We start from the raw sequence: 57671 nt of genomic DNA on the forward strand, positions 1-57671 counted from the left end.
AGGGAACCCAAGGTGTACGTGGCCCAGATTGTGGACGGCACCAGCCAGGTTTTTGAGTGAGTGATTTTTGAATGGGTGAAAGAGAGATTGAGTAAATTAATAATGGAAACAAAATTGGCTTCTGTGCCTGTTGCTCTCCTTGTTGCTTGAATCCAGGATCTAAAAAGATACAACCACAATTAATCTTCAGATCACCAAATTTTCAAATCATTCATTCAAGATTCACCCCTTCAACTAACCTGCAACACAGCATTAGATACAAAACTTTGCCGCAGGAGCGGCAGCAACAGATAAACCTATGAGTGCATTTGATTTAGAAGAACATCCGCACCGGCGCTACAACCCGCTTTCGGGAGAATGGGTGCTGGTATCGCCGCATCGGGCCAAAAGGCCATGGCAGGGGCAGCAGGAGGCGGTAGGGAAAGAATCGCGCCCCCCTTACGACCCTACCTGCTACCTGTGCCCGGGCAACACACGCGTTAACGGCGATCAGAACCCCAAATATGAGTCTACCTTTATTTTCCAGAACGATTTTGCAGCACTTCAATCCGATACCCCGTCAGGCTCCTTCACCAAAGGAGGATTGCTGCGTGCAGAAAGCGAAAGAGGACTGGGTAAAGTAATCTGTTTCTCACCGCGCCATGACCTCACGCTCCCCGACATGGAGGTGGCAGATATCCGAAAAGTAGTGGACCTGTGGCAGCAGGAGTACGAGGAACTGGGCAAGCTCGACTTCATCAACTATGTACAGATATTTGAGAACAAGGGGCAGGTAATGGGCTGCAGCAACCCGCACCCGCACGGGCAGATCTGGGCCCAGAGCACGGTGCCCGGTGAACCAGCCAAAGAAACAGTGCAGCAGGAGGCGTATTACAGGCAAAACGGTCGCAGCCTGTTAGCTGATTACCTGCAGCTGGAGTTGGAGGAGCAGAAGCGTATGGTGTATCAGAACGACCACTTTGCCGTGCTGGTGCCTTTCTGGGCCATTTGGCCCTTCGAGACCATCATCATCAGCAAACGCCACTTTCAGCACATCGGCCAGATGGAAAGTACAGAGAAAGATGCTTTTGCCGATGCCATTAAAAACCTGACAATGGCCTACGATAAAGTGTTTAATGTGTCGTTTCCGTACTCTGCAGGCATTCACCAGAAGCCAACCGACGGGCAGGAGCACCCAGGCTGGCACTTCCACATGCACTTTTACCCGCCGCTGCTGCGCTCGGCCTCTGTAAAGAAATTTATGGTAGGCTACGAAATGCTGGGCGACCCCCAACGCGATATCACCGCAGAGGCAAGTGCAGAAAGGTTAAGGAACCTGGTGTAGAATTGATAGTTTCCCCTCTAACAAAAGCGGCTGTCCAGAAAGGGAGGCCGCTTTTGTTAGAGGATACCTTGAAGAGAATCTGTTACAAAGCCATCGGAGCAGCAGCAACAGCAGAGGTCTCCGGAGGGCATTTTTCATTAGAATAATTCGCAGCTAGTGCCACCACGTGACTTTGTTCTTTTTAAGTATTGAAGGAAAAGAGTCAGCTTCTGAATAGTTATAGCCACTTGTTCAGCAAAACGATCAGGTCTTCCTGCGTAAAGGGCTTGCAGAGGTGGTCGTTCATGCCCGCTGCCAGGCTTTTATGAATATCTTCTTTATAGGCGTTGGCAGAAAAGGCAATAATCGGGGCTGTGAAGGCAGCTTTTCGGAGTTGGGCAGTAGCTTCCAGCCCATCAATCCCAGGCATCTGGATGTCCATGAAAATAAGGTCGAAAGCTGTTTCCTGGGCCAGCCGGATGGCTTCGTGCCCGCTTATGGCTGTCGTTACTTTAGCGCCGAAGCCTTCCAGGATGTCCTGCATCAGGTACATGTTTATTTCGTTGTCGTCTACGACCAGAATCTGCTTTTCGACCTGCAGTTTAAAGTTGGGGTCGTTGGCCGGGCTTTCTGGCTGAGCCATGGTTTGCTCAGTTGCTTTTAGCTTAATGCTGAACCAGAACGTGGCGCCATGCTCTTGCCCCGGCAAAGGGCTGATGACGCCCAACTGGCCCTCCATCTTTTTGACCAGGTTCCGGCAAATGGCGAGCCCCAGGCCAAAGCCCCCATAGCGGCGGGAGGTGGACTGGTCTGACTGGGTAAAGGAATCAAAAATAAGGGCCTGTTTTTCGTCCGGAATACCTACACCCGTATCGGTTACTGTACAGGTGAGCAGATAAGTGTTTCCCTCTGCTTTTTCCGCCCGATGGTGCACGGCAATCTCTCCCCGCTCCGTAAACTTAATGGCATTGCTTACCAGGTTAATAAGAACCTGGTTAATCCGGTTTGAGTCTCCGATGGCGATTTCGGGAACAGAATCATCGAAGGAGTAGGTAAAGGAGATGTTTTTGCCAGCAGCCAGGTACTTATAGGGCTCCAGGTTGGCGGCAGCCGTACTTCTGATATCAAACGGTATCAGCTCCAGGCTGATCTTGTCTTGTTCGATCCGGTGCAGGTCCAGAATGTCGCTGAGCAGTTTGGAGAGTGCGGTGCCGGAGGTTTTGATCAGGTGCAGATACTGTTGCTGAGACTTGTTCAGGTCGGTTTTCATGAGCAGGTCCGTAAAGCCCATGATCCCGTTCAGGGGCGTCCTGATCTCATGGCTCATGCTCGAGAGGAAATTGGTTTTGGCCTCGTTGGCTGCCTCGGCTTTGTTCTTGGCCTCTTTCAGCTCCAGTTCCGTGCGCTTTATCTCCGATATGTCTTTGGCAACAATGAGAATACCGTCTATTTCTTTCCGGCTGTTCATCAGGTAAGAAAAAGAGCAGGAGGCAGGCAGGACAACATGATCCCGCTTTGCCTCCAGAAGCAACTCCACGTTCAGGCATTTGCCCTTCTGCCTGAACTTTGCCATGGCCGTTTCCAGGGCGGCCGCATTGCTGCTGTGCACCAGCTCCGAAAAATGGTGGCCGGTGAGCTCATCTCCACTTATTCCCAGCAATTCCTCGAAGGCCTCATTTACCGTGCGCACGGTAAAGTCATTGTTCAGAATGAGCAGCATGTCTACCACTCCCTGGTAAATGCTTTTCATAAAATCTCTGGACACAGTGGAGCTTTTCAGCTCCTGCCCCAACATACTGATGCCGGCAATGATGGCATCCATCTCATCTCCAGTTTCAGAGGCTTCTATCTCATAATCGAAGTTGCCGTTGGCTACCTCCGCAATCAGCGTCATGATTTCCTCTATTCTATCTTTTAGAACTTTCACTTATATAGCTTGATACTGTTCTTTAAATGCCGTCACTCCTTATCTAGCGCTATGGTAGCCTGCAGCATCTCCATGGTATAGTTGTCTTTAGCCTGGTAGTAGCCCACCTTAGGGTATAGGGTAGCGCCCAGCTTTTTCTTTTCTATGGAAGCCGAGATGCCAAAGTTAACTTTTTTGCATGTAAGCGCATTGGCTCTTCTTATAACCTGGTAAAGTGTCTGCCTGTAAACCCCATACTCCTTCAGGTAGGCGTAGTTCATGCCGATCAGGGCCGGGCTGTATATATTGTCGTTGTTGATGTGGCAGAAGCATACCGAAACAGGCATTCTGGTGGCTGCAGGGTCGTCTTTTAAGTACAGAACAACAAACTCCCACGAACTGTTTTCATTCATCAGGTAGAACAGTTTGTCGGGGTACAGAAAGTTGTTGATGCCGTAGTTGTTCTTTTTTACGTTTGCGAAGAGCTGTATGGCATACTCCAGTTCATCAGTGCCGAGTTGCTGCTTTACTTCCACGTCGAACAGATGCTCGTTCCGTTTTACTTTTGCTGCAAACTGCTCCCGGCTCTTCCGGCTTAGGGTTTTCCTGTATTCTTCTTCTGTCGTCCAGTTCAAATGCTCCACCACCCCGGATTCCGGCAGGTCTATTTTCACGAAATCCTGTTCCAGCATAAAGTCCTCCATTTCCTTGTCTCCGGCGTCCAGGTCGCGGAGCAGAATGTTGGCGGCGTTCTCTTTTTCCTGATCTTTGTAGAACCCGCCTATCAATGTCTTCAGGGCTTTTTTCCAGTGTGGACTCTTCCTGTCCAGGAACAGGTGGTTGCCTTCTGTAAACAAAGTGCCCATGGTCAGCCCCACAGAGGTCAGGTAATAGGGGTTTAGTTCGCGCTCCTTCTCCAGCACCTTAGAGATAGAAACCTCTGAAAACATGTCGTCTTTTTGCAGGGCTATCACGGCAAAGGTCATCAGAACGATCTTACCTTCCGGGTCTTCCACCACATAGTACCTGAAAGCCCAGTTATTCTCTTCTTCCTCGTTGTTGGCAAACGTTTCTTCCAGGAACCGGAGCCCTTCCCAGTCAAAGATCCCTCTGTTACCCAGGTGCTCGTTCCAGGTGGCAGGATCGAGGTCGGCAATGGTGTTAAAGCATAGCAGCTTCAGCGGGTTTTGGGCAGCCGGCAGGGGAGAGAGGGCAGGTTCAGAGGGGGGAGTCATTTTAAAGGCTTTCCTTATCTTTTCGAGGGTCTGGTTGGTGGCGGTCAACGCCTTCCCGAAATGCAGGCACAGCTTATCCACAAGCACTTCTATGTCGTCGTAAGTGTTGTTGAGGGAGATCGTAATGCGGATGCCTATATTTTTGGCAGGCACGGCCGGAAAGGTAGCCAGGTTTACATACAGGCCATCCTGCAGCAGCTCCTGCACCAAGTGGTTGCCCATATCCATGGTGCCGGTGCCGATAAAGAAGATCGGGCTCTGGCTCTCGTGCACCAGCGGCAGGTTGGTTTTTTTGAGCAAGGCGTTAAAGTAGGCGATCTTCTTCTGCAACTCCTCCTGGTACGCATAAATTCGATTGCTTCTATGAATCCTGGCCGATGCCAGCGCAGCGCCAAGCGTGGCAGGTTCTATCTGCACCGAAAAGGTGAGCGGGCCTCCGAAGTTGTTCACTTTGTTGTACCACTCCTCGTTGGGGAACAGCGACAAGCCGCCGCAGGCACCAAAGGCTTTGCCGAGGTTGGCCGTCAGCACCATCTTGCGGTAGAGCTTGTTGTCCATCTGGCTCATAACATACCCTGTGCCGTGCTTGCCGGCCCAGCTCATGCCATGGGCATCGTCTACATACAAGTGCAGCTGTTCATATTTTTCGGCCAGAGCTATCATTTCTTTGATAGGTGCAAAATCGCCGTACATAGAATACACCCCATCGGCCATGTACCAGATGCGGTCGAAATTGCTGCGTTGCTTCTTGATCCGGTCTTCCAGCATCTCCAGGTTGTTGTGGCGGATCATCTCTACGGTCACGCCCTGGGTCAGCATCTTCTTTACCGCCTCCTGCACACTGGCATGCACCTGGTGGTCCAGAATTACCAGGTCGGTTTGCCTGATCAGGCTCGGAATGGTGGTAAGGTGCGAGAGTGTGCAGTTCTTTGATATAACTACCTGAGCCTGATACATCTCCTGAATCATAGTTTCGAGTTCGCGGTAGAGCGGATTCGAAATATAGGTTCTCGACATAGGAAACTGGGTGCCAAACCGCTCAATTGCATCGATGGCTGCCCGCTTAACTTCGGGGTGGTGCTCCAGGCCCAGATACCCACACGTTCCGAAATGTAGCACTTTGCTGCCATTGAGTATAAGGGATCTTCCATCCAAGGATTCGTCCTCTGCGTGAAGGTGAATGATGCCTTTTTTTCTTGACATGGAAAGTACAGAATCAACTGTATCGAGGAGGTTGTTGTGTCTTATTTTAGCCATTTTTGTTATATTTGCCTGGATTTCTAGCTAAACAGTCCAAGCTGGAATAAATTCAATTTAGATGGCAAATCTCGGCAGAAAAAATGATGTTGAAACAAAAGATTCGAAATATGTTTATTTTCGATGTGAAAACGGCATTTTAGAGTGTTATGTAAAGGAGATTGAGCTGCTTGATTTGCCTATTGCCAAAGCTTGTGTACAAGATCGGCTGGAGTTTATTCAGTCTGACTCTTATCCCAGCATGTTCGATATCACCAAAGTGAAGAAATCGACGAAAGAAGCCCGGGACTTTATGGCGAATGAGGGCAATGAGCAGGTGACGGCAAGCGCCATTCTGGTAACATCGCCAGTGCTCCGGATGATGGCCAATTTCTACATTTCCGTGAACAAGCCAAAAAACCCTTCCCGTATGTTTACCGATAAGCGAGAGGCGCTGGAGTGGCTGGCCCAGTTTAAAGGCAGCCTCTGCCTGCTGCTGTTGAGCTTTCTTTCAAAAACGAACCTCTTGTTTACCTGCTGCTAGCCGGCTACTGCTGCGGGTCTTGCGGCTTGCCTTTGATTATTCAGAATCAATCTTGCCGATCCGCAGGCAGCAGGAACAGAAAAAGCTACGTATTTTTTTTGGCAGCTCCGGGCTAATCTAACCGTCGCAAGCAGAGCTAAAGATCGCTTTACCTGCAGCAGGGAAAAAGCCTCCGGAGGGCCCTTTTCATTCAAATAATTGCTGGTAGGTAGTTGTTGATTGGTTAATGAAATATTATTCCCGAATTTAAAGCTGAACAACTTTGAATTATTAAATAATCACGGCCCTTAACTACACACCGCTATCTGGCTGTTGATTGCCGCATCATGAGCAGGGGTTCCAGCACTATTTTCTCCGGCTCTGCTTCATAGAACTTTTTGCCCTTTGAGAGCTTGAGGTACAGGTTGGCTACTTCCTCGCCCATTTTTACGGTCTGCTGATCGATGGTGGAGAGGGTAGGGGTGATGTAGGCTCCGAACGCCTCGTTGGCAAAACCAATTACTCCCACCTGCTCCGGCACCGTAATGCCGTGCGCCAGCAGCTGATGGATAGCGCCCATCGCCATGTAATCCTCCAGCGAGAAAATGGCATCGAACTTCACCTTTTGCTCCAGCAGCTGATCTACGCAGGCTTTGCCATACTCCATCGAAATGTTGCCCCTGAACACCAGGTTCTCATCATAAGGCAGATCGTAATAAGCCAGGGCGTCGATGTACCCGCGCAGCCGCTCCCTGAAAATGGGCAGGTCCCGCTCCGAGGAGATGTGCACAATTCTTCTGTAGCCTTGCCGGATCAGGTGCTCCGTTGCCATAAACCCGCCTTTGTAGTCGTTGATGGTAACAGTAGGCACGTTCAGTTCGTCTATGGTGCGGTCAAAGAAGAGCAGGGGCACATTCCGTTTCTTAATTTCGGCATAGTGCTCATACTGCAGGGTCTCGGCCGTTACGGAGGCGATAATGCCATCTACCCGGGAGGCCAGAAAAGTGGCGATCCCTTTGGTTTCCTGCTTCAGCGACTCATTCGACTGGTAGAGCAGGATGCTGTATCCATTCTCGTGCATGACCCGCTCAATACCATGCACGACCGAGCTGAAAAACGAGACATCGAGGCTGGGCACCACCACCCCGATAATGTTGGTTCGCCCGGACCGTAAGGAGGAAGCCACTTTGTTTTGCCGGTAGCCCAGGCGTTTGGCTGTTTCGCGAACAGCTTCTTTGGTGGAGATGCTGATGGCCGGATGGTCGTTCAGTGCCCGGGCCACTGTAGAGAAGGTGATGTTGAGTTCCCTGGCAATATCGTGTATGGTTACTTTTTGCACGTAGATTGAGTTTGTTTGGCAATTTCCCACTGATTTCTGAGCAAAGCCAGCAGGGAAAGAAAGGGTTTAAACGATAAAGTAAAATTATTTTAAACATAATTGCAGATAAATTTTTGGATTTCAAAACTTTCTTTTATGTTTATGCCAACGTTGGCATAAACTATTGTTTGTTCACTCCGGAAATGGCGGCCACGAGCGGTTACCAGGGTGAAGCTGATGCTAAAAAGAATCAAATATGCTCTTATTAGGAATAGATGTTGGCACTTCGTCCATTAAAGTGTCGGTTGTGGAGGCAGCTTCGCAGCAATGTGTGGCCTCGGCGCAATACCCAGAGGTAGAGTCCGGCATTATATCGCATCAGTCGGGCTGGGCAGAGCAGTCGCCTGATATGTGGTGGGAGCACGTGCAGGCTGCCATCAGCAAGGCAAATGCCAGCGGCAGGTACAACCCGAAAGATATCGGCTCCATCGGCATCGCCTACCAGATGCACGGGCTGGTGGTTGTAGACAGGGAGCAGCGCGTGATCCGCGATGCGATTATCTGGAGCGACAGCCGGGCCGTGGAAATCGGCAGAGGTGCCCTGGAAGCCATAGGCGAGGAGCGAAGCCTGACGCACCTGCTTAACTCACCGGGCAATTTCACCGCCTCCAAGCTGGCCTGGGTAAAGCAGCACGAGCCTGAAAAATTCGGACAGATCTATAAAGTGATGCTCCCCGGCGACTTTATCGCCATGAAGCTCACCGGCTACATCACCACCAGCATTTCGGCACTGTCGGAAGGGGTTTTCTGGGATTTTAGGGAAGACCAGCTGTCGGAGGATGTGCTCAACTACTTCGGATTCGACAAGGAACTGATTCCGGAGATAAAGCCGGTGTTTTCGGAGCACGGCCAGCTGAAGCGCGACATCGCTGCAGCGCTGGGCCTGACGGAAGGCATTCCGGTGACCTATAAATCAGGCGACCAGCCCAACAATGCGCTTTCGCTGAACGTGCTCAAGCCTGGAGAGGTGGCGGCCACGGCCGGTACCTCCGGGGTGATCTATGGCGTGAGCGACCAACTGGTGTACGATCCGCAGTCACGGGTAAACACTTTTGCCCACGTGAACTATGCCAGCGAGGAGAAGCGCGTGGGGGTACTGCTATGCATCAACGGCACCGGCATTATGAACAGCTGGACCAAAAATATGATCGGCACCGGCATCAGCTACCCCGAGATGAACAGGCTAGGCCAGCAGGTGGCCATCGGCAGCGATGGCCTGCGGGTGCTGCCTTTCGGAAACGGGGCCGAACGCATGCTCAGCAACAAAATAGTAGGAGCCCATGTCGAGAACATCGACCTGTACAAACACACCCAGCCGCACATTTTCAGGGCGGTGCAGGAGGGCATTGCCTTTGCCTTCCGCTACGGCCTGGACATTATGCGCGAGAACGGCATGAACCCGACGGTGATCAGGGCGGGCAGGGCCAACATGTTCCTGAGCGAGCTGTTTACAGAGGCTTTTGTAAATGCCACCAACGTGCCGGTGGAGCTCTACCCCAGCGATGGCAGCGTGGGAGCGGCCCTGGGCGCAGGCATCGGTGTGAAGACATTTGCTTCCGGCGACGAGGCCTTCAGCAAAACGCAGCCCCTGCAATTAGTAGAACCACGGGCCGCTGCCGCTTACGAGCCGGTGTACCAGGAGTGGAAAGCTCTTTTAGAAGAAAAACTGAATAGAAAAAAATAAGATCATCTACCGTAGAAAACACAGTACAACATGGCAAACATAGTATTAGGAGACAAAGAATATTTTAAAGGAATAGGTCAGATTCAGTTCGAGGGGCTGGAGTCAGATAATCCGCTTGCATACCGCTGGTACGACGAGAACCGCGTAGTGGCCGGCAAAACCATGAAGGAGCACCTGCGCTTTGCGGTTGCCTACTGGCACTCTTTCAATGGAAACGGTTCGGACCCTTTTGGTGGTGCCACCCACATTTTCCCTTGGGATGAAAAGTCGGATGCCGTAGAAAGAGCCAGAGACAAAATGGACGCAGCCTTCGAGTTCCTCACCAAAATCAACATGCCGTATTACTGTTTCCATGATGTGGACGTGGTGGATTATGGCGATGATATTGTAGAGAACGAGCGCAGGCTACAGACGCTGGTGGAGTACGCACAGCAGAAACAGCAGGAAAGCGGTGCCAAGCTGCTTTGGGGCACGGCCAACCTGTTTTCGCACAAGCGTTACATGAACGGCGCCTCTACCAACCCTGATTTCCATGTACTGACGCATGGTGCCGCCCAGGTTAAAGCTGCTTTGGATGCCACCATAGCTCTGAACGGCGAGAACTACGTGTTCTGGGGCGGTCGCGAAGGCTACATGAGCCTGCTGAACACCAACATGAAGCGCGAGAAAGAGCACTTTGCGCAGTTCCTGCACGCTGCTAAAGACTATGCCCGCAAGCAGGGCTTTAAAGGCCAGTTCTTCATTGAGCCGAAGCCGGCAGAGCCCTCCAAGCACCAGTACGATTTCGATGCCGAGACCGTGATCGGGTTCCTGCGCCAGCACGACCTGCTCAACGACTTCAGCCTGAACCTGGAAGTAAACCACGCCACGCTGGCCGGCCACACCTTTGAGCACGAGCTGCAGGTGGCTGTAGATGCCGGCCTGCTCGGCTCCATAGATGCCAACCGCGGCGATTACCAGAACGGCTGGGACACCGACCAGTTCCCGGTGAACATCAACGAGCTGACAGAGGCCATGCTGATTATCCTGCAGGCAGGTGGCTTTAAAGGAGGCGGCATCAACTTCGATGCCAAGATCAGGAGAAACTCTACCGATCCGGCTGATCTGTTCTACGCCCACATTGGCGGTGCTGACGCTTTTGCCAGAGCCCTGGTAACAGCCGACAACATCCTGCAGAAGTCAGATTTCAAGAAAATCCGTGAAGAGCGTTACGCCTCTTTCGACAGCGGCAAAGGCAAAGAATTTGAAGAAGGTAAACTGACGCTTGAGGACCTGCGCGCCTATGCCATAGAGCACGGCGAGCCGGAAACCAGAAGCGGCAGACAGGAATACCTGGAGAACCTGATCAACCGATATATTTAATTCTGTTCAATAATTGCTGGAAGGCTTCGTGGGTAACTCACGGAGCCTTTTTTTGTTGCAGCTGGTTTACCTTTTATTCCTGGATATACAGCAGCAGTAGAAGCAGCAGTAAATACCTCCGGAGGGGCTTTTTCATTGAAATAATCTGCGTCGTAACCTGTGCAGGATGGAAGGGGTTTTCTATGCTTTTCAATACAAATAATGTATAAACATATATCTTTGCCCAGAGTTTGCCCGTAAAGATACTGATGCAAGCTTTTAAGAAGCAGCTAATCCAGAAACAAAAGATAGACATGTCAGCGTTATTTAGTCCACTTACCATAAGAGAAATCACTTTAAAGAACAGAATTGCCATGTCGCCCATGTGCATGTACAGCAGCGAAGACGGGTTTAGCAACGACTGGCATTTTGTGCATTATGGCAGCCGTGCGGTAGGAGGTGCCGGTTTGGTGATAGTAGAAGCGACGGCAGTAGCCCCCGAAGGCAGAATCACGCCCGATGACCTCGGAATCTGGAAAGATGAACATATCTCCGGCCTCCAGAAAATCACCGGATTTGTAGAAAACAACGGGGCCGTTCCTGGCATACAGCTGGCTCATGCCGGCCGGAAAGCCAGTCACCAGAGCCCCTGGAAAGGTGCAGCCGCCCTGGAGGCAGCGAAGGGTGGCTGGCAGACGGTGGCGCCCAGTGCCATTCCTTTCTCCGGCACAGAGCCTGCCCCGCATGCCCTTGCGGAGCAGGAGATACAGGAGGTGGTCGCAGATTTTAAGGCGGCCGCTGTTCGTGCCCTGGCAGCCGGCTTTAAGATCGTGGAGATTCATGCGGCCCACGGCTACCTGCTGCACGAGTTCTTGTCGCCGTTGAGCAATACCCGCACCGACAGGTATGGCGGCTCTTTTGAAAACCGGATCAGGCTGGTGCAGGAAGTAACCGAGGCTGTCCGCAGTGTGTGGCCCGAAGAGTACCCGCTGTTTGTGAGAGTATCGGCCACCGACTGGACCGACGGAGGCTGGACCGCTGAAGATGCCGCCGCCCTGGCGGCAGTGCTGCGGGAGCAGGGCGTGGACCTGATCGACTGCTCTTCGGGGGGCAATGTGCCTGCCGCCAAAATTCCGGTGGGGCCTGGTTACCAGGTGCAATTTGCCGAGCGCATCAAAAACCAAACCGGCATACTGACCGGCGCCGTCGGGCTGATAACGGATGCCCAGCAGGCACAGGAGATACTAGCTGCCGGAAAGGCCGACCTGGTGCTACTGGCAAGAGAGTTTCTGCGCGACCCGTACTTCCCGCTGCATGCCGCCCACGAACTGCAGCAGGAGCAGGCGTGGCCTTTACAGTACGAGCGGGCAAAACCGAGGTAGTGCACTTTCAACTTAGAAAATAGAAATGATCATGGCGTGGGCATCCAGTGTTGTGAGGATGATTTGTGGCCTCCGGCACCAGGGAGCTTCCGGTTCAAAATAAATTGGAGGAGCACTAAATATATTCACCTAAATATTGCCGGGTAAGATGGAGAGGAGAAAAAGGTCTATATTTAGGAATTATTCTAATTAAAACGGCCCTCCGGAGGTGCTGCTGTTTAGAGTGTAGATGTTTTGTCAGAATCTTTTTAAAGGGCCCCTACTCCGGGGAACTTCGGGATATTCTCGTAACTTTTCTTCCAGGCTTATCGCCCACAAGTTCCTTCAGCATGACAGCAAAGGCTGAGACAGTTACCAAATCAAGCATTTAACCATTGCTTCATTGGCACATTAATCAGATTATTCTAATGAAAAAGCCCCTCCGGCGGCGCTGCCAGTCCTGCTGCGGCAGAACACCTGCAAATATTTTCATGTTAAAGATCGGGTAGCAGGAGAAAAAGGAGGCCAGCCGAATATTTTGGCTTTCGAATATAAATCTTTGTGCACAATTCCCGTAAACACCTGAAAAGTTGTAAGGCTACCGACTTACAGCCATTTCAGCCTAACACATACGATACGACCTATGCTTACTTTCGACAAGCTTTCATTGAACATTCCGGAAACCACCAAACCAAGAGTAGTCATTATCGGCGGCGGATTTGGGGGGATAAACCTGGCTAAGAAATTATCTAATAAAGACTTTCAGGTGGTGATGTTCGATAAGCAGAACTACCACGGCTTCTGGCCGCTACTCTACCAGGTGGCAACCGCCGGCCTTGAGCCCGATGCCATTGCCGAGCCGCTGCGCAAAATGTTTGGCAGCGACGACTACGAGGATTTCCATTTCCGGCTGGTGCGCGTAACGGGCGTTTACCATGCCTCCAACACCGTGGCCACCCTCATCGGCGACCTGCCATACGATTACCTGGTAATCGCGACCGGCACCAAGCCAAATTTCTTCGGCAACGAGCAGATCAAGCGCTACTCATTCCCGCTCAAGCATATTCCGGATGCCCTTAACCTGCGCAGCCAGTTGCTGCAGAGTTTTGAGCAGGCCAACATGACCAAAGACATGGAGATTCGCCAGAGCCTGCTCAATTTTGTAATTGTGGGAGGAGGGCCTACCGGGGTGGAGTTGGCAGGGGCGCTGGCCGAAATGCGCACCCACATACTCCCGACCGATTACCCCGGGCTGGATTTCAGTATCATGAACATTTACCTGGTAGAGGGCCTGGACCGGGTGTTGCCACCCATGGATCCTAAATCCAGCGAGAAGACACATCGCTACCTCGAAAAACTGGGCATCAGCATCAAGGTCAACACCTTGGTGGAGTCGTATGACGGCCTGACCGTGATGCTGAAGGGCGGTGAGCAGATAAAGGCACACACACTGATCTGGGCAGCAGGCGTGTCGGGAGCGCTGGTAGACGGCTTGCCTGAGGAGTCGGTGGAGCGGGGCCGGATTCATGTAAACACCTTTAACCAAGTCAGAGGTTTCAACAATATTTTCGCTATCGGCGATATCGCCTTCATGAAAACAGAGAAATTCCCCAAAGGACACCCGGGGGTGGCTCAGCCCGCCATGCAGCAGGGGAAGCTGCTGGCCAAAAATTTAAAGCGCCTTGTCCGGGGGGAGAAGATGGAGCCATTTGAGTATGTCGATAAAGGCTCGCTGGCTATTATCGGGCGAAACCGGGCCGTGGCCGACCTGCCTGGTAATTTGCGCCTGAGCGGGTTTGTGGCCTGGGTTATCTGGCTGTTTGTGCACATCATGTACCTGGTCGGTTTCCGCAACAAGCTCGTGGTGATCAGCAACTGGATGTACCGGTTCTTTACTTTTGAGCGTGGCACCCGGCTCATCATCAGGCCATTTGTGCGCAAAGGCGACAAAAGCGCCCGCGACTTTTTCAGGAAATATAACCCTGATACCTGATACCTTATTTCATACTTTGGTGCAGCAAGGCATAAAGAAGCCTATCGCTCCATCTAGTCTGAAATTGAGGCTCAGTAGAGCAGTCAAAACCCGGGAAGCCATTACCCTGGTAAAAATTGTGGCGCCTTTGTGCTGATGGCTTTCCAGTTTATTTTCCGGCATCACACCAACTTTTGTAAACCACCGCAATCTTAGGGAAACACCACTTCTTATTTTTAACCGGACCAGGCAAAAGCGGCAGATTTACAGAGCAGTGGCCCACTGTAGAGCCGGCTTACAAAGGGGAAAAGCTTGTAGCTTTTCCCCTTTGTAAGCCGGCTCTACCTTTGCGTGGCTTTCCTGTGCCGGGGGAAGGAATTGAGGCTAACGCTGGTTATTTTTGCCATTTATGCTTAATTTTGGCTTTTTGGTTAATAAAATTGAAATAGTATGCCGGATTTATTAGGTGATTTTAGCAGTATCTTAGAAAAAACTTACTTCAACAATACTGTACTCGAATACTTGCTTGCGTTTGCCTTTCTGCTCATAGGCTTTGGCTTGATTAAAGCCTTTAAAAGCGTGTTTCTTAAGCAAATAAAGAGGTTTACAAGTAGGAAACAGAACAGCCTGCAGGACTTCCTGGTAGAAAGCGTCGAGCGGTTTGGCCTTCCCGCTCTTTTTATAACCATCGCCTATCTTTCCCTCACTTCGCTTACGCTGCCTGCCAAGCTGTTGCGCGTGCTGGAAATAAGCTTAACCATAAGCATCACCATTCTGGCCATTCGGTTTCTGTCTACTACTATTCAGCTCCTGCTGCAGTCTTTCTTAAAAAGCCGGACCTACAGCGAAGAGAAAGTAAAGCAGCTGGGCGGGATCATGCTCATCATCAACATCGTGATCTGGTTTGTCGGCATCATTTTTCTTTTCGACAACATGGGCTACAACGTCACCACGGTGGTGGCTGGTCTGGGCATCGGCGGTATTGCCGTGGCCCTGGCTGCACAGAACATCCTGGGCGACTTGTTCAACTACTTCGTTATTTTCCTGGATCGCCCGTTCGAGGTCGGCGACTTCATTATTATTGACGATAAGCTGGGGGTAGTGGAGAACATCGGCATCAAGACTACCCGTGTCAAGAGTCTTTCGGGGGAGCAGCTGGTCTTTTCGAACAGCGACCTGACCAATTCGCGTATCCACAACTACAAGCGTATGGAGCGGCGCAGGGTGGTCTTTAAAATTAAAGTGACTTACCAGACGCCATTCGATAAAATACAGCTGATTCCGGGGCTGTTAAAATCTATTGTGCTGGAGCAGCACCGGGTAGAGTTCGACCGGGCGCATTTTGCTGCCTACGGCGACTCCAGCCTCGACTATGAGGTGGTGTACTATGTGCTGAGTTCCGACTATACTGCCTACATGGATGTGCAACAGGCCATTAATTTCAGGATTTTTGAACAGTTTCAGAGCCTGGGTATCAAATTTGCCCATCCGATACGTACACTGTACATCGCCAACGGAAAGCAGGACAGGGTAAACGAAGACGCATACATACATGCCTGAGATAGGACAGCAGGCAATTGAAAAGTATGCCCGTGTTGGCTCTTTTTATCGGGCCTGCTACCTGTTTTCATAAAAAAAAGCATCTATATGAACTATCGGCAACTGGGCAAATCAGATTTACAGGTTAGTGAGATCGGCTTCGGGTGCATGTCGCTGGGAGATGACGATGCCGCCAACAGAGCATTGCTGCACCAGGCGCTTGACCATGGCATAAACTACTTCGATACGGCTGACCTTTACCAGCATAGCCGCAACGAAACTACCCTTGGCAAAGCCTTTAAGGGCATGCGTGCTAAAGTGTTGTTGGCCACCAAAGCCGGCAACCAAATGCGCCCTGATGGGAGTGGCTGGGACTGGAACCCCTCCAAAGCCTACATTCTCCAGGCCGTGGAAGAGAGCCTGAAGCGTCTGCAGACAGATTACATAGACCTGTACCAGCTCCACGGCGGCACCCTGGATGACCCTATGGACGAAACCATACAAGCTTTTGAGACGCTGCAGCAGCAGGGCAAGATCCGCTTTTATGGCATCTCCTCCATCAGGCCGAATGTGATCCGGGAATACGTGAAGCACTCGAGCATGGTGAGCGTGATGATGCAGTACAGCCTTCTGGACCGTCGCCCTGAGGAAGAGGTTCTGGCGCTGCTGCAGGAGCACCAGATAGGCGTTTTAACCCGTGGTACGTATGCGCAGGGGCTGCTGCTGGGCAAGCCATCCAAACCTTATCTTGGATTTGGTGAGGCTCAGGTTGCCAAAGCCGCCAGTGCCATCGCAGCAGTGGCAGGAACCACCGGAATTGCAGCCGAAGTGGCGGCACGTTTCGTGCTGCACCACCCGGCTGTTACGTCGGCGGTATTGGGCATCCGGAACCAGGCGCAACTTGGGGAGGCGCTGCAGGCAGCAGCTTCTGCTGCGCTCACGAAGGCAGAAATCGAGCAGCTTGCTACAGCAGTAGAAGCCAAAACATATGAGCAGCACCGGTAACTACCGGCCCTTTATTTCTTCTGCTGCCTCACCGCCTTTACCTGCTCCGGCGTAAGGGCCCTGGCTTTGTTACCCCAGTTATTCTGTACAAAGTTCAGCACATCGGTCACCTCCTGGTCTGTGAGGTAGTTCATGGGGGGCATGTCCATGTTATACGTTTCACCGTTCACCATCATTTCGCCGCTTGCCCCATGCAGCACCACGCCTATGGCCCGCTTCTGGTCCTGGAGCAGGTAATCTGATTTGGCCAGAGGAGGGAAGGTGCCGGCAATGCCTTCGCCTGCCGGCATATGGCAGCTCTGGCAGTTGGTGGCGTAAACCTGCGCACCTCTTTTCATGCTGGCAGAGAGGGTGTCTTTCTGAGGCGAAGTAACAAAGAAGCCTGTGGTAACAACAAGAGCGATTATACAACTTTTAAGCATATGCCGGATTCTGATATTTTGCTGTCTAAGATAGGCAGTAGGAAGAAAAAAGGAAAACCTGAGCTCTGTTAATTTAAATGTCTGGATCAGAAACCGGAGTAACCCGGCAGCAGCAGCAGAGGCTCAGGAGGGGCATTTTGATTGAAATAATTTGGTGTTGCGCCTGCTAAAGTGGCTACTGGTCCCTCGCAGGCTGCGCACTTAAACATACAGGACAGCAGTAGGGGCAGAAGAAATATATTCCGGGAATTAAAATTTCTGGGCAGCTGTGCTTAATCTTAGTAATGAATTAGAAATGCTGCGGCAGGAGCCACCCGTCAGTTTTCCCACCAGCGGGTGCTGGGGGCGGTGCTGAGGTTCAGATCGATAGGTTCGCCAATTCTGGGTGTAGCCAGCGGCACATTCAGTTCTTTTGCTTTGGCGGCAACACGCTCTATCGGGTCGGTCCAGGAGTGGAGGGCCAGGGAAAAGGCGCCCCAATGGATGGGCATCAGCAGGCGGCCCTGCACATCCTGGAAGGCCTGCACGGTTTGTTGCGGAAACATATGAATGTTTTCCCAGCGCTCGTTGTACTGGCCGCACTCCATCATGGCAATGTCAAAAGGACCATACTTGTCGCCTATTTCCTTGAAATGAGGGCCATAACCGCTGTCGCCACTAAAGTAGAGGCTTTTTTCTGCAGATTTTATGACCCAGGAAGCCCAAAGCGTGGAGAAGCGGTCGAACAGGCCTCTGCCGGAGAAGTGGCGGGCGGGTGTGCAGATAAACGTCAGGCCTTCGTGTGTCGCCTCGTCGCCCCATTTCAGCTCGTGGATCTTTGCCTCGTCTACGCCCCAAGCAGCCAGGTGCGCCCCCACGCCCAGGGGCGTGTAAAAGGCATCGACCTTATCTTTCAGTTGCCGGATGGAGCTATAGTCGAGGTGGTCGTAATGGTCGTGGGAGATGATGACGGCGTTGATGTGAGGCAAACTGGCCACATCGATGGGTAGTTCATTGGCGTAGCGTTTAGAGCCGAACAGCGGGAGCGGAGAGGGCGACTCCCCGAGCATGGGGTCCAACAGAATGTTTTTGCCATCGATCTCGAGCAGGAAGGCCGAGTGCCCGAACCAGGTCAGGCGCGCTATCCCGTCAGGCTTGTTGGCTATGTCCAGCGAGTCCAGGCGCTGCACCGGCAGTTGGTGGTGGGGCTGCCGGGTGGAGTCGCCTCTCATAAAATCGCGCATGGTGCTGAGCATATCCCCGAAGCTCATGTCCATGGAAGTTGGGACCAGGTTCTGGAATTTGCCATCCTGGTAATAGCTCAGGGTTTGGTAAGACTCTTTCTGGGCCTTGGTCGGGCTCCCTCCAAACTGAGGGCTCGCGTTCATGAAAATAGCGCCGCCCAGCAATATGGCTCCAAAAAGGCTGCCGATTATTATTCCGATCATTTTAAATGTTTTTTTGAACAGTGGCATAAAGTAAGTAGCTGTAGCAGCATGGCAGCCTCAACAAAACCAGGTTTTAGAGATGAACCTGAAAGGCTGGTTTAATGAGTGTTTTATAATTTGATAAGGTTCGAATTGTTCGGGCAAATTTTTACAGGCTGAACGCTTCCCGCAGGTAACGCTTCGTTTCGTCGTTTATGGAGGCCGTTAGCTGCTTTCCCACCTTCTGCACCCTGATCAGGCCGGCAGATTCCAGCTCTTTGATGTGATGCGAGATCGTGGGAGCCCCAATATTCATCTTGGCCGCGATATCACTTACAAAGCAATCGCTTTCGGGAACAGCCACCTTCTTCTGCTGCCATATCTGCAGATACAGTTCCAGCCTGTTCTCATTGGCCAGCGCCTTCATAATGCGGGTCATTTTATTGATATCGTGCCTCATCTCTCAAACTTCGCCACAAATATACGATAATTCGATAAGCGTCAAAGTGTTTTCCAGGCGGGGAGCAGCAGTGTTTTAATTGTTGATTGCTGGTTGTTTAGTGTTTAATGGATTAATTGTTAAATGGTTGATTTGAAGATTTGAAGAATTGGAATGTTTTTTTTCTGTGAATAACAGAGCCGGCAAGTTTCAAACAAAGCATCCTTAAGATTCTTGGATTCTCTAAATTCTGTTAATTCTTTAAATTCCTGGGGGTAGTGGCCCTTTAGAAAGATTCAGACAAAAAAGTCTTGTGTCTTAAAAAAAACTCTGGAGGGCCTTTTTCATTAGAATAATTTACCGGGCCTGTTCCTGGCATGATATGGCTTAGCCTATGGTATGGCTGCGGGCCGCCTGAGCGCGTAAGTTCTGCCAAAATGGCTCTCTTGCACGAAAATCAAATCAGGCCCCAATTTTGTAGCGAAAAACAAGTATATTGTATCAAATAAGTGGGACCAGCCAGAGAGGGGTGCGTGACATGCTCCGGTCGTTTTTCAAGCTCCTGAATTGTTGCAGGCAATGTCTGACCGGCTGGCAGCGTTCCGCGTATATACAGTTAGATATTTTTAAAAAGTAAAAATCAGAATACTCATGGCAATTTTTTTGACGTTTGTAATCGCCCTGGTGCTGGGGTACATCTATGGCCATCATATACGCCCGAACCAGCGTCTGCGAAAGACTATTACCGAGGTCCGGCAAAAATGCATCGCGGCGCTCGAGGAGGGCAACAGAGGCGTGTACAAAACCATCGTGACGGATAACAATAAATCGTCTGAGCTGGTGGTGGAGGTGCAGGAGCTGGCCGTGACCCAGCACGGGCAGGTGAAGGTGCAGTACATCAGCGCATTTTATAAAAACCCTGAGTTCAGGACCAAAAAAGGCGAGGCCCTGCTGAAAGAGGTGCATGGTCTGCTGGGAGAGTACCTGCCCCTGAACGAGATTGAGTGGTACGAAACCACGGAGCGGCATGAGAACATAAAAAAATACCTCAACTCCGTTACCCTTACGCATCACAACCTTCTTTAGCCCCTTATAACCATGGACAAACCCCAGATAACGATTGCCGAAAACAGAGAGCTGATTCAGCAGAAAGCAGTGGCCATCTCTAAAACCATAGATCCGACCAAGCCTGAGACTCTCAGCAACTTCGGGGTGGAGACGCAGCGCAAGCTTGGCTACTATTCCAACGAGCTGCTGACCAAGGTAAAGGTGAAAGATTCGGGCGATGCCGGCGCGGCCATAAACGAGCTGCTGCACCAGATCAACATGGTCAAGATAGATGAGGCCGAGAAGCCGGGCATGCTGTCGCGCATCCCGTTCATGAAGAAGTTCGTGGACAAGTCGAAGCGGATCGCCAGCCAGTACAATACCATCTCTGAGAACGTAGACGATGTAGTGATCAAGCTGGAGAAGACCCGGCAGAGCGTGCTCAAAGACACCACCAGTCTGGAGGTAATGTTTAACCAGGCAGTGGAGTATATCCACGAAATCCGGGCCGTGATCGCTGCCGGCAAAATAAAGATTGAGGAATTAGAGACGCAGACCATTCCGAAGCTGCAGGCCGAAGTAGAGAACAGCGAGCAGGACGAGCTGGCCGTGCAGCGCCTGAGCGATATGATCGCCTTTAAGGAACGCCTGGAGAAGAAGGTGCACGACTTTACACTCTCCCACACCATCGCCACGCAGTCTATGCCGCAGATCCGGATGATCCAGACCACCAACGATGTGCTGGCGCAGAAAATCCAGAACTCCATCGTAACGGTTATCCCGGTATGGCGGCAGCAGGTGGCCATTGCGCTGGGGCTGGAAAAGCAGCGCAAAGCCCTCGAGATCCAGAAGAAAGTGACCGACACCACCAACGAGATGCTGCTCAAAAACTCGCAGCTGCTCAAAACCAACGTGGTAGTGGCCGCCCAGGAAAACGAGCGGGGCATTGTGGATGTGGAAACGCTGAAGAAGGTGAACCGCGACATGGTGGAAACACTGGACGCGGTGATGAAAATATCGGAAGAAGGCAGCAAAAAGCGCGCAGAGGCCGTAAAAGAACTGGCCGCCGTACAGGAAGAACTCAACAGCAAAATAATAGGCACCTTCGGCAAGTCTAAGCAGATCGAAACTGAGTAATGAGGGAGAGTGACAATAAGAAAGCATCTCAGCAGCGGCGCGTCCTGACACAGGAGCAGGATGCCCTGCTGGATCTTTATACCCAGAACCTCGATAATTACTTCGAAGCCGTTAAAGCCTCCGAAAAGATCCAGGTCGAGATTGAAACCCTGCACCTTAAAAGGATTTTATCGAAATGATAAAAATGTTGCGTTCCTTTTTCGGTCTTCAGGGGGAGTCTGGCAAGCGCATGGTGGTGGGGCAGCCGGTGCAGGTCGATCTAAAGGATATCCAGCACATCCGCAACTCCAACACCAGGCTGGCGGCGCTGCTCAACCTCCAGAACCGGTACAAAGGCACCATGCATGAACCCAAGTTCCGGGCCGTGTACGAAAAAACCAAACGCATCCACAACTACCTGGTATCCAAAAAAAGAATTCATGAGCTGGAGCTGTTTCATCTGCAGCACACCGACCATTTTATCAGTACCTTTACCGTGATCATGGAGGTGCACCAGCGGCACGAAACGGGTGCTCCCGTTCCTCCTGAGCAGGCGGAGGCGGCTTCTGAGAGACGGGTACAGGAGCCTGCCCCCGAAAAAGCGAGACCAGCCAAATACGTAGCAGACCTTGCCCGGCGCGTTCGGAGCCAATCTGCCGGAGCCACGGCAGCTGCCACCAGCGGAGAGGCGCCAAAAATAGCCATCCCCATCCTTGCCATAGACCATTTTTCCAGCATCGTATATGCCAGGGAGAACGATGGTGCGGGAACGGTGGTGAAAGAGATCAGTTATTCTTCTACCGACCAGGATAAAGCGGCTTTTCTCACGCATATTTCTGGCCGGCTTGGGATAGGAGCAGGCAGCTTAACGTACGTCGGGAATGCGATGCTCTCCGCGCCCTCCCGCGATGGTGTCGCAACTACCGGCTATTTGCCTGTTGTAAACTGGATCGGCTTCAGCTATGCCCTGAACCTGATCGATTACCGCCTGTTCCCAATTACCATCAGCAGGGAGAGCCTCTGATGAGTGAGCCAATTATTCTAATGAAATAGACCCTCCGGAGCTTTTGTTGCTGCTGCTTATTTTGTCTGAATAAGAAATTTAGGAAGAGCAGGATGATTCTTGTCTGAATCGAAATTTACAGAATTAAAGAATGTTCAGAATTCTTACGTCTATATGTTAACAGAAACTTGTAGGTCCCATTATTCTCATCCATTCAATCCATCTCCAAATTTTCAAATCGAACAATTAGCACATCAGCACATTAAACAATCAGCACATTAAAAGTCCTCTCCCAGCAACTCATCAATAAGTGGCTGCCGGCTTTCGTCGTAAATCAGTTCGCCCTGGAGCAGGAACTTGTTTGTCTGCATCATCACCTCGTAAATGGGCGTGTGGATGTGTTTGGGGATCTTGTAAATGCGCTCGTCCCGTTTATCGAAAGGCGTGGCTACTTTAGAACCAAAGAAGTAGGGGATCAGAATTTTGGAGCAGCTCATGGCAATACGGTGCACCTCGTGCTCCCCGAAATACGCCTGCAGCCGCTCGTTTATGTTTTCGAAGAACTCTTCCGTTTCCCCGAGCCGCACCCGGGAGCCTGCCCTTGATTTGCCCTTGGTCTTGAGGTATTTTACCTGGCTCGTGCCCTGCTTTTTCCGTACCATGTAGGAGCGGAACACCTTATGGTCGAGGTTTTGGCCATTCTCGAAATAGCCTAGGGCGCAGTTCCCCGATTGTATGAGCAGGAGCACGTAGTTTACCTGGCCGGCTGTGCCATTGAGTTGCCTGCCCGGGGGAGGCAGCACCAGGGGGAGCCTGAAATAGGCGAGGTCATTGCCGGTCTGGTCCTGCAGCACCATCCGATGTTTCTCAAATTCGTATGTAGCAGGGTAGCGCCACGCCTCGATTTTCTGAAGCAACTGCTGGGAGGAATCCCGTGGTAAAAAACGGTTCATATGGTTCTGGTGCCGGATGGTAGCCTGTAAAATAAGCAAAAATACCCGGAAATGGCTGTGCGTGTCTGCCTTCTCCCCGAGTACTTCATCTTGGGGAGAGCGGGAGCCACGTGGCTGCTCCTCCTGCCGCACCTGGAAGCCTGCACGGAGAGTTCCGAAATCAGGTGAAAATTTGCAGCATAAAATATAAGCCATTTTGAATTTAAAATATTTAAATGATGTTTGGGAATTAGCCGCCTTATGCCCGATAACTTTAAGGCTTAATTTTTGCACTCATTCATTTTAGTTCAGATTAAGGGAGGTAGCCAGCAACTAAATCGGGCATATATAGTAACATAGGGTATAGCGATGGCCGTATGAGGATGTAATCAGTAGCTTCCGGTTGCGCTATGCCAGGCTTTATGAAGCAAAGAATTGCTCGAAAAAGCAATCAGGCTTCAGAAAAGGCTATTATAGGAGTTGTTACAGACAGCTTCCTATACTTATTTTGATGATTAAGACGCCGACGGACAGAAAAGCAGGGACCACAGGGGAGTATAGTTTTATACAGGCGCCGCACAAGAAAGTCTCATTTTTTCTGTTGTAAAAGTAGGGGAGCCCCTTTGCACCCACTTCATTTCCTTTGATAACACACGTTCCGTAGCAGTTGCCCAGACGCACGGCTCATTTTGAGGTCCAGCCACTGCTCTCAGAAAAATAATGACGCTGATCATGTTATAACATTGCACCCTATGAACATTCTAGAAAAGATCAAGACAAATTACAGTGCCTCCATGAACGAGATGACAGTAGCTGCCTATCTCGAGGAGTGTAAGAAAGACCCGAAAGTTTATGCTAAGCCGGCAGAGCGGATTCTCGATGCCATTGGGGAGCCTGAAATACTGGACACCCGCCAGGACCCCGTGCTTAGCCGCATTTTCTCCAACAAAAGAATTAAGATTTACCCTGCCTTTAAAGATTTTTATGGCATGGAAAGCACCATTGAGCAGATTGTGTCTTACTTCAGGCACTCGGCGCAGGGGCTGGAAGAGAAAAAGCAGATCCTGTATTTGATGGGCCCTGTGGGTGGTGGCAAAAGCTCGCTGGCCGAAAAGCTCAAGCACCTGATGCAGCAGCACCCGATTTATGTGCTAAAGGCTGGCGACCAGGTAAGCCCGGTATTTGAGAGCCCGCTGGGGCTGTTTGCCGATTATACCGAAGAGCTGGAGGCGGAGTATAATATTCCGGCCCGCTATGTGCCGGGCTGCATGAGCCCCTGGGCCTCTAAAAGGCTGCGGGAGTTTGATGGCGATATCAACCGGTTTAAAGTAATCAGGCTGTTTCCCTCCATACAGGAGCAGGTCGCCATCTCTAAAACAGAGCCTGGCGATGAGAACAACCAGGATATATCTACGCTGGTAGGGAAAGTGGATATCCGCAAGCTGGCAGAATACCAGCAGAGCGATCCGGATGCCTATTCTTATACAGGTGGCCTTTGTTTGGCCAACCAAGGCTTGCTGGAGTTTGTGGAGATGTTTAAGGCACCGATAAAGGTGCTGAACCCACTGCTTACTGCCACCCAGGAAAAAAACTACAAAGGCACCGAGCCCATCGGCGCCATTCCTTTCGACGGCATTATACTGGCGCACTCCAACGAGTCGGAGTGGGCGAAGTTTCTGAACGACAAGAAGAACGAAGCCTTTCTGGACCGTATTTACAAAGTGCAGGTGCCTTACTGCCTGCGCGTGAGCGAGGAGATTAAAATCTACGAAAAGCTGATCAGGGAGAGCTCTCTGAAAGATGCGCCATGTGCTCCTAAAACCATTGAGCTGCTGGCCGAGTTTTCGGTTATGTCGCGGTTAAAGGAGCCGGAGAATTCGCATATCTACTCTAAAATGCGGGTATATAATGGGGAGACGCTGCGCGAAACCGACCCGAACGCCAAATCCATACAGGAGTATCGCGACGATGCCGGCATAAACGAAGGCATGCAGGGTATCTCTACCCGGTTTGCGTTCAAGATCCTTTCCAAGGTGTTTAACTTCGACAGCGAAGAAATTGCCGCCAACCCGGTGCACCTGCTGTATGTGCTGGAGCAGGAGGTGATCAAAATGATGCTTCCGCCCGAAACCGAAACCAAGTACCTGCACCTGATCAAATCGGTGCTGGTGAGCAAGTACGCTGAGTTTATTTCTGATGAGATCCAGAAAGCCTACATTGAGTCGTACAGCTCTTACGGACAGAACATCTTTGAGAAATATGTGGTATATGCCGACCATTGGATGCAGAACAACGATTACCGCGATCCGGACTCCGGAGAGATATTTGACAGAAGCATTCTGAACGACGAGCTGGAGAAAATAGAGAAACCGGCCGGCATCGCCAACCCGAAAGATTTCCGGGCCGAGGTGACCAACTTCTTCCTGCGCCACAAAGCCAACCATGGTGGCAAGAGCCCACGCTGGGATTCTTATGAGAAGATCAAGAACGTGATCGAGAAAAAAATCTTCACCAATACCGAAGATCTGTTGCCAGTGGTCACCTTCACCGTGAAAACCAACGAGGAAGACGAGAAGAAGCACAGAGATTTTACCAAAAGGATGAAGCAACGCGGCTACACCGAAAAGCAAATCCGGATTCTGGTAGACTGGTTTATGCGGGTGCGGAAAACGATGGCCTAAGGCGGATAAGTGAGTTTTGAATGAATGAATTTTGAATGAGTGAATGGATGGATGAGTGGTTTTCTAACAGGTTAATCATTGAGTTATTCACGTAACCATTCATTTTATATACAAAATTCACTTATCCTCTCAATCAATCATTCATCTTTCACTCATTCAAAATTCACTTAATCACTCAATCACTCCTTCAAAATTAACCATGAGTCATATTGTTGATAGAAGAAAAAATGATAAAGGGAAATCTACCGGCAACCGGCAGAAGTTTCTGAAGCGGGTGGAGAGCCAGATCAAAAAAGCGATACCGGACATCCTCAGCCAGGAGAGTATTAAGGACAGCAAGACGGGCGGCAGCGTGAAGGTGCCGGTACGTGGCCTGGATGAGCCCGCTTTCCGGCATGACCCTAAAACCGGGAAAAAACAGATCGTGAAGCCAGGCAACGACCGCTACAACGAAGGCGACCGGGTGCCAAAACCAAAGGCTGGAGGTGGCGGCGGTGGCCGTGGCAAGGGTTCCAATAGCCCGGAAACATCAGAAGATGAGTTCACGGTAGTGCTGTCGCGGGAGGAGTTTCTGCAGTATTTCTTCGATGACCTGGCCTTGCCCAAGATGGTAAAAAAGCTGATGGACAGCACCGAGACCTTCGAAATGAAGCGGGCCGGCTATACCCGTGACAGTGTGCCTTCGCGGTTAAACGTAAAAACCAGCTTTCAGCAGTCGCTGGGGCGGCGGCTGGCGCTAAAAGGTGTGTTCGACAAGAAACTGCAGCTCCTGGAAGAGCAGCTTGCCCTGATCACCGATCCCGAAGAGCGGGTAGGGCTGGAGCTGGAAATAGAAAAAGTAAAGCGGCAGGCCAACACCATACCGTTCTTCGAAGACATAGACCTGCGCTATAATAACTTTGAGCGGGTGCCTGTGCCGGTCACCTCGGCCGTGATGTTCTGCATCATGGACGTGTCGGCCTCGATGGGCTACCATGAGAAAGATATTGCCAAACGGTTCTTCACGCTCCTCTACATCTTCCTGACGAGGCTTTACAAAAATGTGGAGCTGGTGTTTATCCGGCATCATACCGAGGCCAAGGAGGTAACCGAGGAGGAGTTCTTCAATTCCCGAGAGAGTGGCGGCACGGTGGTAGCCCCATCGCTGAAACTCATGGACAAGATTATGCGGGAAAGGTACGATGAGAACTGGAACATCTACTGCTGCCAGGCCTCCGATGGGGACGTGTGGTCGAAGGAGGATGCCAAGGAATGTAAGAACCTGGTGCTGGAAACGATTCTGCCCGCCATACAATACATGGCCTACATCGAAATAAACAACAAGAACCGCGAAAGCGACCTTTGGCAGGCCTACAACCGCATCAGCAACGACGAGGACTTCTCTATCCGGCACATCAACGAAGTGTACGAAATATGGCCGGTTTTCCAGGGCCTCTTCCGGAAACGGAACGACTCTGATTCCGGTAGGTGAGGAGGTTGATTCTTGGTTGTTAATTGTTAACTGATAGGGTATAGGAACAGCATTCGAAATGGTGCTGACTCCGTGGTATTCTGGAAAAGTCTTCATCTACTATCTTACACTTACCATTTCAAAAACTGCCATGAAGGATATAGATAAATACAGAGCGATGTTCACTAATCCGAACTGGGATTACGATACCTTGGAGGCGGCAGACCAGGTGATAGGCAGGATTGGGCGGGAGTACCTGAAGCTGAAGACCTACCCGAACCAGATCGAGATCGTGACTTCGGAGCAGATGCTCGATGCCTACGCCCTCACCGGCCTGCCCACTTCTTACCCGCACTGGAAGTTCGGGAAAGACTTTGTGCTCAACCAGAATAACTATACCAAAGGGCGCATGGGGCTGTCGTACGAGCTGGTCATCAACTCTAACCCCTGCATCAGTTACAACATGGAGAACAACTCCACCTGCATGATGCTGCTCGTGATTGCCCATGCCTGCCAGGGACATAACGCCTTTTTCGCCAACAACTACATGTTCCTGGACTGGACTTCTGCCGACTCTATTGTAGATTATATGGTGTTTGCCAGAGACTACATCCTTAAGTGCGAGGAGGAGTTTGGGGAAGAGGAAGTGGAAAAGGTGCTGGATGCATGCCACGCCCTCATGAACCATGGGGTAGATAAATATAAAAAGCCTTCTAAAATCTCGGCCATGCAGGAGAACGAAAGGTTGAAACGTCTCACTGCCATTAAACGCGAGAACTACAACGAGCTCTGGCGAACCTTGCCCCCTTCAGCCGACCTGCCCGAGCCTGGTTCCAAAGAGGAGCACCGCTTCCCAAAAGAGCCGGAAGAGAACATTCTGTACTTTATCGAAAAATATGCACCGGCACTGCCGGTCTGGAAACGTGAAATTATACGGATTGTGCGCAAGGTGGCGCAGTATTTTTACCCGCAAGGTGCCACCAAGGTCATGAACGAAGGCTTTGCCACTTTTACCCATTACCACATCATGAATAAAATGTTTGAGGAGGGCTACGTGAACGATGGCTTTATGCTGGAGTTTATCAAGAGCCATAGCGGGGTGCTGTACCAGCCGGAATACAACAGCAAGTACTATTCGGGCCTGAACCCTTACACACTCGGCTTCAATATTTTTATGGACATCAAGCGCATTTGCCAGGAGCCTACCGCCGAAGACAGGGAATGGTTCCCGAACCTCGTGGGCAAGGACTGGCTGGAGCAGGTGCACTATGTGATGGAGAACTTTCGTGACGACAGCTTTATACTCCAGTATCTTTCGCCCAAGGTTATCCGCGACATGCGGCTGTTTACCATTGTAGACAACGAACTGGAGACAACCTACGAGATTGGCGCTATCCATAACGAGCGGGGCTACAGAAAAGTGCGGGAGCAGTTGAGCAACCAGTACGACCGCTCGTCTTATATCCCTAACATACAGGCTACCAAGGTAGACCTGTACAAAACCAGCAAACTGTACCTGACGCACACCATCCAGAGCGACCGACGCCTGGAAGCCGAAACGGCCAGGGCCACGCTAAAACACATCCGTTATCTGTGGGGGTTTCCGGTTGAGCTCCATTCTAAAAACAAGCTCGGCATAAACGAGAGCACCTTTGAGATAAAGTAAGAGCAGCTGACCAAAATGTTCACTACTCAAATTGAAAAGTTCTTTTCCAGGTTCTTCAGCTTTAACGGCAGTAATATCTCCAATTAATCAGCAGCAGCAACAGTACCTACCATCTCCTGAGGGCCATTTTCATTAGAATAATCAGGCGAGCCAGTGGAGCTAAAAATTCTGGGTATTTTACTGGTACAATGCTGTGTACGGAAACGAAAGAGCATTCTAAAAGCTCATCTATGAATCTGGCTTAGCTGGTGAACCTGTCAGAACAAGTCCAGTGCTCACTAATGCGTTCTCAGAAAATACCGTGGAAGCTGGAAAGCAATTGTTTGCAGCACACACCTGCCTGGTTTGTTACGCCGTGGACGGTAATATGGAGATGTTAGGAGACAACCTGAAGGATGTGGGGAGGCGCCTGTCCAGAGAAAAAATTCTGGAGAAGATTCTCGAGCCGTTCAATCGGATAAAACCCAGCATGATGGCGATCCGGGTAATTAAAAAAACGGGCAGGTGTTAAGTGGAAGGGTAGTGAATGCCAGCGAACAGCAGCTCTCGCTGATACTGGTGGGCAACCACGTGGTGCAGGTGCCCCGGCACGAATTAGAGAGGGCCGAAGACATGCCTGAATCGCTGCTGTATGCCGGGCTCCTGACGGGGTTAACGGAGCCATAAACAGCTGCTCTGCTGGATTACATGGTGAGTCGAAGCCAATGTTGGCAACATTTTAAAACAAACCCAACAGCCTTTATTTATTCTGATCCCAGGGTTCGAAGGTGCCCGTTGGGGTGTCGTGGCTGAAGATCTTTTTAAGAGGCAGCGTTTCTCCTTTTTTTATCTCGAAGTAGGTGTACGAGTACATAAGGCCCCCGTTTCCGGCCGATTTTGGGAGAAGCACATACACAAAATACCTGCCCGGCAAAACCTTTTCATTCATAGTAGACCCGATTGCCCCGTAATCAATTGTATGAAAAGAAGCCGTATTTTTATCGTACACATTGCCAACCTGTATATCGGGCGATAAGGCCAGGTCAAAGTCTTTGTTTTCTGCCTGCCATACATGGATAATTGCCATTTTCGATCCAATTGTAATTTCACCGCTTGAGGACTTTTTCTTTTTAAAAATCTCAAGCTTCATTCTGGTATCAGGTTCTGGCTCGTCTTTTTTACAGGATGTTAGCAGCAATAGCACTGCCATGCATAAAAGTATTTGTACTCTCATGAAAACAGGTGTTGAAGGTGAATTTTTTAAAAAAACCTGAAGTATATGATTGGTATAGTTCTATAATTTACAGAATACTTCTTATACGAGCAAGAGACTCTATAGTTAATTGCAGTTTATTGGTATTTAGGCCCCCATAAGCTACTAACTCGTCAGTATAGCATAAAAATAATCTTACCTGATTTCTGGTATAATACAACCTGTTGATATAAAGCGATTTACGATATTTGTCTCTTGTTAGGGAGTAAAAAGCAGGCTTAAAAATTATTCTATTTTATCTAAAAATATTTTTTAAATCCTGGGTAGGGTCACGAATTGCTAACACGATTGTGAAATTTTTAGGGCTACTTATTAGTGCATCATCCCTTTGCCCTTGCTTCGCCAAATTAAAGATTAGAAATTCAGAAGTACTGGGGAAAATGCTTAAATTTTAGCTCTTATGCATTAAACACCAATTCCATGAAACTTGACATGTTTTATAGCAGCATAACAGCCTTGATGGCTGCCTTTGTTTTGCTCACATCTTTCCCGGTTCAGGGCCAGAAAGGAACCAGGCGCACAGGTACGGTAGAGCGAATTATGGTTCATGGCAAGGGGCTGGAAGGAAACTTGTCCGGAGACTCCCCTGACCGGGAGGTGGCCGTATACCTGCCTCCCGGCTACAAGGAGAACCCGAAGCGGCGGTTCCCGGTGGTGTACCTGCTGCACGGTTTCACCGACAGCGCATCCAAGCTTTATGGCTTCGAGCAGCACTGGATGAACCTGCCTAAGGTGCTCAACAAAGCGTTTGCAGATGGCAAGCGACCAGAGATGATCTTTGTCACGCCCAATGCCTATAGCCGTTTCGGGGGCAGCATGTATTCCAGGTCCGTGACGACCGGTAACTGGGAAGAGTTTATAGCGCGGGAGCTGGTAGCCCACATCGACAAAAAGTACCGCACCATTCCTAAGGCTGAGAGCCGGGGGCTTGCCGGGCACTCGATGGGAGGCTATGGTGCTCTACGGATTGGGCAGCAATACCCGGAGGTGTTCTCGAGCCTGTACCTGCTGAGCCCCTGCTGCCTGGAGGCCAACAGCAATGTGCCGCAGGACTCCGCCGCCAGCGCCAGGCTACAGGCCATCCGGACGCAGGCCGACCTGAACCGGGCCGATTTTTTCACGAAGGCGATGTTTGCCTCGGCAGCTGCCTGGTCTCCTAACCCCACAAAGCCACCCTTCTTCCTGGATCTGCCACTGGAGAAGGGGCAACTGCAACCCTCTGTGCTGGCCAGGTGGAATGCTAACCGCCCCCTGGCCACAATCGATCAAAACATTTACAATATCCGGAAGCTGCGGGCCCTGGCCTTCGATGCAGGCTCCCAGGACAAAAGCATTGCTGCCAGCATCCGGGAGTTAAATGAGATATTGAATAACTACGGCATCAGGCACAGGTACGAAGAGTACGAAGGAGACCATATAAACCGCGTAGCGGAGCGTATTGGCACTCTGCTTCTTAATTTTTATGCAGAGAACCTATCGTTTGAGCAAGAGAGAAAATGAGCACCGAGGTACCGTGTATGTAGTTTGATTAATCCAGGTTGTTGGCTTCGTCGATAATTTTTAGCTGTATAAAACAGCTTTGGGAGTGTTTATCTAAAAGATCAGCAAAAACTGTTTAATAGTCTTTAAATTGACAGACTATGTTGATCTTTTATGTAAACGCTAACCCCAAAAACTATGAAAAATGGAGTCATCAAAACTGCTTTAGCTGCCGCTGTATTAGTGGGCGCGGTTATGTCGGCTAGGGCGCAGACCCTTCCAGCCGATGCAGGTAACTGGGTGGTAGAAACCAACCTGAACCAGAAAAACTACTCTGTTGTCAGGTTCTACGACCAGCAAGGTGCCTTGCTTTATGAAGAAAAACTGCAGGGGGTTTACCTGGATGTCAGCAAGCCCAAAATAAGGAAAATCCTGAACAGGAGCCTTGCCAGCTTCAGGAGCAATACGTTGATAGCCGGCCGCTATTTCAGGAGCAAACTGCCCCCAAATAAGCTGGCACACCGTTAATACGCTTTTGTCCTGTAAAATCAGCATAATGGCAGTCTTATATCGTTAATAGAAAAACCGGCCACTGCAAGTCTGAAAATTTAATTAGTGCGCAGGAAGTACGATCAAGAATCTTTGAGTAAGTGCGGAGTAATTGTTTTACAGCAGATAAGTCAAATTATTTGAATGAAAGCTGCCCTCCGGAGCTGCTACTGCGGAATCGACTTAGGCAAATAGATTTTACCTGAATGTAATTCATGCTGTTTGAGGTTAAAAAGGTGGGGCAATGCTGGCACACAGCGTCAGGTAAGTTCCCGGAAGGCGATAGGGCAGGGCTCCGGCACATAACAGGTGGCGCATTAGCTCATTTGTGTTAAGTATTAGCAACGGAATAACCTAAAAAGGGGACGGGCTGATGCAGGTCCAGCCGCCATCTATCACCAGGCTCTGGCCTGTAATGTGCCTTGCCTCTTCCGATACCAGGAACAAGGCCGCCCTGGCAATATCGGTAACAGCGGCTGGCCGGCCCATGGGGGTAATGGCAGACCAGGTAGCTTCATACCCGGGCTCCTGCATGGTCCTTTCAGTAAGGGTAGCTCCTGGGGCAAGGGTATTCACATTAATCTTATAGGGCGACAGTTCAATTACCAGGTTTTTAGCCAGCATTTCGATGGCGGCCTTGCTCATGCTATAGGCCGCCAGGTTTTTGTGTGCCTGGTGCCCCGTAACAGAAGACATAAATAGCAGGGAGCCTCCGGATGCCTGCCGTATCATTTGCCGGGCTGCCGCCTGAGCCAGAAAGAAGGTTGCACCCAGATTTACCTGCATTACTTTGCTAAAGGCTTCTGGGGTGTAATTTAAAAAATCGCCGAAAAGGGTTATCCCGGCATTAGCAACAATAATATCAACTGACCCAAACTCTGAAACCGCTGTCTCAATCAGTTGCTCGATAAACATTGTGTCGCTGGCGTCGCCTGCCAGGGGCATGCAAGATCCGTTTTCCTTCCTGATTAGCCTGCTGGCGCTCTCAGCAAGGCCGGACTGCAGGTCGTTCAGAAGCACGTTTGCGCCGGCATTTGCCAGCTGGCGGCAAATCTGGAGCCCGATACCCTGGCCAGCACCCGTCACGATAGCCACTTTGTTCCTCATATCCCTCTACTTTTTGATGGAGCCTTTGCTGTTCCGGTATAGGTACACAGCTAGCAGGATATAGGTTGCCTGACTAAGCAATTTGCAGAATGTTGATCGGGAGCGGCTGGTGTCTTGCTTTGGCTTTAAGCGTGCTTTTACCTCACCCTGTTCTGCTACTCAGTAAGCTACTAAAGCTCTTCTAAATTAAAATCAGAAATTAAAAATTAGGAATGACGGCATAAAAAGCGTTTAACCTTGCTACAAATCAAAGTGGGCAGCACTAGTTAGAGTAGGAAGGATGTGGAGCCGAAAGCAGCCTCTATACCGGTTTTGTTCATAACCCCGAAGGAAGAACCAGCTACAGGAAGGTAACGCAGCCGGCACCAGCAGAGGCTCCGGAGGGCCTTTTTCATTAGCATAATTGCCCTCGCACCCGTATGGCCAGTTTTTTGGAAGCTACGGCTTTTCAGGCCAGGCAGTAAATAGGGGCAACCGTATGTGGTGGAGCAGCGGCAGAACCCAGTACCAAAGCTCCTGGTTTGAATGACAGGAGCTTTGGTATAGACTGCCAGAAATGATTTCAAGTTTGTGATTCGTTCTGTAAAAATTTCAGCTTCAGGAAGGCGGCAGGAACAGCTCTAAAACAAAACGTCTGCTATGGTCATTGCCATAGCAGACGCCTGCCCTTAATAATTGGAGCTAATTTCCAGTAAGCTTCTGAAAGCTTAAACCAGGCTTCTCGCCTGTCTGTATAAAAACCCGCAATGTCAAAAGTACTTTATTATACGGTACTGATGGCCGAGGGTTTTATGTTTGGAGCTTGTTCAAATTAAAAATTAGTAATTCTGGACACTGTGCTTTAAAGGCCTTTAGAAAAGCATAATCATCTATTTATTGTTTGTGATTTTCTGAATTCATTCCGATAGTTTAACTCTACTGCTCAGGCACCAATTATTTGGCCGGGCTAGGTGCCAAGCGGGAAACTGAAGACGAACCCGGTGCCGTCGGGGGTGATGCCATCTATGCGAACGCTCCCGCTACGGGAGGCGTTCAGGGCATTGTTAAGGTCGGCGAGGCTGTCGACGGGTTTGCCGTTCACATTGGTGATGATGGTGCCCCTCGGTATTCCGGCAGAATCGAAGAAGCCTCCTTTCTGAAGCTCCGTGATGTATAGGCCCGACTTCAGCCGGTAGCGCTGTTTCACATTGTCGGGAACAGGGGCAAAGGAGGCGCCCAGGCGGGCTTCCAGGCCGGTGCTGGCAACAGCGGTGGCAGCTTCTTCCCCTTTCAGTACAACGCCGGCATTGGCCGTGCGGCCATTGCGCAGGTAAGACAGCTGCACTTTATCTCCGGGATGGTGACGGGCAACCCTTTCTGATAGCTCCGCTGAGGAGGTAACCCGGGCCCCGTCGATGCTCTGAATAATATCGCCTTCTTTTAAACCGGCAGCCGCGGCTCCGCTTCCGGGCTCAACGCCTAGAATATAAACGCCACGTACTGAGGCAGGGTCGATTCCCCGCTCCCGTAGTATCTGATCTTCTACGGCGGGAGCCGGGAAGCTTACGCCTAAATACCCCCGCCTTACTTCGCCATACTTTCTGAAGTCGCCCACCACTTTTTGCATCAGGTTAGCAGGAATGGCAAAGCCATAGCCGGCATAGCTTCCGGTTTGAGAGGCGATGGCAGCATTTATACCAATCAGTTGCCCAGCCGTATTCACCAGGGCGCCACCGCTATTGCCCGGGTTAATGGCGGCATCTGTCTGTATAAAAGACTCAATGGCGGTGTTGGCGGCAGTTTCGGAAGGGTCTGCGTAACTGTCCTGGCTGGGCCGGTTCAGAATACCGATACTGCGGCCTTTGGCACTGATAATGCCGGCCGTAACCGTTGAGTTGAGCGATAAAGGATACCCCACGGCCAGTACCCATTCCCCTACCTGCACATTGTCTGAGTTTCCGATAGGCACCACGGGCAGGTTTGTGGCTTCTACTTTTACCAGGGCCAGGTCCGTGCTGGGGTCACGGCCAATCAGTTTGGCCTCATAGCTTCGTTTATCGGGCAGCGTCACTGCTATGGCAGAGGCATTTTCTATCACATGGTTATTGGTCACAATATATCCGTCTGGGGTAATAATTACACCTGAACCTGAGCCTCGGGCGGGTGCAGAGTTTTGAGGCATGCCAAAAAGCTCGAAGAATGGGTTGCCAGCCCCGGAGGAAGCCCTTGTATACAGGGTTTTGATGTGTACCACGGCAGGCGTAACGGTGGCCGATGCCTTCACAAAATCGAGGTTTGCCGCCGGGGAGCCCGGTCTGACAGGGCTATCTGAAAAGTTCAGGCTCAGGTTGCCGGCAGATGAGTCCGGTTCATTTTCTTTGTTGTCGATATAGCGGTAGCCTGCTATGGCCAGAGCTACCGAGATCAGCATAGTGAGTAATAAGAGGCTGGCTTTCTTCATGTCATGTAAGTTTTTCACCTTATTTACTTATTTGTTTACCAGCAGTTACAAGCTAACATAGCTGCTGGCTGGTAAGCCTTTCCGCAAAAGGATACAAGATTCAGGAGACCACGCGCGCTGGCCCTGACTGTTGGGCTATGGTGTAGAAAACAGCCGTGCCTCACACAGGATTTTCTTCTGCCTTGTTTCGTTTCATCTTCGGATACTCACCTTTGAAGCAGAGGTTTATGCCGCAATTTACTGGGCCATTATCTACTAAACGGTTAGTTTTTTTGAATGTTTTCTGCTGCTTCAATACAGGTGGGGAGCCTGCCGCCGCTAGGCACACCCTCTGCAAAACATTAGGCAAGATCCGGGCTTACCGCTGGCAGCTGGGTTATGTGGCAGGCCTTCACAGCCGCTACTCCTGCGGGGCAGGGCCAGATGCCCGGAGAGCACAGCGGCGGGAACCCATATCGGCCGGGCTCCTTCCGCTATACAAGTTTATTGTGTATATTGGTCACTAAAAGTCTGCCTAATGATCGAACGCCAGGTGTACCGCATGCATAAAGCAGGTTCCATCAAAAACCTGAAGCTGTCCGTTGAAGCTCTCGGCCACCCCAAATCTGATGAGGTTTGCGTGAAAGTGAGAGCCATAGGGTTAAATTTTGCCGATATTTTTGCCATGCAGGGCCTCTATAGCGCCACACCCGCCGGCTCGTTTATTCCGGGGCTTGAATTTGCGGGGGAGGTGGTGGCGGTAGGTGCCGGTCTGGAAGAATGGAAGGTGGGAGACAAGGTGATGGGGGCGACGAAGTTTGGCGGCTATGTTTCGCATATCAACATCCACCACCGCTACGTTATTCCGCTGCCTGACGATTGGAGCTTTGAAGAAGGTGCCGGGTTTCTGGTGCAGGGACTCACGGCCTATTATGCCCTGACAGCGCTGGGCAACCTGCAGCGCGGCATGACGGTGCTGATCCATAGTGCGGCAGGCGGTGTTGGAATTCTGGCTAACCGGATCTGCAAAAAGTACGGCGCCTATACCATCGGCACCGTAGGGCAGTCCGGCAAAGTAGATTTTCTGCAGCGGGAAGAAGCCTATGACGCTGTGATTCTCCGGGACCGCAATTTCTACTCTAAACTGAAACATGCGCTCGGTGACCGGCCGCTCCGCCTGATTATGGAATGCATAGGAGGGGAGATTCTGATGCAGGGCTGGAAAGCGATGGCTCCCATGGGCCGGATGGTCGTGTATGGCAATGCCAGCTTCACTAGTCACGGCGCTAAGCCCAATTACCCCAGGCTCGTTTATAAATTTCTGAAACGCCCCAAAATAGATCCTTTGCGTTTACCCACCCAGAACAAGTCGCTCATGGGCTTTAACCTCATCTACCTTTACGAGCAAACCGATATGATGCACGAGATGCTCCACGGCCTGCAGAAACTTGAACTCAGGCCACAGCATATAGGCCATGTGTTTGATTTTAAGGAGATGCAGGAGGCGATACGCTTGTTTCAGCAAGGCAAAACGGTGGGTAAGGTTGTGGTGCGGGTGAATAATTTGTGAGGATTAGCTATGGAAGGCAAGCCCCACCGTGTCTGTATGGGCACTGAGGTTATTTTATGGCCTCTACAGGCCGTTGAGCAAGTTTTGCCGGCTCAGCTAGCTTATAGCCAATGACTGAACTTACCGGCATTCAACATTTGATTTATTCTGATTTTGAAAAACCTTGTGTCCTGTAGCAGATAGCCGTACAAGTTCGATTTCCGGGTTTTAAGCCGCCGTCTATAGCAGGAAGCATTCCGGTGTAGGCATTATGCTAAGCAAAAGCGCCCTCCAGAGCTTTTTGCTCCTGCTGCTGTGTTGCTGCTCCTGTTCCGGCTGGGAACGAACCCGTATTGCCTCAAATCAGCCTTAATATCCTTCCTATTAGGAGCAGGGCTATCAGTAAGCCCAGGGAGACACTAAACCAAATCCAGGCAATTTTCATCTTCCGCTCTTTCTCTTTTTCCTTCTGGGTTAACCGGTGCGACGATTTTTCCCGTAACAGCTCCTGCTGTGCCTCCTTGTACCGATCTCTGGCTATCTCAAGTGCACCTGCAAACTCCTGTGTCTTCAGCTTTAGCTGGGTTATGGCTTTGGTATAATAAGAAACGTCGGGCTGTTTCGAAATGGGAATGTATTTCGTGATGGTTCCTGGCCTGGTGGCTTCCGGGCAGGGAGCACAATCTGCTTCTACCGCAACAGGTACTTCTACCGTATCTGTTTTCATGCTGGCGGGATGTTTTTCTTCCGGAGGAAACCATTCGGCAAATTTTCTTGCTGCTAAGGCAGGGTATTTCGCCTTAATCGTGTCCTGTGTGGCTGCTGCTCTCTCCTCTGTTTGCGTGGCACGATGAACCGACTTCTCCAGGGAGCAGTTAGAAAGCAGCAGTGTCATGAACAGGAAGTATAGAAGTCTCATCAAAGCAGACAAATTATGATCTATCGCAGGCACTTGCCGTGGCTCTTAATGGTTTTTTATGCTGAAAAATTGCTCTCATGCTTTCGAATGGACCGGGAAAATCATCCTGAAGATTTTTATACGTTTACCTACAAGCCTTTCATTGCCTACTCATAGGGGCAGCTTTACCTGTGGGTCCTCCTTCTGTGTATATTTTTTCATCAACCATTTTACAAGATCATCCTGCCATATCCGGGATCAAGCACAGGTAGCTTACAAACGCTGATATAGTTTACAGCTTATAAATTATATCAGGTTCTGCTAATATAGAGGTACCAATTTGCTTGTACGCTTAATTGGCTTAAATAGGTCTACTTTATCCCGGCTGCTGGTATTAACTTCTTCCTGTTGTTGCTCTTTACCTTTCACGGTTATAGCTAAAGCAATTCCGTTTGCAGATGCTGTTAAAGAATGAAATCTTAAGGCCCTTAATGTTACTTTTTAACCTTTTGTTGGTACAATTTAGATGAAGAAACCCTGTTCAGCTTCTACAGTAAACTAAGTATTAATAATTAAGGGTTCTTTATAATATAATAAGCATGTTACCTGGAGTACGAGATATTCCTTTTTATTCTGTTATAAAAAATGCATTTTTAATTATATTTATAGTACTTCTTACTGTGCTATACTTCCATTATCAGCTGAATTTTTTGCTCTAATACTTTTAAGTAGAGTACATACCACGCGATACGACCTCCAACGAGCCATTTTTATGGTTAATAAAATCTGAGATCCTATAAATATATTAAATAGATGAAAACATAGCTACCTTCCATATGCAACCACCAACGAAGATTTCTTTAGATAAAACCTTAAGTACTCATTATCCGGAAGAATATGTGGCGTTAATAAAGATATGGCAAACTCAGGTTTATGAACAGGTTCTGCCGGGTTATGGTGATAATATTGGAAATAACCCGGCTTTGCTGAAGGTATTGAACAATTCTCCATGTGTCACCATGATCCTGAACCTGAGTACGCAACGGTTTGAGTTTGTAAGCAGCAATGCCTCAGATTTGTTTGGGTACGGAAATGGATATTTTCTGGAGCAGGGGTTGCCTTTCTGTAACAGCATTGCCCACCCTGAAGACCTGCAGAATAGCTGGAAATTGATAAAAAGCATCTGGGATTTTATATTCAGTGTGCCTCCTGCCGATCAGGCACAGTACAAATTTACCTATGATTTTCGGACTTTGAGGCCTTCCGGCAAAGTGGTAAGGGTATTAGCCCAGAATTCTATTTTACAGACAGACAACAAGGGCACTATAACCCACGTGCTGTGCGTATATTCTGATATTTCCCACTGGAAGAAGAGTAATTATCAGCTAGCCTCCATTGTTTCGACTGTTGCCAAATCCTGTTTGTTCTTTAGCCAGACTGAATCAGATTCTTTTAATCCTTCTACTTGCTTAAGTAAACGGGAACTGGAAATTGTAAAACTGATGGCAGAGGGTTTTAGCAGCAAGCTCATCGCTGATAAGCTATTTATAAGTTTTCATACGGTGAACACACACCGGCAAAAAATCATGGAGAAAACAAAAACGCGAAATACCGGAGGGCTGGTGCAGTTCGCGGTGTCTCATGGACTTATATGATCGTAGTAACTTTTCAGAAGAGTGTGAGGCGGAATGATCAGTCTTCGGAGCGTGGTTGTACAGATGATGCACTATTGCTTCATAAATAATTCTTCGTCGGCTCTTCCTTTTGCTGTTACCGTGTGTTTTCACCGGCAACTCTAGTTGCTTTGAAGCACATACAAGTAATTTCTGACGGATACGGACCGTATCAGCAGGAGCAGAAAAGGCTCCCGAAGGGCTGTTTTGATTGGAATAATTGACAAAATTTACAGGTATGCACTTTCTGGTGCATACCTGTAGGTAATAAAAGCATTAAGCTTGCTGAACCCTATTAACATAGAAGGGTGGGATTGGTTAACTTAGGAGTTCAGATTCTTTGATCACCTGTCCTTTTTACCTTCGTTTATTGGCTTTTTTGGCACAACTGGTGTTTTTGCAACAAACGGTTTTCCACAATACTGGCATTTCCGAGTGATTCTAGTATTGCTGCCCATGATGATGGACTTCTAAGGTCTATAAAGGTCAGCAACAGACAGGTGTGGACTGTAGTGTACATAATCTCCCTACCATAAAGCATAAAAATGAAAAAGGAAGAATTCGTAACAAATTCGTCATAAATTCTTCCTTTAAGACAGATATTAAACCTGTCGAATTCTTCTTAAATCGTGTCATACGCTTCAAAAATGCCGTTTTTAAGGCAATCTATTTGCCGATGCAGAACTTAGTGAAAATATTATCCAGCAGATCATCCGTTGTAATCTCGCCGGTAATCTGCCCCAAATGATGCAGCGCCCTGCGGATGTCTGCGGCCACCAGGTCGTTGCTGATGCCGAGGTCGAGGCCGGAGAGGGTATCGTCGAGGGCCTCGTAGGTTTTATTCAGGCTGTCGACGTGGCGGAGGTTGGTGACGATGGTTTGCTCGCGGGTATTGAGTTTGCCCAGGTTCACTTTTGCTACCAGCGCCTCTTTCAGGCCATCCATATTTGCACCTTCGGCTGCTGAGATCTGCACCAGATTTTCTACCTCCGCAAAAGCCGTCAGTGTAGTAGGAGAGGCTTCATCTATCTTGTTGGCTACGGCCATTATCGGAAGTTTCTTCGGGTTAATTTGTCTCAGCTCTTCCCGGAGTTCTTCGGGCGTGGTGGTGATAATATCAAACAGGTAAATAATTAGCGACGACTCGCTGAGCTTCTGAAGGGTGCGTTCCACCCCAATGGCTTCTACCTTATCGGTGGTTTCGCGGAGGCCGGCCGTGTCGATAAACCGGAAGCTGATGCCTTCGATGTTGATTTCGTCCTCGATAAAGTCCCGCGTGGTGCCAGGCACGTCCGACACGATGGCTTTTTCCTCGTTCAGCAGCTTGTTGAGCAGCGTGGATTTTCCGGCATTGGGTTTGCCCACGATTACGGTAGGCACCCCGTTCTTAATCACGTTGCCCAGCTCAAACGACTTGAGCAGCTCCCGTATAATGCGTTGGATGTTGGCAATGAGCAGGCGCAACTGTTCCCGGTCGGCAAACTCCACGTCTTCCTCGCCAAAGTCCAACTCGAGTTCGATCATAGAGGCAAAGTGCACCAGCTCCGCCCGCAGCTTTTTGATCTCCTGCGAAAAACCTCCCCGCATCTGCTTCATGGCCACTTCATGCGAGAGGGCGGAATCGGATGAGATGAGGTCGGCCACAGCTTCGGCCTGTGCCAGGTCGAACTGACCGTTCAGGAAGGCCCGCTTCGTAAACTCCCCGGCCTGCGCCAGCCGCGCGCCCTGCTTCAGGAACAGCTGCATAAGTTGCTGCACTATAAAGTCGGAACCGTGACAGCTTACCTCCACTACATCTTCTTTGGTATAGGAGGTTGGTGCCCTGAACAACGATACCAGCACCTCGTCCAGCACCTTGTCGCCATCACGGATGGTGCCGAAATGGATCGTGTGCGATGGCTGTTGCAGCAGGTCCTTGCCACGGAACACTCGCTGCACAATGGCAACAGCCTCCGGACCAGATAGTCGGATAACAGCAATAGCGCCTACACCCGATGCGGTGGCAACGGCTACAATAGTGTCAGAAGAGGAGAAATGGTTGATCAAAATTAAATTTTAAGTTAAAAAGGGAAACGTTATAAAGTTCGAAGTACCTCCATATTTAAGGGTTCAGGACGCTGGCAAGTATAGCACAGGCACCTCCGGAAGGGCTTTTCATTAGAATAATTCTGCCTGACTTGCTTTTCTCTGATTGTCCAGGAAGCCTCTCTTTGTATTAACTATGGAGAGAAGGACTCCACTCAAGATTGTAAACGCCCATCAACTTTATTTTTTAGGCTTTTCATATTCCTGCCAGGAACTGGTTTTATAGTGGTTGTCGCCGAAGTAGCGGAGTATTTTGCTGAAGGCAGCTGCATCGAGGTAACCGGGCACAGGCGAGAGCATCTCCATTTTCTCGTTGAGGTATACAGTTGTAGGGTAGCTCATCTGGCCCTGCAGCAGTGCCACCGCCAACTCATGCGATTTGTAGGCAGGGTTGTAGTTGTAGGTGTGGCCGTTCAGGGTAATAGGCTGTTTGCTTTCGGCATCCAGTTTTACGGCATAGTAGTTTTTGTTGATGTAAGCTGCCACAGCCGGGTCTGCAAAAGTGCTTTTATCCATTTTCCTGCACCAGCCGCACCAGTCGGTGTACACGTCTATGACTACTTTGCGGGGCTCCTTTTTGAGTTTGGCGGCAGCCTCTTCTATCGTAAGCCACTGAATGGCCTCAGCAGGAGCGGCCGGTGCTTCGGCGGTGGCAGGCGGTGTAGCTACGCCTGTAAATCCTGAAAACACCATAAACAAGGGCAGCAATGCCAGGATGTAATATCTGTTCTTCATCAATTGTTCTTTTTATTTTGCCTCATTTCAGGTAAGCCTGCAAATTTAACAAAATCCGGTGGTTTAATAATTCCAACGACTTTTTCGAACCAGCAACCGATCGCCGGTTTTTAATTGTGATAATCTACATTCTGATTTTCTTGATCTCGGTTTGTGAAACGTCGGGGAAAAGCACTATAGTCTTTCCGTTAGTAAAAAATCAGAGTTAAGAACTGATGTTAGGCAGGTAGTTTATTTGTCCCTCTTTGAAGGGGGTAAGGATGATTTACACCTGAAGATAGGGATTCTTGATTCTACTGCTTTGCTTCTCCGGAATTTCTGCAGCCCTTGAAACATCCCCCTCACCCTCTTCAAAGGCGGACTTTTCCTGCTTTAGCGATATGGTATGGAACGGTTGTTCTTAATTTAAGCTACCTCTATTGATTAATATCTTTCTTTTACAACAATTTAACCATTAAGCTATTTAACAATCAACTATCAATTAATAGGCGCAGGCACTATTTTGCGGCGGTTCATCCAAATGCCGCGTGAGGGCGAGAACAGGAAGGCCAGCACAAACTCGATGCCGGTTACGGTGGCAATGGCGCCGGCAATGGAGCCATCGAGCCACACCGCTAGGTAATAACCTGCCGCAGAAGCCAGAATACCCAGCAGTGCCGACAACACCAGCATGGTCTTAAAATTGTCGGTGAGGAGGTAAGCGGTGGCAGGAGGAGCCACCAGGAAGGCCACCACCAGGATGGCGCCAACCGATTCGAAGGACGCCACGGTCGTTAGCGACACCGCCGACATCAGCAGATAGTACCACAACGAGGTAGAGATGCCAATAGAAGCAGCATAGGCCGCATCAAAGGCGGTTAAGTAAAGTTCTTTATAGCTCAGGCAGATAAATAAGATAACCAGAACCGTGACTGTACCTACTGTCCAGACGGCCCTGGGACCGAGAATCCAGCCATCTTCACTGATCCAGAGGTCGATGGGGGTGTAGGCAATCTCGCCGTACAGCACACAGTCCTGGTCGAGATCTATCTGGCCTGCAAAAACAGAGATCAGGATAATGCCGATGGCAAAAAGCCAGGTAAAGGTTACGCCGATGGCTGCATCCGACTGTACCCGCGCTACCCGATGGAAGAACTCGATCAGGAAGGTGGTCAGGACGCCCAGTAGTCCGGCTCCGATCAGCATCGGCACAGAGTCGCGGGAGCCGGTCACCAGAAAAGCGATCACAATGCCCGGCAGCACGGCATGCGAGATGGCATCGCCCACCATGGCCATGCGCCGCAGAATCAGGTAGCACCCCAGCAGACTACAGCAGGTGGCCACCAGAGAGCCGGTAAGTATGATCCAGAATGCGTTCATGTTTTAATTTTGAATGAATGATTGAGTGAATGAGAGAATATATGTTGATAGACAAATAGTTGTGATGTCGAATGTGCCTCTGCTTTAGAGTCGTTTTTCCAAACGCTCACAGGTCTGAAAGGCACTGTGAGGTTAAGTTGGCAACAGGTGCATCAGGCGTGGTACTGCCTCCGGAGGGCCATTTTCATTAGAATAATCGGGACTTTCCTTCACATTTCTTAACAACCAGCAACCAACCTAAGGTATCCTGTTGTTGTGCGGGTCCAGCACCGGGTATTCCAGTTCCTGCATCAGTTTTTGCTCCAGTTCCGGGGTAATGATGTGCTCAATGGTTTCGGCGTCTTCGTGCACGTGGTCGGAGGCGAGCTCCAGGAACTGGGTCAGGTAGAGCTCCCATAACCTGTGCAGGCGCACCACCCGCATGCCGCGTGTCTGCCCTTGCCTGGTGAGCATCCACGATTGCCTGTCTTTCTGCACATAGCCCTCTCGTCTAAGTTTATTTAAACCCCTGCTGATCGCTCTTTTAGGGATCTGACGCCTTTCCATAATATCGGTTATATTGCGGGAGGTGAAATAATCCTGGTTTGGCTCGCCCAACTGGTACATCACTTTCAGGAGGTTCTCTTCCAGCACCCGCGACTTGTTGCGGCGCTGCTTCCACATGCGCGAAACCCAGCCTTTGCCGGGGGCAAAGGCGAAGGACGTAATGGCGATCATAGAAATGATGAGCACGATCCAGGGCCCGGTGGGCATTGCCGGAGCGGTATAAGACACGAAAGCTCCTGCCATGCCGGAGAAAGCACCCATCAGGGCCGCCAGCACCAGCATCAGTCGCAGGTTCTCTGTCCAGAAACGGGCGGCCGCAGCCGGTGTGATCAGCATGGCCGCCATCAGCACCACGCCGACCGCCTGTATGCCCACCACTACCGCAAACACGGTAAGAGTGGTCAGCAGCAGCTCCAGTGCCCGCACCGGGTACCCGATGGTGTGGGCATAGGCTTCGTCGAAGCAGAGCAGCATCAGCTCTTTGTAGAATACGATGGTGCACACGAGCAGGAGCAAAGCCACAACGCTGAACACGATCAGGTCTTCGCCGATCAGGGCGGCGGCGTTTCCGAACAGGAACTTGTCGAGGCCGCTTTGAGCCGCGTTGCCGGAGTGCTGTATGGATGTAAGCAGCAAAATGCCGATTCCGAAAAAGACGGAGAGCACCAGCCCGATGGCCGTGTCTTCTTTGATGCGGGAGCGGGAGGTGATCACATCGATCACGACCAGCGACAGCCAGCCGGTGATGAAAGCGCCCAGCAGCAGGATGAGCGGGTTTTTGGTGCCAGACAGCATAAAGGCCAGGCAAACTCCCGGCAGCACGGCATGCGCCACCGCATCGCCCACCAGCGCCCGCTTGCGGAGCAGGCTAAAACAACCCACCACCGCCGAGCTACTGGCCAGCAGCACCGACCCAATCGTCACATACCGGACGTTGGCATCCGTAAACGAGAAGAACTCTGTAAAGTCACTCATTGGTGTTGGTCGTTAATTGTTGGTTGATGATTGTTAAAGGGTGCTTTTTGTGCTATTAAAAAATCAAATAAGCATCACGAGCGAGGACGCTTGCGCCATATTTACCTAAATTTATCCTTGTCTACCAGAATTATTCTAATGAAAAAGCCCCTCCAGAGTAACTGCGAATCCTGGTACTGCTCCTTCTCTGTCTTAAGTTGCTATTTACATCCATCCCCAAAAGCCCAATTTCTAATTTTGAATTTCTAATTTTGAATTTAAAAAACTACGCCTCCCGGGAAGGGAACTCCTGCTTGCGCAGCAGGTCGCCTACTTTGGAGAGTACGGTTAGTTTGCCACCGTAGGTCTTCTCGAGCAGCTCCTGTGTCAGCACCTGATCGGTGGGGCCGGAGGCTACCAGGCGCATGTTCAGCAGAATGACCCAGTTAAAATAAGCCGCCGCCGATTGCAAATCGTGGTGAACGACCACCACCGTTTTGCCTTCGTCGCGCATGGTGCGCAGCAGTTCTATAATGGCTGTTTCGGTGGCGATGTCGACACCCGCAAAAGGCTCATCCATAAAATAGATGTCGGCATTCTGGGCCAGGGCCCTTGCCAGGAACACCCGTTGCTGCTGCCCGCCGGAGAGTTGCGATATCTGCCGTTCGGCATAAGCCTGCATGCCCACTTTCTGCAGCGCCTCCATGGCGGCATCTTTGTCGGCCCTTCGGGGCCTGTTAAAAAAGCCAAGTTTGCCGTAGCGTCCCATCAGCACTACATCAAAAACGGAGGCCGGAAAATCCCAGTCTACCGACTCGCGCTGCGGCACATAGCTGATACGCTTGCGCACCTCTTTTATCGGCTGGTCAAAGATCCGGATGTAGCCGCTGCTGACGGGCAGCAGGTCCATGATGGCTTTGATGAGGGTAGATTTTCCGGCGCCATTAGGTCCGATCACACCTACCAGCGCACCGGCTGGCAAGGTCAGGTCCACTCCCCACAAAACAGGCTTTCGGTCGTAACTCACTGTCAGATCGTGCACCTCCACCACCGGATTCTCTACTTGAAGTATCATGCTTTAATTATTTCATTTTAAGGCTGCTACAATATGGTTGACGTTATGGCGCACCATGCCTTCGTAAGTGCCCTCCGGCGTACCATCATCCCCGAGTGCATCAGAGAAGAGCGTGCCACCAATTCGTATTTCGTGCCCCTTCTGCCGGACACCCACCATAACGGCCTCAATGGCTTTAGGCGAGACGGAGGACTCAACAAACACCGCCTTAATTTTATTATCGGCGATGAAGTTGACAAGCGAGGAAACGTCCTGCAAGCCAAACTCCGACATGGTAGAGATACCCTGCAGGCCCCGCACCTGTATACCGTAGGCATCTCCGAAGTAGCCAAAGGCATCGTGCGCCGTGATGAGGATGCGCTGCTGCTCCGGAATGGAACCGATCGCGTTGCTGGCAAACTGATCCAGTACCGCCAGCCGCTTCAGGTAGGCCGCCGCGTTTTGCTGGTACTGCGCCGCATGGGCCGGGTCTTTCTCCTGCAGCTGCTGGCTTATGTAGGCTACCACTTTCTGCCACAGCGCCACATCGAACCAGACGTGCGGGTCGTAGCTCCCCGGGAAGTCGGAGGATGCCCGCATGTCGGCAGGGGTGAGGCCATCAGTGGCGGCCACCACACTTTTAAAGCGGCTCAGCCGCTCCAGCACCTCACCCATTTTGCCTTCCAGGTGCAGCCCGTTGTACACTATCACGTGCGCCTCCGTTAGCAGCTCCAGGTCGCCCTGGGTCGCCTTGTAGAGGTGCGGGTCTACGCCAGAGCCCATAATGGCCTGCACATCGGCCACATCGCCGGCTATGTTCTGCACAGCGTCTTTCAGGATGCCAGTGGTGGTTACCACCCTGAGCCGCTCCCCGGGCGCAATCTTCCCCCTGGTATCGACCTGTTTGCACGAAAGGCAGAACATCAGAAGCAGTAAGAGGAGAGGAGTTTTCATCATAAGATCAGCTCAGGCAGATAAAAATATGTTTTTGGTTACCTCGCCGGATACCACTGTATTGCGCAGGTTATCGATGCTGATTTCCAGGGAATTGTCGTACGGTACCCGATCCAGTACTTTAATTTTTACACCCAGCCGGATTCCCATCTTATCGAGGTACTGCAGGAACAGGGGCTGTGAAGCGTTTACGCCCACTACAATACCCGCCTCGTTCATTTCCATCTCTGCCAGCAGCTTCTGAGCTTTCGGGTTTATTTCTCCTGATTCAGTCGGGATAGGGTCGCCATGCGGGTCGAACTTGGGGTGGCCCAGGAACTCATCGAGCCGCTTTACCAGCAGGTCGGAGGTAATGTGCTCCAGTTCCTCCGCCACCTCGTGCACTTCGTCCCAGTTAAACTTGAGCTTCTCTACCAGGAATACTTCCCAGAGCCGGTGTTTCCGAATAATTTTCAGGGCTATCCGGTTGCCTTCTTCTGTAAGCGTCACGCCTTTGTACTTGACGTAATTGACTACACCCTTGGCACTCAGCTTCCGAAGCATATCCGTTACAGAGGCCGCCCTGGTATCCAGTACATCCGCAATGGCATTCGTGTTTACGTCTGTTAACCCGCTGTCTGACAGCTTATAAATGGCTTTAATGTAATTCTCTTCTGTAAAGCTATGCATTTCTAATGTACTAATTATCTAATGTGCTGATGTGCTAATGGATTAATGTAATGGTTTGGAAATAAAATAATGTTAAGCTATGACCCTGGCATAAAAGGCGAAATTCAAAGGACGATACTGCTTTAACTAGCTGCTCAATCCGAAAATTAAAAAATTAGCACATCAGCACATTAATCCATTAGCACATTAACGAGCTACCACCTGATCAGCGCTGAAGCCCAGGTGAAGCCGCTACCGAAGGCGGCCAGGCAGACAAGGTTGCCTTCCTGGATGCTGCCCTGCTCTACGGCCTCGCTCAGCGCGATTGGGATTGAGGCAGCGGTGGTGTTGCCGTATTTATGGATGTTGCTGAATACTTTCTCTACCGGCAACCCCATCTTTTGTTGTATAAAGGACGTAATGCGCAGGTTGGCCTGATGTGGTATAAGCATGTCTATATCAGAGGGTTGGTAATTATTGGCTTTAAGTGCTTCTTCAATTACTTCGGGGAAGCGGGTAACGGCATGCTTGAACACCACATTGCCGTTCATCACCGGGTATATGGTTCCTTCATCAATCATTTCGTGCGTCAGGCGCTCCTGCTTGTTGCTGCCGGGGTCCAGTGTGGCCAACTCCTCTGCAAACTCACCATCGGCATGTAAATGCGTGGACAGGATGCCTTTGTCGTTGCTCTCGGATGGTGTCAGGACAGCAGCACCGGCACCGTCGCCAAAAATAACCGATACGTTGCGGCCCCTTGTCGTGAAGTCCAGCCCGCTGGAGTGGATCTCGGAGCCCACCACCAGCACATTGTTGTACATGCCCGTCTTAATGAACTGGTCAGCCACCGAAAGGGCATAGATAAAGCCAGAGCACTGGTTCCGCAAGTCTAGGGCCGGTATCTCCTTTATGCCTAACTCGCGCTGCAGCAGCACGCCGGAACCCGGAAACACATAGTCCGGGCTGAGGGTGGCGAACACGATCATGTCCAGTTCTTTGGCTTCCAGTCCTGCCATCGCAAGGGCCTTGCGGGCGGCTTTGGCGGCCATGTTAGCCGTGGTGTCTATTCCTTCCTGGAAGTAATGCCGCTCCACGATGCCCGTTCTTTCCCGTATCCACTCGTCGGAGGTGTCCATCAGTTTCTCCAGATCCTTGTTGGTGACCACCCTCTCCGGTACATAATGGCCTACTCCTGAAATCTTAGAATTGCGCATAGTCATAGTTTTTAATGGTTCAAATATACACTTATTTTTTTTAATTTAGACTAATCTAAAAAATATTTTCGTTAGTTGGTTTTAAGCAAAGCTATGGCTGCCAGTAGTCTCTGTTCTTCAACGTCCCAAAAGGTAGCAGGGGGTATTCCTTTACGGTAAAATTGCTGTCCCTGTAAACTATTTTTTATAGCCGTGGCGTCTGCCTTCCTGAAATCTACCGAGATGCCCGCCTCTGCTGCTTGTACCAGTGGCTGCCAGAGCGGGTTTTGCTGGATGACCATGGGCAGGGCATGGGCCATATACTCATATATTTTGGTAGGTATGCAGGTGAAGGTGCTGGCATGGGGCAGGTATGGCAGCAGGCCTGCATCGCTGCACTGGATCTGCCTGATGATCTGCTGGTGCGGCACCAGGGTTTCTCCTCCGATCAGGGTAATGTAGGGTTTGTCTTTTAGCTGCTCCCTCAGCCGCGTCAGCGTTTGCCCCTGTGCACAATAGCCAATAATGGTCAGCGTGGTGCCGGGCTGCAGTTGGTGCAACTGAGCAGCCAGCTCCACGGCCTCAAAAATACCATACATGTCGGCAATGGTGCCGGAATACAGCAAACGCAGAGGTTTGTCGGCAGATAGCTTTACGGGTGTGGCAGGTAATTGGTAAGTTGGAGCGGGTTTGTATTTGTTTTCGAGGAGGGTGGCGCGCTGCTTCAGAAAGGGCAGCTCCTGCAGATATGTTTTCTCAGCTACCAGAAAGTGGGCTATGCGCGGTGCCAGCAGCCTTTCTGTGCCACGCACTAGTGTGGCCATCAGCAGCTTCAGGAGCGGGGGGTAGTTCTGTTGCGATCTTAAGTTCAGGGCATAGTTTTCCTGTACGTCGTATATTAGTTGGCAGGGATAGAGTAGGCAGTAGAACCAGCTAACGAGCAGTAACTCATGGGTGCTGGCTATCAGGAAGTGAGGTTTTACTTGAAGTAGCAATTTGTAGAAACGAACTTGCGCCGCTGCTCGCCCTGGCGACAATCGCCGGAACCGGAAGATGGGGTGGAAGCAGATGTTGTCAGGCGCATCAGCCGGTGGCGGGGCTGCAAAACCGGCCAGGTGCACCGTGGTATGAGCAAGCTTGCCAAGCGACAATGCTAGCTTTTCATACATCCGGGTGTCATTTACTGGCTTCAATAGCGAAGCAATTAATATTCTCTTTTCAGACATCGGCTAAATTTAATACATTTACGCAGCAAGCATAACAACATTAAAATGGAATTTAGAGACATTATTGAAAAGGCCTGGGACGACCGGTCTTTATTAAAGGAGAACGAGGCTAAGGAGGCCATCCGCGCCGTAATCGAGGAACTTGATAAAGGGCGCATCCGGGTGGCTCAGCCAAATGGCGATGAGTGGCAGGTAAATGAGTGGGTAAAGAAAGCGGTGCTGCTTTACTTCCCAATTCAAAACATGAACACCATTGAGGTAGGTCCGTTTGAGTTTTATGACAAGATTGGCCTGAAGCAGGACTATGCTGGCCTGGGAGTACGTGTGGTGCCTCACGCAGTAGCACGATACGGCTCGTTCCTGGCCAGAGGTGTGGTCATGATGCCATCTTACGTTAATATCGGAGCCTATGTAGACGAAGGCACGATGGTAGACACTTGGGCTACCGTAGGCAGCTGTGCCCAGGTGGGTAAGAATGTGCACCTGAGCGGTGGTGTTGGCTTAGGGGGTGTACTGGAGCCGCTACAGGCTGCCCCGGTTATCATCGAAGACGGTGCCTTTGTAGGCTCCAGAAGCATTCTGGTAGAAGGATGCCGGGTGGGCAAGGAGGCTGTGATCGGAGCAGGTGTGACTATTACCGGCAGTTCCCGCATTATAGATGTGACCAGCAGCGAGCAGAAAGAGTACAGAGGCTACGTTCCTCCGCGCTCTGTGGTTATTCCTGGTTCCTACACCAAGAAATTCCCTGCAGGCGATTTCCAGGTGCCTTGCGCCCTGATCATCGGGCAGCGTAAAGAAAGCACTGATCTGAAGACATCGCTTAACGATGTGCTCCGTGACCATGCGGTAGCTGTTTAGTTAAGATATTAGACCTCCCGATTTGTAAAGGAAAGATTGTACTGAGTAAGGCAACTGCTTAGGTCATAGGTTTTTAGGTTAGGAAAGGAATTATTCCAATCAAAATGCCCCTCCGGAGGCAAAGGCTGCTACTGCTGCCTGGTACGTCGGACCCAATTCTGCCAGGAGCCGGAGTTTCTATTCCCTATCAAGTAAAATAAGAAAGCCTTTGCCTTATCTGGCAGGGGCTTCCTTATTTTATGTTTTCAAGACAACTCCTTTTGCCTGCGGAAGTGTAAGTAATGAAAGAATGGAATTAGTGCTCGCTCATAAGATCGTTACAAGATAGCCAAAACGGGAGGATCCAAATGGATGAAGCTTTATGCTATTCCATGTTACACCTTACACATATTGCTCTTTAACAATTAAACCTCCCAGCAATCAACAACAAACCATCACCCTATCGGAACCTTTCGGCTACGACCAGGTCTTTGGTGCCGTGACTGTAGGAGTAGAAGCCCTGGCCCGACTTGGTTCCCTTGTGGCCGGCCTGCACCATGTTTACCAGCAGGGGGCAGGGCGCGTATTTGGGGTTTCCGAAGCCCTCGTGCAGCACCTGCAGAATCGAGAGACAAACATCCAGGCCAATAAAATCGGCCAGTTGCAGGGGGCCCATCGGGTGTGCCATGCCTAGTTTCATAATAGTGTCTATCTCTTCCACGCCTGCCACACCCTCATAAAGCGCAAAAATGGCCTCGTTGATCATGGGCATCAGGATGCGGTTGGCAACAAAGCCGGGGTAGTCGTGGCAGGGGGTTGGCACTTTGCCTAACTGCCGCGAGAGCTCTTCGATCTTTGCCGTCACGGCATCGGAGGTGGCATAGCCTCTGATCACCTCCACCAGTTTCATGACCGGTACCGGATTCATAAAGTGCATGCCTACTACTTTATCAGGGCGGTTGGTAACGGATGCGATTTTGGTGATGGAGATGGAGGAGGTGTTGCTGGCCAGAATGGCTTCCGGTTTTGTGAACTCAGAAAGCTGGCTGAAAATCTTTAATTTAAGCTCCTCCTGTTCTGTGGCAGCCTCTACTACCAGGTCTGCTTCTCTTACGCCCTCCTCCAGGCTGGTGAGCGTGGTGATGCGCTGTAGCGTCTGCTCTTTCAGGGCATCCGTCAGGGTGCCTTTGGCCACCATTCTATCGAGGTTCCGGGCGATGGTGCCAAGTGCTTTTTGTAAGGCCTCTTCGTTAATATCGACTAGTGTGACAGAAAAACCGTGTTGGGCAAACACATGTGCTATACCATTGCCCATGGTGCCGGAACCAATTACTGCTACTTTTTTCATATAGGTAATTTAAAGGTTTTAATACGACATACTCCTATACACAAAACTATCATATTTTGGAAGGAAAAAGCAGGGTGCCAGATTATTGTGGGTATAGTGCAAAATCAGAGATAATTATCCTAAGTTCGCTGAGGAGCCAGGGTTTTTAGCTTAAATTATTTTCCCCTGACAGGATTTTTTCTGCCAACATGCAAAAATTACTTTCAATAAGTTGTGATTCAGCTTTCTAAAGCAATTGATAGGTCAAGGGGACGGCTGTTTAAAGGCAAAAAAGATCATTTATTAGAAAAAAGACAGCTCTATATAAATCTTTTGAAATATATATCCGTAGAAACCATAAAACAAAAAAGTACAACTAGCGCGACTAATAGCTGATCGGGTTGCTCTCGGGCTCCGGCAGCCAAAAGAGGTGGTAGTAGTACATAAACCAAACTGAATTATAAAAAAATTAACACTATGGGAAATTTATTGTATTTAATAGCAGTAGTACTAGTGATTTTCTGGCTGATCGGTTTCTTAGGATTCCCTGATGCCGTAGGCGGTATTATTCACATATTGCTTGTTATTGCAGTTATAGCTGTCGTATTACGTTTAATACGGGGAGTTTAACTTCTACAGGTAAATCACGTTAAGAGAAGAAAAACGTATTTCGTCAAATTAAACTAACAAAACTATGGGAAATTTATTGTATATAATAGCTGTGGTTCTTGTAATCTTCTGGCTGATAGGATTTCTAGGATTTCCTGATGCTGTTGGAGGGTTAATTCACATCCTGCTTGTTATTGCCGTGATCGTGGTGCTGCTGCGCCTGATACGGGGCTGATAAGCACCATATAGAACACAAAAAAAGAGGTTGCCATACTTATGGCAACCTCTTTTTTTGTGTTCTATATGGTGCTTATCAGCCTTTTAACGGAATATTGAACCCAAACCGGATAATCGGGTTCCGGTAGGGAGTGTAGGGGCTGTTGCTCAGGTTGTAGAGCACATACAGATCGGCCGTAGCGCGCCCGCCTATGCTCTGCCTATAACCTAAGCCCACCATGGGCGTCGTCTCCACCCGGTTGGTTTTATAAGACTGGCCACTGGGGTCCTGCTCCGTGTACTGCATGTTGAGCAGCTCGTACTCGCCATGGGCCAGAATTTTGCCGCCTAAGTTAATCGCCTCCAGATTGAATAGCTCTTGCTGCGCAAAAAACTTCATGCCGTAGCTCTGCAGTGTAATGGCCCCTAACCGGTTACCAAATCTGTCGTAAATTCGCCCACGCTGATACTGGTAAATAAAGCCGGTGCCAAACCAGAATTTCTCTGTGGCCATAAATCCCAGGATCGGAGAAACCGAAATGTTGGTAACTGTTCCGAACTGCAGCCCAAACCCGCCACCCGTATAGAGCCTGTCCATCAGTGTAGGACGTTCTTCCTGCACCCGCGGCGACATGGGCTGTTGCCCTGCAGGAGGGCCTGCCGGTGGCATGGGCTTGACATAAGAGGTATCCGACTCGGTCTGAGCAAGTGCCGCAGAGGCTGAGAGCAGACATAATATAGCTGCTACCACACAGGTAGCCCGAAAATTTATGCGCATATGTTTATAATAGGTACAACCAATGCTTACTCTAACGCTGCACCAGGGCCGATTTGTACATTTTTTTACGCAACTCTTTAATAAACTCATCGCTCAGGTAAGCTTCGTAGCTCATACGCCTGTCTATGATGCCGCCCGGCGTTAACTCTATAATACGGTTAGCAATGGTGTCTACAAACTGAAGGTCATGAGACGAGAACAGCACCGTGCCGTCAAAATCGCGCAAGGCATTGTTCAGGGCCGTGATAGACTCCAGGTCCAGGTGGTTGGTCGGCTCGTCGAGCACCAGCACGTTGCCCGACTGCAGCATCATTTTAGAGAACATGCAGCGCACCTTTTCCCCCCCCGACAGTACATTCGCTTTTTTCAGCGACTCCTCTCCAGAGAACAGCATGCGGCCGAGAAAGCCCCGGATAAAACTCTCGTCTTTCTCTACGGAATACTGCCGCAGCCAGTCCACCAGGTTCAGGTCGGTATCGAAAAAAGCGGTGTTGTCTTTTGGGAAAAAAGCCGTGTTGGTAGTTGTTCCCCAGGTAAAAGTACCTGAATCTGGCTGAGTCTCACCTGCAATTATCTCAAAGAAGGTAGAGGCCGAGAGGTCGTTGCGCCCCAGGATGGCAATCTTGTCGCCTTTGTCGACCATAAAGGTCACATCGCTGAAGAGGGTGGTGCCATCGGCGGTCTTGCTCAGGTTCTCCACGTTCAGGAGCTGGTTGCCAGCCTCGCGCTCCGGTTTAAAGGCGATGTATGGGTACTTACGGGTAGAGGGCTTGATGTCTTCTATGGTAAGCTTGTTGAGCAGTTTCTGCCGCGAAGTAGCCTGCTTCGACTTGGAGGCGTTGGCACTGAAGCGGCGGATAAACTCTTCCAGCTCCTTGCGTTTGTCGTCTGTCTTTTTGTTGGCATCGGAGCGTTGCTTGGCAGCCAGCTGGCTCGACTCGTACCAGAAAGAGTAGTTGCCGGCATAGAGCTGGATCTTTCCAAAGTCGATGTCGGCTACATGCGTACATACCGAGTCCAGGAAGTGGCGGTCGTGCGATACCACGATTACGGTGTTCTGGAAATTGTCGAGGAAGTTCTCCAGCCACATAATAGACTCTGCGTCGAGGTGGTTGGTAGGTTCGTCGAGCAGCAGGATGCCGGGGTTGCCAAACAAGGCCTGCGACAGCAGTACCCGTACCTTTTCGCTACCGCTCAGGTCCTTCATGAGCGAGGAGTGCAGGTCTTCGGTTATGCCCAGCCCGCTCAGCAGCTCTGCCGCCTCATACTCGGCGTTCCAACCCTCCAGGTCGGCAAACTCGCCTTCCAGTTCGGCGGCGCGTATGCCGTCCGCATCCGAAAAATCGGCCTTGGCGTAGATGGCATCTTTTTCCTGCATAATGTCGAACAGGCGCTTGTGGCCCATGATCACCGTTTGCAGCACCGGGTACTCATCGAACTCAAAGTGGTTCTGCTTGAGCACGGCCAGGCGCATGTTGGCAGGGATCTCCACAGAGCCCGTGTTCGGCTCTATCTCGCCGGACAATATTTTTAAGAAAGTAGACTTGCCAGCACCGTTCGCGCCAATAAGGCCGTAGCAGTTGCCGGGAAGAAACTTGATGGTAACGTCTTCAAATAATGTTCGCTTGCCGTAAGACAGGCTGACATTGCTAGTGCTGATCATATTAAGATTAGATTATTAAGTAAATGGCTATGCTGCAAAGCTACAAAAATATTTGGATGGGCTACGGGAACAGTGCAAAGTGCCTAAATAGGAAAGTTGAAGGTAAATGCCGTAAGTCCTTTTTAATGAAGCTGTTCAGGCATGCGCCCGAAAAATAAATGGCCTCAATCACAACACCGGCCCAACGAAAGTAGTATATAATTTTAATTATATAGAGCTACAATCCGTTTTGCAGCGGCATAAGGCGTGCCTGGCCTGTAGAGGTAACCATTTTTGTGGCTATTCTGTTCAATTTTAAAAGTTTGAATGTAAATTAATTAAATAGACATTGATATGGCATCTGAAAATATTTCTTACCAGAAAGTTTCTATCAAATATGGAATTTTAGTTGGTCTCGCGCACATTGTGTATTTCCTGCTGATGCGGATATTCGGAGTTCTGCACATTGTGGAGCTGTCGTTTCTGAGCGGCATATTTTTAGTGATAGGCATTGTGGTGGCTATCTCCAACTTTAAGCGGGCCCGTGGCGGCGAAATTAATTACTTTCAGGGGCTGGCTATTGGCGCCACCACTGGTGTCGTCTCTTCTACTGTGCTTGGGCTGTTCCTGGTGGCGTTCATCACCCTGTTCGACTCCAGTTACATGGCCAACCTGCAGGCGAGCTCACTGTTCCCCGAAAGCCTGTCGGTGCTGGCGCTATTCGTATTAACCATAATTTACGGCTCCTGGCCGGGCTTCTGGCTGGCCTTTATTGCCATGCAATGGTTCAAAACATCAGACCATACCGTGCCGGAGCGCGTCTAATTCAAGAATTTAAAAAAACAGATTCAGATTACACACCTAGCACCTTTACTACTTACACTATGGAGAAAACTGGCCTAAAATATGGCATATTCACTGCCATTGCCCTTATTGCTTATTTCCTTTTAATGAAACTGCTTGGCTTTGCCCACATCATAGAGCTTCGGTTCCTGAACGGGCTAATTGTGGCTGTCGGTATCGTGCTGGCCATCAAAAACTATAAGCGGAGTGTTGGTGGAAAGATCGGGTATTTTAAGGGGCTTGGGGTAGGTACTATTGCCTCCATTACGGCCACCGTCCTGTTTGCCGTTTTTATGCTGATTTATATTAAGATTTTTGATACTTCCATGATCGAAGTATTGTCGGCTGAGAGGTACTTTGGCGAGCGCATGACGGTGACGCCGGGTGTGGTGGTCTTTATGGTGCTGATGGTGGAGGGAGTGATATCTGGTTTCCTGATTTCGTTTATCGCCATGCAGTATTTTAAACGCCAGGACCAGAAAGGGATTTTTTAACCTGCAAAAAAAGCCTGCTCCTGTTGTAGCAACAGGAGCAGGCTTTTTTTGCAGCATATTTCCCGGGCTATGGGTCTTATGCCCGAACGTGTTTCCGGCTGGCTTCTATCCCTGAGCCGGGATGAGCAGCAGCCCCTCCGGAGGGGCTTTTTTATTGGAATAATTCCTCCCTTAAAAATACAAACAGGCGCCGTTTAGGTGTAATCCATTCTAAGTACAATCAACTAATCTCTGGCGGAGGAAGGACCAAGGCATAAGGGTTAAAAGATGCTGGAGGGCCTTTTTTATTCCAATAATTGCTCCCCGGGCCAAAGAGGAAAAAAACAAGCCATTGGGCATTTTCTTATCAGCCTTTGCAGGTGCAGATATATATGGCAGGCAGGTATAAAGACCGATTGAGAGCCAGGAATTAATATATAACAAAATTAATATATAAGGGTAGTCTGATATGTGGATGTTAGAACGGTAAAAATTAAAAAATCGTGTTAACTTGTTGCCCGTTATTACGTTCTAAGGAGGGTGAGGAAATTAACAGTTACTCGGGAAGTTGATCATATCTAAGTAAAATGAAAAAATATATACTAGCAGGCTTGTTCGGCC

General features: G+C 50.1%; 50 protein-coding genes (1 of these 50 running past the window's edge). 26 read left to right on the forward strand and 24 right to left on the reverse strand.

The window, feature by feature from the left end:
- The first annotated feature begins 298 nt into the window (after positions 1-298).
- Positions 299-1324, forward strand: a complete 1026-nt coding sequence (locus tag FJM74_RS09045; protein ID WP_187262280.1) for a UDP-glucose--hexose-1-phosphate uridylyltransferase — start codon at positions 299-301, stop codon at positions 1322-1324.
- A gap of 217 nt (positions 1325-1541) precedes the next feature.
- Here FJM74_RS09045 and FJM74_RS09050 read toward each other — a convergent pair whose 3' ends face one another.
- Both FJM74_RS09050 and FJM74_RS09055 read right to left on the reverse strand, forming a co-directional pair.
- A complete protein-coding gene (locus tag FJM74_RS09050) occupies positions 1542-3230 on the reverse strand; it encodes a response regulator (protein WP_187262281.1) in 1689 nt (562 codons plus the stop codon).
- A gap of 32 nt (positions 3231-3262) precedes the next feature.
- Positions 3263-5701 (reverse strand): GNAT family N-acetyltransferase, encoded by a 2439-nt coding sequence (locus FJM74_RS09055; protein ID WP_187262282.1) that lies wholly within the window; start codon positions 5699-5701, stop codon positions 3263-3265.
- Between the two features lie 61 nt (positions 5702-5762).
- Between FJM74_RS09055 and FJM74_RS22780 the strand changes: the two genes are divergently transcribed.
- Positions 5763-6224 carry a DUF7793 family protein gene (locus tag FJM74_RS22780; protein ID WP_449426420.1) on the forward strand — a complete coding sequence of 154 codons (462 nt, stop codon included), beginning with the start codon at positions 5763-5765 and terminating at the stop codon, positions 6222-6224.
- Between the two features lie 301 nt (positions 6225-6525).
- Here the strand turns inward: FJM74_RS22780 and FJM74_RS09065 are convergent, their stop codons facing one another.
- A complete protein-coding gene (locus FJM74_RS09065) occupies positions 6526-7542 on the reverse strand; it encodes a LacI family DNA-binding transcriptional regulator (RefSeq protein ID WP_187262284.1) in 1017 nt (338 codons plus the stop codon).
- A gap of 235 nt (positions 7543-7777) precedes the next feature.
- On the opposite strand from FJM74_RS09065, the gene FJM74_RS09070 reads away from it, so the two are divergent.
- Both FJM74_RS09070 and xylA read left to right on the forward strand, forming a co-directional pair.
- Entirely contained in the window at positions 7778-9265 is a 1488-nt protein-coding gene (locus FJM74_RS09070; protein ID WP_187262285.1) for a xylulokinase, read from the forward strand.
- Positions 9266-9295: 30 nt separating this feature from the next.
- A complete protein-coding gene (gene xylA, locus FJM74_RS09075; protein ID WP_187262286.1) occupies positions 9296-10627 on the forward strand; it encodes a xylose isomerase in 1332 nt (443 codons plus the stop codon).
- Here the strand turns inward: xylA and FJM74_RS09080 are convergent.
- Complete coding sequence (locus tag FJM74_RS09080) at positions 10624-10881, reverse strand: hypothetical protein (protein WP_187262287.1); 258 nt, start codon at positions 10879-10881, stop codon at positions 10624-10626. The genes xylA and FJM74_RS09080 overlap by 4 nt on opposite strands.
- Positions 10882-10920: 39 nt before the next feature.
- Here FJM74_RS09080 and namA point away from each other — a divergent pair, with 39 nt between their 5' ends.
- From namA to FJM74_RS09100, 4 genes are all read left to right on the forward strand, one after another.
- Entirely contained in the window at positions 10921-11988 is a 1068-nt protein-coding gene (gene namA, locus FJM74_RS09085) for an NADPH dehydrogenase NamA (RefSeq protein WP_187262288.1), read from the forward strand.
- A gap of 622 nt (positions 11989-12610) precedes the next feature.
- Entirely contained in the window at positions 12611-13960 is a 1350-nt protein-coding gene (locus FJM74_RS09090; RefSeq protein WP_187262289.1) for an NAD(P)/FAD-dependent oxidoreductase, read from the forward strand.
- Positions 13961-14389: 429 nt separating this feature from the next.
- Positions 14390-15499, forward strand: coding sequence for a mechanosensitive ion channel family protein (locus tag FJM74_RS09095; RefSeq protein WP_187262290.1), 1110 nt, complete (start codon positions 14390-14392; stop codon positions 15497-15499).
- An 87-nt stretch (positions 15500-15586) separates the two neighbouring features.
- Entirely contained in the window at positions 15587-16483 is an 897-nt protein-coding gene (locus tag FJM74_RS09100) for an aldo/keto reductase (protein WP_187262291.1), read from the forward strand.
- Positions 16484-16494: 11 nt separating this feature from the next.
- On the opposite strand, the gene FJM74_RS09105 is transcribed toward FJM74_RS09100, so the two are convergent.
- From FJM74_RS09105 to FJM74_RS09115, 3 genes are all read right to left on the reverse strand, one after another.
- Positions 16495-16905, reverse strand: a complete 411-nt coding sequence (locus tag FJM74_RS09105; protein WP_187262292.1) for a c-type cytochrome — start codon at positions 16903-16905, stop codon at positions 16495-16497.
- A 317-nt stretch (positions 16906-17222) separates the two neighbouring features.
- A complete protein-coding gene (locus FJM74_RS09110; RefSeq protein WP_187262293.1) occupies positions 17223-18332 on the reverse strand; it encodes an MBL fold metallo-hydrolase in 1110 nt (369 codons plus the stop codon).
- A gap of 148 nt (positions 18333-18480) precedes the next feature.
- Positions 18481-18771, reverse strand: coding sequence for an ArsR/SmtB family transcription factor (locus FJM74_RS09115; RefSeq protein WP_206684023.1), 291 nt, complete (start codon positions 18769-18771; stop codon positions 18481-18483).
- 630 nt (positions 18772-19401) lie between these two features.
- Between FJM74_RS09115 and FJM74_RS09120 the strand changes: the two genes are divergently transcribed.
- The 4 genes from FJM74_RS09120 to FJM74_RS09135 are packed head-to-tail and all read left to right on the forward strand — an operon-like array spanning position 19402 to position 21937.
- Positions 19402-19836: a hypothetical protein gene (locus FJM74_RS09120; RefSeq protein WP_187262294.1), complete on the forward strand. Its 435-nt coding sequence runs from the start codon at positions 19402-19404 to the stop codon at positions 19834-19836.
- Between the two features lie 12 nt (positions 19837-19848).
- Positions 19849-20934, forward strand: coding sequence for a toxic anion resistance protein (locus FJM74_RS09125; RefSeq protein ID WP_187262295.1), 1086 nt, complete (start codon positions 19849-19851; stop codon positions 20932-20934).
- Positions 20934-21113, forward strand: a complete 180-nt coding sequence (locus tag FJM74_RS09130) for a hypothetical protein (RefSeq protein WP_187262296.1) — start codon at positions 20934-20936, stop codon at positions 21111-21113. The genes FJM74_RS09125 and FJM74_RS09130 overlap by 1 nt, the downstream gene beginning before the upstream one ends.
- A complete protein-coding gene (locus FJM74_RS09135; RefSeq protein WP_187262297.1) occupies positions 21110-21937 on the forward strand; it encodes a hypothetical protein in 828 nt (275 codons plus the stop codon). Before FJM74_RS09130 ends, FJM74_RS09135 begins: the two co-directional genes overlap by 4 nt.
- A 257-nt stretch (positions 21938-22194) precedes the next feature.
- Here the strand turns inward: FJM74_RS09135 and FJM74_RS09140 are convergent, their stop codons facing one another.
- Positions 22195-23064, reverse strand: coding sequence for a hypothetical protein (locus tag FJM74_RS09140; RefSeq protein WP_241739028.1), 870 nt, complete (start codon positions 23062-23064; stop codon positions 22195-22197).
- Positions 23065-23600: 536 nt separating this feature from the next.
- On the opposite strand from FJM74_RS09140, the gene FJM74_RS09145 reads away from it, so the two are divergent.
- From FJM74_RS09145 to FJM74_RS09160, 4 genes are all read left to right on the forward strand, one after another.
- Positions 23601-25529, forward strand: coding sequence for a PrkA family serine protein kinase (locus tag FJM74_RS09145; protein ID WP_187262298.1), 1929 nt, complete (start codon positions 23601-23603; stop codon positions 25527-25529).
- Between the two features lie 199 nt (positions 25530-25728).
- On the forward strand, positions 25729-27000 hold the full coding sequence (locus FJM74_RS09150) for a YeaH/YhbH family protein (protein ID WP_187262299.1): 1272 nt from the start codon (positions 25729-25731) through the stop codon (positions 26998-27000).
- A 130-nt stretch (positions 27001-27130) separates the two neighbouring features.
- Entirely contained in the window at positions 27131-28645 is a 1515-nt protein-coding gene (locus FJM74_RS09155; RefSeq protein WP_187262300.1) for a SpoVR family protein, read from the forward strand.
- Between the two features lie 504 nt (positions 28646-29149).
- Entirely contained in the window at positions 29150-29311 is a 162-nt protein-coding gene (locus FJM74_RS09160; protein WP_187262301.1) for a hypothetical protein, read from the forward strand.
- A gap of 73 nt (positions 29312-29384) precedes the next feature.
- Here FJM74_RS09160 and FJM74_RS09165 read toward each other — a convergent pair whose 3' ends face one another.
- Entirely contained in the window at positions 29385-29711 is a 327-nt protein-coding gene (locus FJM74_RS09165) for a hypothetical protein (RefSeq protein WP_187262302.1), read from the reverse strand.
- Positions 29712-30317: 606 nt separating this feature from the next.
- Here FJM74_RS09165 and FJM74_RS09170 point away from each other — a divergent pair.
- Together FJM74_RS09170 and FJM74_RS09175 are read left to right on the forward strand one after the other, a co-directional pair.
- Positions 30318-31397, forward strand: a complete 1080-nt coding sequence (locus FJM74_RS09170; RefSeq protein ID WP_241739029.1) for an alpha/beta hydrolase — start codon at positions 30318-30320, stop codon at positions 31395-31397.
- A 177-nt stretch (positions 31398-31574) separates the two neighbouring features.
- The gene (locus FJM74_RS09175) at positions 31575-31904 is read left to right on the forward strand and encodes a hypothetical protein (protein WP_187262303.1); all 330 of its coding nucleotides are present in this window, start codon (positions 31575-31577) and stop codon (positions 31902-31904) included.
- A gap of 375 nt (positions 31905-32279) precedes the next feature.
- Here the strand turns inward: FJM74_RS09175 and FJM74_RS09180 are convergent, their stop codons facing one another.
- Both FJM74_RS09180 and FJM74_RS09185 read right to left on the reverse strand, forming a co-directional pair.
- Positions 32280-33032: an SDR family NAD(P)-dependent oxidoreductase gene (locus FJM74_RS09180; RefSeq protein ID WP_187262304.1), complete on the reverse strand. Its 753-nt coding sequence runs from the start codon at positions 33030-33032 to the stop codon at positions 32280-32282.
- A gap of 946 nt (positions 33033-33978) precedes the next feature.
- Positions 33979-35490 carry a trypsin-like peptidase domain-containing protein gene (locus FJM74_RS09185; protein WP_317175547.1) on the reverse strand — a complete coding sequence of 504 codons (1512 nt, stop codon included), beginning with the start codon at positions 35488-35490 and terminating at the stop codon, positions 33979-33981.
- Between the two features lie 499 nt (positions 35491-35989).
- On the opposite strand from FJM74_RS09185, the gene FJM74_RS09190 reads away from it, so the two are divergent.
- The gene (locus FJM74_RS09190; protein ID WP_194349974.1) at positions 35990-37021 is read left to right on the forward strand and encodes an alcohol dehydrogenase catalytic domain-containing protein; all 1032 of its coding nucleotides are present in this window, start codon (positions 35990-35992) and stop codon (positions 37019-37021) included.
- Positions 37022-37358: 337 nt separating this feature from the next.
- Here FJM74_RS09190 and FJM74_RS09195 read toward each other — a convergent pair whose 3' ends face one another.
- Complete coding sequence (locus tag FJM74_RS09195; protein ID WP_187262305.1) at positions 37359-37922, reverse strand: hypothetical protein; 564 nt, start codon at positions 37920-37922, stop codon at positions 37359-37361.
- 812 nt (positions 37923-38734) lie between these two features.
- Between FJM74_RS09195 and FJM74_RS09200 the strand changes: the two genes are divergently transcribed.
- Complete coding sequence (locus FJM74_RS09200; protein WP_187262306.1) at positions 38735-39553, forward strand: LuxR C-terminal-related transcriptional regulator; 819 nt, start codon at positions 38735-38737, stop codon at positions 39551-39553.
- A gap of 684 nt (positions 39554-40237) precedes the next feature.
- On the opposite strand, the gene mnmE is transcribed toward FJM74_RS09200, so the two are convergent.
- The 9 genes from mnmE to FJM74_RS09245 form a co-directional block, all read right to left on the reverse strand.
- Positions 40238-41617: a tRNA uridine-5-carboxymethylaminomethyl(34) synthesis GTPase MnmE gene (gene mnmE / locus FJM74_RS09205; protein WP_187262307.1), complete on the reverse strand. Its 1380-nt coding sequence runs from the start codon at positions 41615-41617 to the stop codon at positions 40238-40240.
- Positions 41618-41836: 219 nt separating this feature from the next.
- Positions 41837-42391, reverse strand: a complete 555-nt coding sequence (locus FJM74_RS09210; protein WP_187262308.1) for a thioredoxin family protein — start codon at positions 42389-42391, stop codon at positions 41837-41839.
- 477 nt (positions 42392-42868) lie between these two features.
- The gene (locus tag FJM74_RS09215) at positions 42869-43750 is read right to left on the reverse strand and encodes a metal ABC transporter permease (protein WP_187262309.1); all 882 of its coding nucleotides are present in this window, start codon (positions 43748-43750) and stop codon (positions 42869-42871) included.
- A 237-nt stretch (positions 43751-43987) separates the two neighbouring features.
- Positions 43988-45271, reverse strand: a complete 1284-nt coding sequence (locus tag FJM74_RS09220; RefSeq protein WP_187262310.1) for a metal ABC transporter permease — start codon at positions 45269-45271, stop codon at positions 43988-43990.
- A 265-nt stretch (positions 45272-45536) separates the two neighbouring features.
- A complete protein-coding gene (locus FJM74_RS09225) occupies positions 45537-46325 on the reverse strand; it encodes a metal ABC transporter ATP-binding protein (RefSeq protein ID WP_187262311.1) in 789 nt (262 codons plus the stop codon).
- A 12-nt stretch (positions 46326-46337) separates the two neighbouring features.
- Positions 46338-47261, reverse strand: a complete 924-nt coding sequence (locus FJM74_RS09230) for a metal ABC transporter solute-binding protein, Zn/Mn family (protein ID WP_187262312.1) — start codon at positions 47259-47261, stop codon at positions 46338-46340.
- A 9-nt stretch (positions 47262-47270) separates the two neighbouring features.
- The gene (locus FJM74_RS09235; protein WP_187262313.1) at positions 47271-47927 is read right to left on the reverse strand and encodes a metal-dependent transcriptional regulator; all 657 of its coding nucleotides are present in this window, start codon (positions 47925-47927) and stop codon (positions 47271-47273) included.
- 194 nt (positions 47928-48121) lie between these two features.
- The gene (locus FJM74_RS09240) at positions 48122-49120 is read right to left on the reverse strand and encodes a 3-oxoacyl-ACP synthase III family protein (protein WP_187262314.1); all 999 of its coding nucleotides are present in this window, start codon (positions 49118-49120) and stop codon (positions 48122-48124) included.
- Positions 49121-49191: 71 nt separating this feature from the next.
- On the reverse strand, positions 49192-50268 hold the full coding sequence (locus tag FJM74_RS09245; RefSeq protein WP_241739031.1) for a glycosyltransferase: 1077 nt from the start codon (positions 50266-50268) through the stop codon (positions 49192-49194).
- 102 nt (positions 50269-50370) lie between these two features.
- Here FJM74_RS09245 and FJM74_RS09250 point away from each other — a divergent pair, with 102 nt between their 5' ends.
- Positions 50371-51183, forward strand: a complete 813-nt coding sequence (locus FJM74_RS09250; RefSeq protein WP_187262316.1) for a 2,3,4,5-tetrahydropyridine-2,6-dicarboxylate N-succinyltransferase — start codon at positions 50371-50373, stop codon at positions 51181-51183.
- 439 nt (positions 51184-51622) lie between these two features.
- Here the strand turns inward: FJM74_RS09250 and FJM74_RS09255 are convergent, their stop codons facing one another.
- Entirely contained in the window at positions 51623-52510 is an 888-nt protein-coding gene (locus tag FJM74_RS09255; protein ID WP_187262317.1) for a 3-hydroxybutyryl-CoA dehydrogenase, read from the reverse strand.
- 456 nt (positions 52511-52966) lie between these two features.
- Here FJM74_RS09255 and FJM74_RS09260 point away from each other — a divergent pair, with 456 nt between their 5' ends.
- Positions 52967-53119, forward strand: coding sequence for a lmo0937 family membrane protein (locus FJM74_RS09260; RefSeq protein ID WP_147923694.1), 153 nt, complete (start codon positions 52967-52969; stop codon positions 53117-53119).
- Positions 53120-53183: 64 nt separating this feature from the next.
- Positions 53184-53333 (forward strand): lmo0937 family membrane protein, encoded by a 150-nt coding sequence (locus tag FJM74_RS09265; RefSeq protein WP_007660460.1) that lies wholly within the window; start codon positions 53184-53186, stop codon positions 53331-53333.
- A gap of 78 nt (positions 53334-53411) precedes the next feature.
- Here FJM74_RS09265 and FJM74_RS09270 read toward each other — a convergent pair whose 3' ends face one another.
- A complete protein-coding gene (locus FJM74_RS09270) occupies positions 53412-54092 on the reverse strand; it encodes a hypothetical protein (RefSeq protein WP_187262318.1) in 681 nt (226 codons plus the stop codon).
- A 31-nt stretch (positions 54093-54123) separates the two neighbouring features.
- Complete coding sequence (locus FJM74_RS09275) at positions 54124-55755, reverse strand: ABC-F family ATP-binding cassette domain-containing protein (protein ID WP_187262319.1); 1632 nt, start codon at positions 55753-55755, stop codon at positions 54124-54126.
- Positions 55756-56088: 333 nt separating this feature from the next.
- On the opposite strand from FJM74_RS09275, the gene FJM74_RS09280 reads away from it, so the two are divergent.
- The 3 genes from FJM74_RS09280 to FJM74_RS09290 form a co-directional block, all read left to right on the forward strand.
- The gene (locus tag FJM74_RS09280) at positions 56089-56559 is read left to right on the forward strand and encodes a DUF4199 domain-containing protein (protein WP_187262320.1); all 471 of its coding nucleotides are present in this window, start codon (positions 56089-56091) and stop codon (positions 56557-56559) included.
- Positions 56560-56618: 59 nt separating this feature from the next.
- On the forward strand, positions 56619-57071 hold the full coding sequence (locus FJM74_RS09285) for a DUF4199 domain-containing protein (protein ID WP_187262321.1): 453 nt from the start codon (positions 56619-56621) through the stop codon (positions 57069-57071).
- Positions 57072-57637: 566 nt separating this feature from the next.
- Positions 57638-57671: the start of a hypothetical protein gene (locus tag FJM74_RS09290; RefSeq protein WP_187262322.1), read on the forward strand. It continues 356 nt past the right edge of the window; the window shows 34 of its 390 coding nt (coding positions 1-34); it begins with the start codon at positions 57638-57640; its stop codon lies beyond the right edge, outside the window.

This window comes from Pontibacter beigongshangensis (assembly GCF_014332515.1).
GTDB classification, from domain to species: domain Bacteria; phylum Bacteroidota; class Bacteroidia; order Cytophagales; family Hymenobacteraceae; genus Pontibacter; species Pontibacter beigongshangensis.

Bases quoted from the DNA above. Each gene is read 5' to 3' on its own strand.
- FJM74_RS09045 (WP_187262280.1), top strand. From the start codon at position 299: ATGAGTGCATTTGATTTAGAAGAACATCCGCACCGGCGCTACAACCCG.
- FJM74_RS09055 (WP_187262282.1), bottom strand. From the start codon at position 5,701: ATGGCTAAAATAAGACACAACAACCTCCTCGATACAGTTGATTCTGTA.
- FJM74_RS22780 (WP_449426420.1), top strand. From the start codon at position 5,763: ATGGCAAATCTCGGCAGAAAAAATGATGTTGAAACAAAAGATTCGAAA.
- FJM74_RS09070 (WP_187262285.1), top strand. From the start codon at position 7,778: ATGCTCTTATTAGGAATAGATGTTGGCACTTCGTCCATTAAAGTGTCG.
- xylA (WP_187262286.1), top strand. From the start codon at position 9,296: ATGGCAAACATAGTATTAGGAGACAAAGAATATTTTAAAGGAATAGGT.
- namA (WP_187262288.1), top strand. From the start codon at position 10,921: ATGTCAGCGTTATTTAGTCCACTTACCATAAGAGAAATCACTTTAAAG.
- FJM74_RS09090 (WP_187262289.1), top strand. From the start codon at position 12,611: ATGCTTACTTTCGACAAGCTTTCATTGAACATTCCGGAAACCACCAAA.
- FJM74_RS09095 (WP_187262290.1), top strand. From the start codon at position 14,390: ATGCCGGATTTATTAGGTGATTTTAGCAGTATCTTAGAAAAAACTTAC.
- FJM74_RS09100 (WP_187262291.1), top strand. From the start codon at position 15,587: ATGAACTATCGGCAACTGGGCAAATCAGATTTACAGGTTAGTGAGATC.
- FJM74_RS09105 (WP_187262292.1), bottom strand. From the start codon at position 16,905: ATGCTTAAAAGTTGTATAATCGCTCTTGTTGTTACCACAGGCTTCTTT.
- FJM74_RS09110 (WP_187262293.1), bottom strand. From the start codon at position 18,332: ATGATCGGAATAATAATCGGCAGCCTTTTTGGAGCCATATTGCTGGGC.
- FJM74_RS09115 (WP_206684023.1), bottom strand. From the start codon at position 18,771: ATGAGGCACGATATCAATAAAATGACCCGCATTATGAAGGCGCTGGCC.
- FJM74_RS09120 (WP_187262294.1), top strand. From the start codon at position 19,402: ATGGCAATTTTTTTGACGTTTGTAATCGCCCTGGTGCTGGGGTACATC.
- FJM74_RS09125 (WP_187262295.1), top strand. From the start codon at position 19,849: ATGGACAAACCCCAGATAACGATTGCCGAAAACAGAGAGCTGATTCAG.
- FJM74_RS09130 (WP_187262296.1), top strand. From the start codon at position 20,934: ATGAGGGAGAGTGACAATAAGAAAGCATCTCAGCAGCGGCGCGTCCTG.
- FJM74_RS09135 (WP_187262297.1), top strand. From the start codon at position 21,110: ATGATAAAAATGTTGCGTTCCTTTTTCGGTCTTCAGGGGGAGTCTGGC.
- FJM74_RS09140 (WP_241739028.1), bottom strand. From the start codon at position 23,064: ATGGCTTATATTTTATGCTGCAAATTTTCACCTGATTTCGGAACTCTC.
- FJM74_RS09145 (WP_187262298.1), top strand. From the start codon at position 23,601: ATGAACATTCTAGAAAAGATCAAGACAAATTACAGTGCCTCCATGAAC.
- FJM74_RS09150 (WP_187262299.1), top strand. From the start codon at position 25,729: ATGAGTCATATTGTTGATAGAAGAAAAAATGATAAAGGGAAATCTACC.
- FJM74_RS09155 (WP_187262300.1), top strand. From the start codon at position 27,131: ATGAAGGATATAGATAAATACAGAGCGATGTTCACTAATCCGAACTGG.
- FJM74_RS09165 (WP_187262302.1), bottom strand. From the start codon at position 29,711: ATGGCAATTATCCATGTATGGCAGGCAGAAAACAAAGACTTTGACCTG.
- FJM74_RS09170 (WP_241739029.1), top strand. From the start codon at position 30,318: ATGAAACTTGACATGTTTTATAGCAGCATAACAGCCTTGATGGCTGCC.
- FJM74_RS09175 (WP_187262303.1), top strand. From the start codon at position 31,575: ATGAAAAATGGAGTCATCAAAACTGCTTTAGCTGCCGCTGTATTAGTG.
- FJM74_RS09180 (WP_187262304.1), bottom strand. From the start codon at position 33,032: ATGAGGAACAAAGTGGCTATCGTGACGGGTGCTGGCCAGGGTATCGGG.
- FJM74_RS09190 (WP_194349974.1), top strand. From the start codon at position 35,990: ATGATCGAACGCCAGGTGTACCGCATGCATAAAGCAGGTTCCATCAAA.
- FJM74_RS09200 (WP_187262306.1), top strand. From the start codon at position 38,735: ATGCAACCACCAACGAAGATTTCTTTAGATAAAACCTTAAGTACTCAT.
- FJM74_RS09210 (WP_187262308.1), bottom strand. From the start codon at position 42,391: ATGAAGAACAGATATTACATCCTGGCATTGCTGCCCTTGTTTATGGTG.
- FJM74_RS09215 (WP_187262309.1), bottom strand. From the start codon at position 43,750: ATGAACGCATTCTGGATCATACTTACCGGCTCTCTGGTGGCCACCTGC.
- FJM74_RS09220 (WP_187262310.1), bottom strand. From the start codon at position 45,271: ATGAGTGACTTTACAGAGTTCTTCTCGTTTACGGATGCCAACGTCCGG.
- FJM74_RS09225 (WP_187262311.1), bottom strand. From the start codon at position 46,325: ATGATACTTCAAGTAGAGAATCCGGTGGTGGAGGTGCACGATCTGACA.
- FJM74_RS09230 (WP_187262312.1), bottom strand. From the start codon at position 47,261: ATGATGAAAACTCCTCTCCTCTTACTGCTTCTGATGTTCTGCCTTTCG.
- FJM74_RS09235 (WP_187262313.1), bottom strand. From the start codon at position 47,927: ATGCATAGCTTTACAGAAGAGAATTACATTAAAGCCATTTATAAGCTG.
- FJM74_RS09240 (WP_187262314.1), bottom strand. From the start codon at position 49,120: ATGCGCAATTCTAAGATTTCAGGAGTAGGCCATTATGTACCGGAGAGG.
- FJM74_RS09245 (WP_241739031.1), bottom strand. From the start codon at position 50,268: ATGTATGAAAAGCTAGCATTGTCGCTTGGCAAGCTTGCTCATACCACG.
- FJM74_RS09250 (WP_187262316.1), top strand. From the start codon at position 50,371: ATGGAATTTAGAGACATTATTGAAAAGGCCTGGGACGACCGGTCTTTA.
- FJM74_RS09255 (WP_187262317.1), bottom strand. From the start codon at position 52,510: ATGAAAAAAGTAGCAGTAATTGGTTCCGGCACCATGGGCAATGGTATA.
- FJM74_RS09260 (WP_147923694.1), top strand. From the start codon at position 52,967: ATGGGAAATTTATTGTATTTAATAGCAGTAGTACTAGTGATTTTCTGG.
- FJM74_RS09265 (WP_007660460.1), top strand. From the start codon at position 53,184: ATGGGAAATTTATTGTATATAATAGCTGTGGTTCTTGTAATCTTCTGG.
- FJM74_RS09270 (WP_187262318.1), bottom strand. From the start codon at position 54,092: ATGCGCATAAATTTTCGGGCTACCTGTGTGGTAGCAGCTATATTATGT.
- FJM74_RS09275 (WP_187262319.1), bottom strand. From the start codon at position 55,755: ATGATCAGCACTAGCAATGTCAGCCTGTCTTACGGCAAGCGAACATTA.
- FJM74_RS09280 (WP_187262320.1), top strand. From the start codon at position 56,089: ATGGCATCTGAAAATATTTCTTACCAGAAAGTTTCTATCAAATATGGA.
- FJM74_RS09285 (WP_187262321.1), top strand. From the start codon at position 56,619: ATGGAGAAAACTGGCCTAAAATATGGCATATTCACTGCCATTGCCCTT.